At 66.8% G+C, this 57228-nt stretch carries 48 protein-coding genes and 3 pseudogenes (2 of these 51 cut by a window edge); 25 read left to right on the top strand and 26 right to left on the bottom strand.

The features are described from left to right. Together ASG27_RS06385 and ASG27_RS06390 are read right to left on the bottom strand one after the other, a co-directional pair. A protein-coding gene (locus ASG27_RS06385; protein WP_056165091.1) for a Bug family tripartite tricarboxylate transporter substrate binding protein crosses the window boundary here: on the bottom strand, positions 1-390 show its 5' portion. The gene continues 591 nt to the left of window position 1, outside the view; only the first 390 of its 981 coding nucleotides appear in the window; it begins with the start codon at positions 388-390; its stop codon lies off the left edge, out of view. Positions 391-764: 374 nt separating this feature from the next. Further along, positions 765-1778, bottom strand: a complete 1014-nt coding sequence (locus ASG27_RS06390) for a fumarylacetoacetate hydrolase family protein (RefSeq protein ID WP_056409986.1) — start codon at positions 1776-1778, stop codon at positions 765-767. 102 nt (positions 1779-1880) lie between these two features. On the opposite strand from ASG27_RS06390, the gene ASG27_RS06395 reads away from it, so the two are divergent. From ASG27_RS06395 to ASG27_RS06405, 3 genes are all read left to right on the top strand, one after another. Further along, positions 1881-2663, top strand: coding sequence for an IclR family transcriptional regulator (locus ASG27_RS06395; RefSeq protein WP_056409987.1), 783 nt, complete (start codon positions 1881-1883; stop codon positions 2661-2663). A 26-nt stretch (positions 2664-2689) separates the two neighbouring features. Then, complete coding sequence (locus ASG27_RS06400) at positions 2690-3877, top strand: DUF3108 domain-containing protein (RefSeq protein WP_056409988.1); 1188 nt, start codon at positions 2690-2692, stop codon at positions 3875-3877. A 365-nt stretch (positions 3878-4242) separates the two neighbouring features. Further along, complete coding sequence (locus tag ASG27_RS06405) at positions 4243-4542, top strand: BTH_I0359 family protein (RefSeq protein WP_056409989.1); 300 nt, start codon at positions 4243-4245, stop codon at positions 4540-4542. A 99-nt stretch (positions 4543-4641) separates the two neighbouring features. Here the strand turns inward: ASG27_RS06405 and ASG27_RS06410 are convergent, their stop codons facing one another. Both ASG27_RS06410 and pdxR read right to left on the bottom strand, forming a co-directional pair. Continuing rightward, positions 4642-5739 (bottom strand): AbrB family transcriptional regulator, encoded by a 1098-nt coding sequence (locus tag ASG27_RS06410; protein WP_056409991.1) that lies wholly within the window; start codon positions 5737-5739, stop codon positions 4642-4644. A gap of 144 nt (positions 5740-5883) precedes the next feature. Next, positions 5884-7380, bottom strand: a complete 1497-nt coding sequence (gene pdxR / locus ASG27_RS06415; protein ID WP_056409993.1) for a MocR-like pyridoxine biosynthesis transcription factor PdxR — start codon at positions 7378-7380, stop codon at positions 5884-5886. 178 nt (positions 7381-7558) lie between these two features. Between pdxR and ASG27_RS06420 the strand changes: the two genes are divergently transcribed. Further along, the gene (locus tag ASG27_RS06420) at positions 7559-8290 is read left to right on the top strand and encodes a GNAT family N-acetyltransferase (RefSeq protein ID WP_056409995.1); all 732 of its coding nucleotides are present in this window, start codon (positions 7559-7561) and stop codon (positions 8288-8290) included. Positions 8291-8335: 45 nt separating this feature from the next. On the opposite strand, the gene ASG27_RS06425 is transcribed toward ASG27_RS06420, so the two are convergent. The 6 genes and pseudogenes from ASG27_RS06425 to ASG27_RS27965 form a co-directional block, all read right to left on the bottom strand. After that, a complete protein-coding gene (locus ASG27_RS06425) occupies positions 8336-8920 on the bottom strand; it encodes a hemerythrin domain-containing protein (RefSeq protein ID WP_056409996.1) in 585 nt (194 codons plus the stop codon). Between the two features lie 12 nt (positions 8921-8932). Then, positions 8933-9345: pseudogene (locus tag ASG27_RS06430) on the bottom strand (ribonucleotide reductase subunit alpha). A 48-nt stretch (positions 9346-9393) separates the two neighbouring features. Then, positions 9394-10083 carry a nitroreductase family protein gene (locus ASG27_RS06435; RefSeq protein ID WP_082485850.1) on the bottom strand — a complete coding sequence of 230 codons (690 nt, stop codon included), beginning with the start codon at positions 10081-10083 and terminating at the stop codon, positions 9394-9396. A 28-nt stretch (positions 10084-10111) separates the two neighbouring features. After that, positions 10112-11431 (bottom strand): NnrS family protein, encoded by a 1320-nt coding sequence (locus ASG27_RS06440; RefSeq protein ID WP_056409998.1) that lies wholly within the window; start codon positions 11429-11431, stop codon positions 10112-10114. Between the two features lie 46 nt (positions 11432-11477). Beyond that, entirely contained in the window at positions 11478-13934 is a 2457-nt protein-coding gene (locus tag ASG27_RS06445) for an adenosylcobalamin-dependent ribonucleoside-diphosphate reductase (RefSeq protein ID WP_056410000.1), read from the bottom strand. A 190-nt stretch (positions 13935-14124) separates the two neighbouring features. Then, positions 14125-14318: pseudogene (locus ASG27_RS27965) on the bottom strand (carbonic anhydrase); the annotation flags it as partial. 176 nt (positions 14319-14494) lie between these two features. On the opposite strand from ASG27_RS27965, the gene ASG27_RS06455 reads away from it, so the two are divergent. Then, entirely contained in the window at positions 14495-15421 is a 927-nt protein-coding gene (locus tag ASG27_RS06455) for a ChaN family lipoprotein (RefSeq protein WP_056410003.1), read from the top strand. Positions 15422-15628: 207 nt separating this feature from the next. Here the strand turns inward: ASG27_RS06455 and ASG27_RS06460 are convergent, their stop codons facing one another. Next, positions 15629-17890, bottom strand: a complete 2262-nt coding sequence (locus ASG27_RS06460; RefSeq protein ID WP_442854061.1) for a putative bifunctional diguanylate cyclase/phosphodiesterase — start codon at positions 17888-17890, stop codon at positions 15629-15631. Between the two features lie 136 nt (positions 17891-18026). On the opposite strand from ASG27_RS06460, the gene purU reads away from it, so the two are divergent. From purU to ASG27_RS06485, 5 genes are all read left to right on the top strand, one after another. Continuing rightward, complete coding sequence (gene purU, locus ASG27_RS06465; RefSeq protein ID WP_056410008.1) at positions 18027-18878, top strand: formyltetrahydrofolate deformylase; 852 nt, start codon at positions 18027-18029, stop codon at positions 18876-18878. Positions 18879-19052: 174 nt separating this feature from the next. Next, positions 19053-19958, top strand: coding sequence for a LysR substrate-binding domain-containing protein (locus ASG27_RS06470; RefSeq protein ID WP_056410010.1), 906 nt, complete (start codon positions 19053-19055; stop codon positions 19956-19958). A 130-nt stretch (positions 19959-20088) separates the two neighbouring features. Further along, positions 20089-20622 carry a GNAT family N-acetyltransferase gene (locus ASG27_RS06475; protein ID WP_056410011.1) on the top strand — a complete coding sequence of 178 codons (534 nt, stop codon included), beginning with the start codon at positions 20089-20091 and terminating at the stop codon, positions 20620-20622. Between the two features lie 293 nt (positions 20623-20915). Next, positions 20916-22448, top strand: a complete 1533-nt coding sequence (locus ASG27_RS06480) for an FAD-linked oxidase C-terminal domain-containing protein (RefSeq protein WP_056410012.1) — start codon at positions 20916-20918, stop codon at positions 22446-22448. 517 nt (positions 22449-22965) lie between these two features. Beyond that, positions 22966-23400: a hypothetical protein gene (locus ASG27_RS06485; protein WP_056410013.1), complete on the top strand. Its 435-nt coding sequence runs from the start codon at positions 22966-22968 to the stop codon at positions 23398-23400. Positions 23401-24012: 612 nt separating this feature from the next. On the opposite strand, the gene ASG27_RS06490 is transcribed toward ASG27_RS06485, so the two are convergent. Beyond that, the gene (locus tag ASG27_RS06490) at positions 24013-25332 is read right to left on the bottom strand and encodes a DUF445 domain-containing protein (protein WP_056410015.1); all 1320 of its coding nucleotides are present in this window, start codon (positions 25330-25332) and stop codon (positions 24013-24015) included. A gap of 54 nt (positions 25333-25386) precedes the next feature. Then, complete coding sequence (locus ASG27_RS06495; RefSeq protein ID WP_056410017.1) at positions 25387-26526, bottom strand: aminotransferase class V-fold PLP-dependent enzyme; 1140 nt, start codon at positions 26524-26526, stop codon at positions 25387-25389. 89 nt (positions 26527-26615) lie between these two features. Here ASG27_RS06495 and ASG27_RS06500 point away from each other — a divergent pair, with 89 nt between their 5' ends. Further along, complete coding sequence (locus ASG27_RS06500; RefSeq protein ID WP_056410019.1) at positions 26616-27425, top strand: helix-turn-helix transcriptional regulator; 810 nt, start codon at positions 26616-26618, stop codon at positions 27423-27425. A gap of 80 nt (positions 27426-27505) precedes the next feature. After that, positions 27506-28144, top strand: a complete 639-nt coding sequence (locus ASG27_RS06505; RefSeq protein WP_235503843.1) for a LysE family translocator — start codon at positions 27506-27508, stop codon at positions 28142-28144. A gap of 30 nt (positions 28145-28174) precedes the next feature. Here the strand turns inward: ASG27_RS06505 and ASG27_RS06510 are convergent, their stop codons facing one another. After that, positions 28175-31477 carry an acetyl-CoA carboxylase family protein gene (locus ASG27_RS06510; protein WP_056410021.1) on the bottom strand — a complete coding sequence of 1101 codons (3303 nt, stop codon included), beginning with the start codon at positions 31475-31477 and terminating at the stop codon, positions 28175-28177. 232 nt (positions 31478-31709) lie between these two features. Further along, positions 31710-33317 carry an AMP-binding protein gene (locus ASG27_RS06515; RefSeq protein WP_056410023.1) on the bottom strand — a complete coding sequence of 536 codons (1608 nt, stop codon included), beginning with the start codon at positions 33315-33317 and terminating at the stop codon, positions 31710-31712. 155 nt (positions 33318-33472) lie between these two features. On the opposite strand from ASG27_RS06515, the gene ASG27_RS06520 reads away from it, so the two are divergent. The 3 genes from ASG27_RS06520 to ltaE all read left to right on the top strand — a co-directional run bounded on the left by ASG27_RS06520 (position 33473) and on the right by ltaE (position 36622). After that, complete coding sequence (locus ASG27_RS06520) at positions 33473-34123, top strand: TetR/AcrR family transcriptional regulator (protein ID WP_056410025.1); 651 nt, start codon at positions 33473-33475, stop codon at positions 34121-34123. A 68-nt stretch (positions 34124-34191) separates the two neighbouring features. Then, positions 34192-35442 (top strand): branched-chain amino acid ABC transporter substrate-binding protein, encoded by a 1251-nt coding sequence (locus ASG27_RS06525; RefSeq protein WP_156370530.1) that lies wholly within the window; start codon positions 34192-34194, stop codon positions 35440-35442. A 109-nt stretch (positions 35443-35551) separates the two neighbouring features. After that, positions 35552-36622, top strand: coding sequence for a low-specificity L-threonine aldolase (gene ltaE, locus ASG27_RS06530; protein WP_056410027.1), 1071 nt, complete (start codon positions 35552-35554; stop codon positions 36620-36622). Positions 36623-36638: 16 nt separating this feature from the next. Here the strand turns inward: ltaE and ASG27_RS06535 are convergent, their stop codons facing one another. After that, positions 36639-37358 carry a YggS family pyridoxal phosphate-dependent enzyme gene (locus tag ASG27_RS06535; protein ID WP_056410030.1) on the bottom strand — a complete coding sequence of 240 codons (720 nt, stop codon included), beginning with the start codon at positions 37356-37358 and terminating at the stop codon, positions 36639-36641. Between the two features lie 36 nt (positions 37359-37394). Here ASG27_RS06535 and ASG27_RS06540 point away from each other — a divergent pair, with 36 nt between their 5' ends. From ASG27_RS06540 to ASG27_RS06555, 4 genes are all read left to right on the top strand, one after another. After that, positions 37395-38438 carry a type IV pilus twitching motility protein PilT gene (locus ASG27_RS06540; protein ID WP_056165066.1) on the top strand — a complete coding sequence of 348 codons (1044 nt, stop codon included), beginning with the start codon at positions 37395-37397 and terminating at the stop codon, positions 38436-38438. Positions 38439-38645: 207 nt separating this feature from the next. Beyond that, positions 38646-39281, top strand: a complete 636-nt coding sequence (locus tag ASG27_RS06545; protein ID WP_056165064.1) for a Crp/Fnr family transcriptional regulator — start codon at positions 38646-38648, stop codon at positions 39279-39281. 76 nt (positions 39282-39357) lie between these two features. Then, positions 39358-40494, top strand: a complete 1137-nt coding sequence (locus ASG27_RS06550; protein ID WP_056410031.1) for a PilT/PilU family type 4a pilus ATPase — start codon at positions 39358-39360, stop codon at positions 40492-40494. Between the two features lie 142 nt (positions 40495-40636). Continuing rightward, a complete protein-coding gene (locus tag ASG27_RS06555; protein ID WP_056410033.1) occupies positions 40637-41551 on the top strand; it encodes an NAD(P)-dependent oxidoreductase in 915 nt (304 codons plus the stop codon). A 293-nt stretch (positions 41552-41844) separates the two neighbouring features. On the opposite strand, the gene ASG27_RS06560 is transcribed toward ASG27_RS06555, so the two are convergent. The 3 genes from ASG27_RS06560 to ASG27_RS06570 all read right to left on the bottom strand — a co-directional run bounded on the left by ASG27_RS06560 (position 41845) and on the right by ASG27_RS06570 (position 43666). After that, on the bottom strand, positions 41845-42519 hold the full coding sequence (locus ASG27_RS06560) for a BON domain-containing protein (RefSeq protein WP_056410035.1): 675 nt from the start codon (positions 42517-42519) through the stop codon (positions 41845-41847). Between the two features lie 17 nt (positions 42520-42536). Next, complete coding sequence (locus ASG27_RS06565) at positions 42537-43148, bottom strand: SIS domain-containing protein (RefSeq protein ID WP_056410037.1); 612 nt, start codon at positions 43146-43148, stop codon at positions 42537-42539. Positions 43149-43222: 74 nt separating this feature from the next. Then, positions 43223-43666 (bottom strand): YraN family protein, encoded by a 444-nt coding sequence (locus tag ASG27_RS06570; protein ID WP_056410038.1) that lies wholly within the window; start codon positions 43664-43666, stop codon positions 43223-43225. On the opposite strand from ASG27_RS06570, the gene rsmI reads away from it, so the two are divergent. Further along, entirely contained in the window at positions 43666-44619 is a 954-nt protein-coding gene (rsmI, locus tag ASG27_RS06575) for a 16S rRNA (cytidine(1402)-2'-O)-methyltransferase (RefSeq protein ID WP_056410040.1), read from the top strand. The genes ASG27_RS06570 and rsmI overlap by 1 nt on opposite strands. Before the next feature lie 216 nt (positions 44620-44835). Here the strand turns inward: rsmI and ASG27_RS06580 are convergent, their stop codons facing one another. Then, entirely contained in the window at positions 44836-46089 is a 1254-nt protein-coding gene (locus ASG27_RS06580; RefSeq protein WP_082485860.1) for an Hsp70 family protein, read from the bottom strand. 340 nt (positions 46090-46429) lie between these two features. Next, entirely contained in the window at positions 46430-46924 is a 495-nt protein-coding gene (locus ASG27_RS06585; protein WP_156370532.1) for a hypothetical protein, read from the bottom strand. Positions 46925-47167: 243 nt separating this feature from the next. Here ASG27_RS06585 and ASG27_RS06590 point away from each other — a divergent pair, with 243 nt between their 5' ends. From ASG27_RS06590 to ASG27_RS06605, 4 genes and pseudogenes are all read left to right on the top strand, one after another. Then, positions 47168-47509: a hypothetical protein gene (locus ASG27_RS06590; RefSeq protein WP_056410043.1), complete on the top strand. Its 342-nt coding sequence runs from the start codon at positions 47168-47170 to the stop codon at positions 47507-47509. A 122-nt stretch (positions 47510-47631) separates the two neighbouring features. Then, positions 47632-48393, top strand: coding sequence for an SDR family NAD(P)-dependent oxidoreductase (locus ASG27_RS06595; RefSeq protein ID WP_056410046.1), 762 nt, complete (start codon positions 47632-47634; stop codon positions 48391-48393). A 248-nt stretch (positions 48394-48641) separates the two neighbouring features. Next, positions 48642-49385: a TerC family protein gene (locus ASG27_RS06600; protein ID WP_056410047.1), complete on the top strand. Its 744-nt coding sequence runs from the start codon at positions 48642-48644 to the stop codon at positions 49383-49385. A 139-nt stretch (positions 49386-49524) separates the two neighbouring features. Continuing rightward, positions 49525-49851 (top strand): annotated as a pseudogene (locus tag ASG27_RS06605) (tripartite tricarboxylate transporter permease); the annotation flags it as partial. A 126-nt stretch (positions 49852-49977) separates the two neighbouring features. On the opposite strand, the gene ASG27_RS06610 reads toward ASG27_RS06605, so the two are convergent. From ASG27_RS06610 to ASG27_RS06625, 5 genes are all read right to left on the bottom strand, one after another. Beyond that, positions 49978-50538: a hypothetical protein gene (locus tag ASG27_RS06610; RefSeq protein ID WP_162244549.1), complete on the bottom strand. Its 561-nt coding sequence runs from the start codon at positions 50536-50538 to the stop codon at positions 49978-49980. A gap of 857 nt (positions 50539-51395) precedes the next feature. After that, on the bottom strand, positions 51396-52217 hold the full coding sequence (locus tag ASG27_RS06620) for a hypothetical protein (RefSeq protein WP_056410055.1): 822 nt from the start codon (positions 52215-52217) through the stop codon (positions 51396-51398). A gap of 766 nt (positions 52218-52983) precedes the next feature. Continuing rightward, positions 52984-53643 carry a hypothetical protein gene (locus ASG27_RS26540; RefSeq protein WP_156370536.1) on the bottom strand — a complete coding sequence of 220 codons (660 nt, stop codon included), beginning with the start codon at positions 53641-53643 and terminating at the stop codon, positions 52984-52986. Then, positions 53636-54964 (bottom strand): ATP-binding protein, encoded by a 1329-nt coding sequence (locus tag ASG27_RS25795; RefSeq protein ID WP_162242306.1) that lies wholly within the window; start codon positions 54962-54964, stop codon positions 53636-53638. Before ASG27_RS25795 ends, ASG27_RS26540 begins: the two co-directional genes overlap by 8 nt. A gap of 44 nt (positions 54965-55008) precedes the next feature. Further along, positions 55009-56289, bottom strand: a complete 1281-nt coding sequence (locus ASG27_RS06625) for a tyrosine-type recombinase/integrase (RefSeq protein WP_056410057.1) — start codon at positions 56287-56289, stop codon at positions 55009-55011. A 351-nt stretch (positions 56290-56640) separates the two neighbouring features. On the opposite strand from ASG27_RS06625, the gene ASG27_RS25800 reads away from it, so the two are divergent. Then, positions 56641-57228, top strand: partial view of a helix-turn-helix domain-containing protein gene (locus tag ASG27_RS25800; RefSeq protein ID WP_162240432.1) — the 5' portion only. Its footprint extends 12 nt past the window's final position; the window shows 588 of its 600 coding nt (coding positions 1-588); its start codon is at positions 56641-56643; its stop codon lies beyond the right edge, outside the window.

Here is a 57228-nt window from a genome sequence, read left to right on the forward strand (position 1 = left end):
CGCCAGCGGAAAGCGGCTGATGCCGCCCACGTAGGTGAAGTCTTTCTCGGGGTTGAACGGCAGCTTGGTGAACAGGTGCTCGTTGAAAGCCAGCACGGCGTTGTCGGCCGACATGAAGGTGTTGCCGTCGGGCTTGGCCGTGGCCACCATCTGCGCGCCGATGTTGGTGGACGCGCCGGGGCGGTTGTCCACGATGATCTGCTGGCCCAGCGTCTGGCGCATGGCCTCGGCCACGGTGCGCGCCAGCACGTCGGTGCCGCCGCCGGCCGGGTACGGCACGACCCAGCGCAGGGGCTGGTCGGGCCACGCGGACTGCTGGGCTGCGGCCCAGGGAGCGGCGGAGGTGGCGCCTGCGGCGGCCAGGGCGGACAAGAGGGTTCTGCGTTGCATGGGGTTGTCTCCTTGTGGTTACTATTGATTTGATAGCTGCCAACGCTTGACTGTCAAGCGGTAGGGCCTGTTTTTATGGGCACTTTGCACCGACTGCGGGAGCCTGGGGCTGAACACGGGATTCGATTGATCGGCCCTGGCTTCGACTGGCTCAGCCCGAACGGGTGGGAGGTGGGCTGGCAGGCGCATCCCGAACGGGTGGGAGGTGGGCTGGCAGGCGCATCCCGAAGGACGCGCGGTGCGCACGGTGCGCCCTGCTGGGCAAGGCCGCTGCACATGCGCCGCTACCGCTGCCGCTACGGATACCGCTACCGATACCAGCAGCCACTGGCTGCGGCGATGGTTGCAGTGGCAGTGGCAGTGGCCGTCGCGGCTCAGGCTTCAGGCGCTGCGACCGTCTGGTCGATGGCGCCGAAGATGCTCGCGCCGTCCTTGCCCTTGACCTCGATGCGGATGGTGTCGCCGAACTTCATGAAGTCGGTGCTGGGCTTGCCGTCCTGGATGGTCTCGATGCAGCGCTTTTCGGCGATGCAGCTGTAGCCCTTGGGCCATTCGGTGCGGCCGCTGGCGTCGGTAACGCCCTTGTTGCTCACGGTGCCGCTGCCGATGATGGAGCCGGCGCGCAGGTTGCGCGTCTTGGCGACGTGGGCGATGAGCTGGCCGAAGTGGAAGGTCATCTCGGGGCCGGCGTCGCACATGCCGACCTTGCGGCCGTTCCAGGTGGACTGCACGGTCAGGTGCACGCGGCCGTGGTCCCAGGCGTCGCCCAGCTCGTCCAGCGTGACGGCCACGGGGCCGAAGGCGGTGGCGGGCTTGCTCTGGAAGAAGCCGAAGCCCTTGGCCAGTTCGGCCGGGATGAGGTTGCGCAGGCTCACGTCGTTGGCGATCATCACCAGGCGGATGCCGTCCAGCGCCTGGTCGGCGTTGGTGCCCATCTTCACGTCGCCGGTGATGACGGCGATCTCGGCCTCGAAGTCGATGCCCATGGCTTCGCTCGGAACCACCACGTCGTCACGCGGGCCGATGAAGTCGTCGCTGCCGCCCTGGTACATCAGCGGGTCGGTGTAGAAGCTCTCCGGCACTTCGGAGTTGCGCGCTTTTCGCACCAGTTCGACGTGGTTGATGTACGCCGAGCCGTCAGCCCACTGGTACGCACGCGGCAGCGGGGCCATGCACTGGGCGGGGTCGAAGGGGAAGGCGTGGCGCGCGCGGCCGCTGTTGAGCTGGTCGTACAGGTCCTGCAGCTGGGGCGAGAGGAAGCCCCAGTCGTCCAGCACCTGCTGCAGCTTGCTGGCAATGCCGGTCGCATAATGGGCCGTGCCCAGATCGCGGGAGACAACGACCAGTTGGCCGTCGCGCGAGCCGTCTTTGTAGGTAGCAAGTTTCATGGTGGCAGGACCTTTGTCTCAGGGTGGTGGAAGGGTACCCTTAGCGAAATTACGCTTGGGTAAATTGATTTAACTAAACAAAACTAGCGAATTTTAGTGCACATGGACAAAGAACGTGCAGGTATTCAGTCCGTGGAGGTCGGTTTTGCCTTGCTGGAGGGGCTGACCCGCTCGCGCGGGCCGCTGATGCTCAAGGATGTGGCGGCCTCGGCCGGCATGAGCGCGGCCAAGGCGCACCGGTACCTGGTGAGCTTTCAGCGCCTGGGCCTGGTCACGCAGGACAGCCGCACCGCCCGCTACGACCTGGGCCCCGCGGCGCTCAAGCTGGGCCTGGCATCGCTGGCGCGGCTCGACGCGGTGCGGCTGGCGCGCGAACGCATGCCCGCGCTGATGGAAGGCATCGGCCACACGCTGGCGCTGGCGGTGTGGGGCAACCACGGCCCGACCATCGTGCACTGGGAGGAATCCTCCCAGGCCGTGACTGCCAACCTGCGCCTGGGCGACGTGATGCCGCTGCTCTCGTCCGCCACCGGCCGCTGCTTTGCCGCCCACATGGCGCCCGAGGTGGTGGCGCCGCTGCTCAAGGACGAGCTGGCCCGCGCAGTCAAGCTGCGCCGCGCCGACCTGCCCGCCACCATGGGCGAGGTGAACGCCCTGCTGGCCGACGTGCGCCAGCGTGGCGTGGCCCGCGTGGTCGACACCCTGCTGCCCGGCATCGTGGCGTTCTGCGCGCCAGTGTTCGACGCCGACGGCCACCTGGAGCTGGGCATCACCACGCTCGGCTCCATCGCCACCTTCGACCCCGAGTGGGGCGGCGCCATCGACGCGCCCCTGCGCGCGGCCGCAGCCCAGCTGTCGAGCGACCTGGGCGCGGGCAGCGCCTGACACCCCCCGGCTTCGCAACGCCCTGCATGCCCCGGCGCGCCCTGGTCCTCATCACCGCCCTGGTACTGGCCCTGCACTGGCTGGTGCTGCACGGCGTGCCCCTGGCGTGGGACAGCCCCCAGCCGCCAGCGGCGGGGCATGTCTTCAGCACCCGCAGCGTGCCGGCGCCGCCGCCCGCACCGGCCGCTGCCCCTGAGCCCACGCCCGTCGCAGCAGCAGCCCCCATGGCCCCCGCCGCGCCCCCGCCCAAGCCCCCGGCGCGCGCCAAGAAACCCGCACAGCCAGCCCCCGCCTCCCCCGCCTCCCCCGCGGAAGACTCGCTGGCAGTGGCGCCCGAGGCACCCGTGCAGGTGGCGGCCGCCGATGCCGGCGCGCCTGCACCCACGTCAGAGCCGCCTGCGGCCAGCACCGCAGCGCCAGACCCTGCGCCCGCTGCGTCGGCGCCCCAGGCCGAAGCCCCCGCGCCCGTGGCCTCGGCACCGCTCGCCGAAGCACCCAACCCCACCGCTGCCGGGACCGAGATTGCGCCCCCTGGCTCCGGCACGGGGCGCGAGGCCGCGACACCGCCGCCGCCCGTGCGCATTCCGGCCCCCACCCGGCTGGCCTTCGACGTGAGCGGGCAGGCCAAGAAGTTCGCGTACAGCGCCCGCGCCGAGCTGCTGTGGCAGCACGACGGCAGCCGCTACGAGGCGCGCCAGGAGGTCAGCGCCTTCCTGGTGGGCAGCCGCACGCAGCGCAGCGTGGGCGCCATCACCGCCCAGGGCCTGCTGCCCGAGAAGTTTTCCGACAAGTCCCGCAGCGAACAGGCCGCGCATTTCGACCATGCCAAGGGCCGCGTGACCTTCAGCGCCAACACGCCCGAGGCCGCCGTGGGCCCGGGCGCGCAGGACCGGCTGAGCCTGTTCATCCAGCTGGGCGCCATGCTGGCGGCCGACCCGGGCCGGTTCACGCCCGGCACGCAGGTCACGCTCACCACGGTGAGCGCCCGCACCGCCGACCGCTGGACCTTCACGGTCGAAGGTCCCGAAACCCTGGACCTGCCCGCCGGCCCTACCCCCGCACTGAAGCTGCTGCGCCTGCCCCGCAAGGACTACGACCAGAAAGCCGAGCTGTGGGTGGCGCCCGGCCTCAACTACCTGCCGGTGCGCATCAAGCTGACCCAGGCGAACGGCGACTTCGCCGACCTGCTGCTGCGCAGCAGCAGCGCGCCCTGACGAGACCCGTCCCAGCGCGCCCCACGCACAGCGGGCCGCCATGGGCCACAGGCGGCCGCACAGGCGCCCCGCATGCCTGCCCATCCACCCACCGCCAGCGTCCGCCCCGGCCTACGCGCCAAAGGTGTTGCGTCCTCGCGCCACTGGCCGGGCGGGGCGGTAAAAAAGACCCACCAGCCCGGAGAGGCCGGTTTTTCGTGAAATACTGGACCGCAGTTCAGGTGCGATACCGGGGCGGGCTTCCCCTGATAACCGGGGCGCTGGCAAGGCGTTACAAGCTTGCCAGCGCTCCACCGAAGCCGCCCTGGGCCTTGAACTCTGCGAACCCGCTGTCATCTGACTTTTATATCGACAAGGGGAACACGATGCACATGCTCTACGACTCAGAATCCTTCGTGGTGGTCCACATGCTGCCCGACGCCGTGGAGAAAAGCACCGGCCCGGTGCTCAACGACACTGCACCCGCCCTTCCCCAGCTCGCCCGCCACGGTTTCGAGATCGTGGACAAGCGGTCCGGCAAAGAGGTGTACCTGGACGGCTCGTGGGCCGAAATGTTCCAGGAACAGATCCTGGCGTGGCAGCGCGACACCCCCACCCAGGAAGAAGTGGAAGACGCGCTCGACCGCTATGCGGGCCTGGCGCAAAACCCGGTGGTGGTGCACTAGCTCCCCCTGAGGCGCTGCGCGCCTTCTCCCGGAGGGGACGCACCCGGTGGCCCGGCAAAGCCGGTTCCACGGATACGCTGGCGTTGGGGCAGCGCGCGCTCAAAGCTTGGTCGGCTTCTCCTCGGACGGATAGATCCGCCGATACAGCGGGTCCACCAGCATCAGCACCGCGATCAGCCGGCACACCTGGAACGCAGTCACCACCGGCACACCGAGCTGCAGCACCTTGGCCGTGATGGCCATTTCGGTGATGCCCCCGGGCGATGAGCCCAGCAGCAGCGTGACCCATGGCAGCCCGGTCGCCCAGGCCAGCACCCCGGCAAAGAGGGCGCACACCCCCATCAGCACCAGCGTGCCCAGCGCCACCGACACCATCCACCGCGGCGCGGTGCGCAAGAAGTCGGCCCGAAAGCGCACCCCCAGGCTGACCCCGATCACCAGCTGCGCGGCGTTCACCATCACCTGCGGCACGGCCGACAGGCTGATGCCCGCCATCGTGATACCCATCGACACCAGCATGGCGCCCATGAACCAGGGGTTGGCCCGACCGAGCTTGTCCATCAACAACGCGCCCACGCCCGTGAGCGCAGCCAGCAGCGCCAGGCCGGGCAGGTCGACCACGCGCGCCACCGTGGGCGGCAGCACGTCCAGGCCGTGCAGGCCGCTCCACTGCAGCGCAAACGGAATCGTGACGGTGACGATGAGCAGGCGCAGGCTGTGGCTGGCCGCCACCAGGTCGGTGCGGGCGTTCTCGCGCTCGGCCAGCAGCGTCATCTCCGACGCGGCGCCGATGGCCCCAGCGAAGTAGCTGGTGGCGCGCATCATCGGTGCCGGCACGCCATGCATGCGCGGTGCATGCACCCGGTACAGCCAGGCCCCGAACAGCCAGCCCAGGAACAGCGCCCACACGATGCCCAGCGCAATGGCCCACCACAGCCCGCCGATCAGCGCCACCACCTGCGGCGTGAAGTACAGGCCCAGCGCCGCGCCGATGGTCCACTGCCCGGCATTGCGCAGCGGCCCCCAGCTCTCCGTCGGCCCGCCGACGATGGACACCACCGACGTGGCCAGCAGCGGGCCGATCATCCAGGGCAGCGGGGTGCGCAGGGCGACGCAGGCGGCGGCCGCGGCCCAGGCCAGCAGCAGCGTGCCCAGCACGCGGGCGGCGAATTTCAAGCGGGGATTAAGGGGGGACAAAGGGGACAGGGGTGATGACGACACAGTGACGGCACGCGCAAAAAGGCAACGCCGAGTATCGCGCCCCGCCCGCCACCCCAGGTCGCCAGGCCTTACCCGCCCGGCATGGCAGGCATCGCCAAAGACAGGGCGCAGGGACCGGACCTAGGTCGTGGCGGCCTGCGCCAGCAGCGACAACCGCTGCACCAGGGGCTCGAACAGTTCCACCGGCGTGTTGCCGTAGCCCAGCACCAGGCCGTTGTCCTGCGGCTGCGGCCGCATCGCAAAGCCCGACAGCGGCGACGGCGCCATGCCGTGGCTGCGCGCCGCGGCGGCGATGGCCTGGTCCGGGCAGTTGGCCGGCAGGCGCACCAGCAGGTGCATGCCGCAGTGCCCGCCCTCGGTCTGGTGGGGCAGCGCCAGGTGCTGCGCCAGCGCGGCCCGCAGCGCCTGCTGGCGCTCGCGGTACAGGCGGCGCATGCGGCCCAGATGGCGGCTGAACTGGCCGCTGTCCATGAAATGCGCCATGGCCAGTTGCGCGTGCCGCTGGCCGCCACGCAGCATCTCGGCCAGGGGCACGCGCACAGCGTCCAGCACGGCCGCGGGCAGCACCACGAAGCCCAGGCGCAGCGACGGGAACATCGTCTTGCTGAAGGTGCCCACGTACAGCACCGGCGCGCCGTCCACCAGCCCCTGCATGGCGCCGATGGGCTCGCCCGCGTGCCGGAACTCGCTGTCGTAGTCGTCCTCGATGATCCACGCGCCGTGGCGCCGCGCCTGCTCGATGAGCGCCAGCCGCCGCGCCACCGACATCACCGCACCGCCTGGGTACTGGTGCGATGGCGAGGTGTAGACCAAGCGCGGCGTGCGCAGCACCCAGTCGGACTCGCTCGCCACCAGCCCCTGCGCATCCACCCGCAGCGGCACGGTGCGCAGGTCGCCCGCCTGCAGGGCGGACTTGGCGCCCCGGTAGCCGGGGTCTTCCACCCAGGCCACGTCGCCAGGGTTCGACAGCAGGCGCACGCACAGCGACAGCGCCTCCTGCGCGCCTTCGGTGATGACCACCTGCTCGGCCGCACAGCGCACGCCGCGCGCCACGGCCAGGTGCCGCGCGATGGCCGTGCGCAGCGCCATCTCGCCCAGCGGATCGCCATAGCCCAGCGCTGTGGGGCCGCCACCGAGCACCGCATGATCGAGCGCACGGCGCCAGGCCGCCAGCGGAAACTGCGAGAGTGCCGGCATGCCCGGGCTCAGTGCCAAGGGGGTCGCCCCGGTGCGTGGCGCGCGCGGCTGGATGAGCGCGAGGCGCGCGGCCATCGCCGGAACTTCCGGCACCGCCGGCGCCGGGTGCCGGGCGGCCGAAGCACCCGCAGGACGCTGCGCCAGCGCCGCCACCCGCGTGCCCTGCCGGTCCGACACCACATAGCCCTCGGCCACCAGTTGCTCGTAGGCCGCGGTCACCGTGTTGCGCGACAGGGCCAGGCCCTCGGCCAGCGCACGCGACCCTGGCAGCGCGCTGCCGGCCACCAACCGCCCGTCGAAGATCGCCTGGCGCAGCCGCTGGAACAGCTGCCGCCGCAATGGCTCTGCGCCAGGCCCGTGGTCCAGCGCGCTTTCGAGCAGCGTCTGCGCGACCGGGGCCTGCGGGGTTGGCTGCGCCATCTGGGCCCCACGGGAAGGCGACGATGGACCGCCGGGCACAGTGCTGGACATGCGTGGCACCTTAAAAATGCTGGATTCTGGCACTTTTCACCACACCACGCTGCAGCTAACTTCAGGGCGTCTTCAGCCGACACCTCTTTCTTTTTCTTTTCCCTATCTCTCTGCAAGGACCCCGCGCATGCCATCTTCCGTTGTGAACGAATACCAGCAACCCGTGGGCGCACCGCTGCCCGGCTGGAGCCCCCGGCCGCGCCCGGCCCGCACCGTGCTCGAAGGCCACTACGGCCGACTGGAACCGCTGGACGCCGCCCGCCATGCCAGCGACCTGTACGCCGCCTACGCGCAGGCGCCGGACGGCCGCGGCTGGACCTACATGGGCGTGGGGCCGTTCACCGACGCTGCCAGCTACCGCGCCCACTGCGAGCAGGCCGCCGCCAGCACCGACCCGCTGCACTACGCCGTGATCGACCGGCGCACCGGCCGCGCCGTGGGCACGCTGTCGCTGATGCGCATCGACCCGGCCCACGGCGTGGTCGAGGTGGGGCATGTGATGTTCTCGCCGCTGCTCCAGCGCACCCCGATCTCCACCGAGGCGCAGTACCTGCTGATGCAGTATGTGTTCGCGGACCTGGGCTACCGCCGCTACGAGTGGAAGTGCGACAGCCTGAATGCGCCGTCCCGCGAGGCGGCCAAGCGCCTGGGCTTCCAGTTCGAAGGCATCTTTCGCCAGGCCCTCGTCTACAAGGGCCGCAGCCGCGACACGGCGTGGTTCTCGATCCTGGACAGTGAATGGCCCGCGTTGAAGGCAGGCTTCGAGCGCTGGCTCGCCCCGGGCAACTTCACCGAGGACGGCAGCCAGCGCGTGTCCCTGGCGGCACTGCGCGAGGGTACGGCAGCGCAAGCCGCCTGATCCGCCTGCCGATCCGCCACGCACCCCGCCATGCGCTGTCCTGCGCTACCCCTGCGGGCCCGGGCGCGCTGCCACCGGGGACTGCCGCCGGCCCGCCATCTCCAGGCCCATGGCCTGCAGCGTGGCGCCGGGCAGCAGACCGTGGGCCGCCGGGTAGGCCACCCGTTCCTCGTCCTCGATGTGGCGGGCATAGCGCTCGGCAAAGCGGTCCAGCACCGCGCAGTCGGCGGCGCTGAATGCACGAACTCGGCCCTCCACCAGCGCCCGCAGGGGCTGGCGCGCGGCGGCCCAGTCGGCCACCATGTCGCGGTGGTCCTGCAGCAGCCGCTGCACCAGCGCCACCACCTCGGCCGGCCCCTGGGCCAGCAGGGGCGGAAACACATGCAGCTCTTCATCCTCATGGTGCAGCGGCGCCGCGATGTCGAAGTAGCGCAGCACGTCGCGGGCCGCCTGGCGGGCAGGCTCGTCAGCGCCGTGGGTCTGCACGTGGCCGCGCAGCCGGCCCAGCAACGCCAGCGTGCGCTGCACGCGCTCGTGGCAGGCCTCCAGCATGGCAAAGGGCTGCTCGAACCCCACGCCCGGTGCGTTGAAACCCGGGATCTCGCGGGCAGAGGCAGGTGCGGTCGTCATGCGGCCACTACCTCAGCCAAACCGCACGGGCTGGCCCTGGCGGTCAAACGGGATGTACGCACCGAGCGCACCTTGCTGGATCGCATCGACCATGCGCTGCGGCGGGGCCCCGGCCTCCGCGGGGGTGGACGCCTGTTCAAGGTGCCCGGCATCGCCGCGGCAAACACCATCGCCCAGTCGTGGCCCGGCGCGGTGAACTGGCGGGCGTCCTCCACCAGTGCAGCGAACGATGGCAGCTCCTGCGGCGTCTTGTCCACGCACATCAGCGGCACCGGGGCGCAGCCCTGCCCCGCCTCGAAGCGTGCATGCTGGGCAGTGGTGGCGTCATCGGGCAGATCCACCGCCGTGAACACGAACAGCAGGCGCTGCGGCTCGGGCTGCTGGCGCGCGGCCTGCAGCAGGTCATCGCAACTTGAAATATCCATGGGGCGGCAACGAAACGGTTGTAAGAGAAAAGACAGAGAAAAAGGAAATCAGAACCCAGGCACCACGCCCCGCTGCGCATCCAGCGTGCTCACGTAGTTGCGCGCCGCAGGCCGCGACCGCGCCGACTTGCGCGACTGCACCGTGCCGATGCTGATGAAGCACAGCGCCTGTTCGGAGTCCGCCAGCCTGAACAACGAACGCAAGCCCGGCTCCTTGAGCGCCTTGCCGCTGGTGAGTGCCGAGCCGTAGCCCTGCGCCGTGGCCATGAGCAGCATGTTCTGCACCGCGCAGCCGGCCGACACCAGGCGCTCGGCCAGGTCGATGCCGGGGTCGCCGCGCTGCGCGTCCACCACGGCCAGCATGAGCACCGGCGCGCGGTGCGCCTTCTCGCGCGCCTGTGCGGACTGCTCGGGCGTGGCGGCGGGGTCGCGCTGCTGCAGCGCCTGGGCGAACACCTCGGCCAGTGCCGCACGTGCAGCCTCGGGCACCAGCACGAACCGCCAGGGCACCAGTTGCCCGTGGTCGGGCGCGTGGGCCGCGGCCTGGAGAATCTGCGCCAGTTCGTCGGTACCGGGCCCGGGGCCCGCCAAACGCTTGGGCAGGATGGTCTGGCGCGACTGGATGAGCGTGGCCGCGATGGCCGCCACGTCGTCGATGCCACTGGCAGGCACCGCAGGCGCGGCCGTGCGCTGCCGTGCGGCGCCGCGCGGGTTCAGGGGCCAGGGGATGACAGCCATCGCGGTTCCTTGTCCAACAAACAGGGGCTCAGCCCGGACGGCCATCGGCCCGCAGGCGGCCATACCAGCCACTGAGCCGCACGCCCCAGACCCCCATGGTGGCCGCCCACAGCACGGCCGCCACCGGCAGCAGCCAGGCCCAGGCCACGCCGAATGCGCCCGGCATGGCCGCCGCAATGCGCAGCAGCGTGGCCGCCTGCAGCAACCAGAACAGTGCCCAGACGATGCGGTCGGCCACGAGCGCGCGGCCGCTGTGGCCGCACGACACGCGCGTGACCATGGCCAGCATCAGCGATGCGGGGCACCCCATGGTGAGCGCATGCAGCGCACCCAGCCCCAGCGTGCCGATGCCAAAGGCCCAGGCCAGCCACGGCGACAGGCCGCCCAGCAAGAACGCCACGCCCAGCCACACAAAGCCGATGTGCAGCATGGCCAGAAGCCGGTTCTTCAGGCTCTGCACCAGGCCCCACACGCAGGCCAGCCACACCAGCACGCCCCCCACCACCAGCTGCAGGGCGCCGTGCACCAGCATCCAGGCGGGCCCGGCGCGGCTGGCGGGTACACCCGCCCATTCCAGCCAGGTGGCCAGCACCTGCATGCCGGCCGCGGCCAGCATGAGCCACAGCACCCAGAACAGGCGCCAAGAGCGCACCGTGGGCATGGCGCTGGAGGTAAAGAACGGAATCATCCGGTGCGCCACCGTGACGTACACCACGACCACGAAGCCCCACAGCCCCGTGTACACACAGGCCCGCGCCAGCGCATGCGTGCCCACCGCCAGGCTGAACCACAGCGCCACCAGGCTCATGCAGCCCACGCCGCAGGCCACGCCGATCACGCGGGCATGGAGCTGGTCTTCCGCGCGGCTGGCGCGCACACGCCCCCAGAACAGCGCCGTCATCCACAACAGGCCCGCGCCGGCCAGGGCCAGGCCGACCAGCACCGCGCCGATGCGCCAGTGCGCACCCACCAGCCACAGCAACCAGCCCAGCGCCTGCAATACCAGCGGCGCGCGCAGCGCCTGCGGCGGCAAGGGGGCCACCCCCAGCCACTTGGGCCCGGCCGTGAACAGAAAGCCCGAGAAGAACAGCGGAATGAAACCCAGCGCCATCACCGCCGCATGCACGGTGGTGGGCGACATCGCGTAGTACATGCCCCACAAGCCGGTGGAGCGCGCCACCTGCACCAGCGCCCACCAGGCGCCCGAGGCCACCAGCACCACCATCGCCAGGAAGAACCCCAGCCGGTGCGGCGCCAGCATCAGGTACTGCCAGCGCCAGCGCGGGTCCTGCTGCGCCACGGCCTGTGCCGACGGCTTGCCAATCGCGACAGGAATGACTTTGCTCATGGCGTGTACCTACCCTGCGAAAGATTGCCGTGCACGGCGAACGCGCTCATCCGCAGCTGCCCAGGTGGCCGCACTGCGTGCAGTAGTCGCAGCCGTCCTTGCGGATCACCGCATGGGCGCCGCATTCGCTGCACTTCTTGCCCGCCATGGCCTGTGGCACGGCCGCGGGCGGCGGCGCGGGCTCGTCCAGCGGCAGCAGTTGCTGCACCGGGTCCGCCACGCGGCGCGACAGGATGTTCTGGATGGCATAGGCCATGGCCGCCACTTCCGAGTCGTGCCACATCGGCACCAGCGTGCCGTCGTCCTTGCGGTGCTGCCCCAGGCGCACAGGGCCCCGGTCCCATGCCACCTTGCGCATGTCGGACAGGGCCCGTTCCAGAAAACCGCCGCGCGCCGCCAGCGACAGCATGCGCATGCTGGAGGTGATCCACTGCTGCGACTCGCCGCTTTGCCCCACGGGCATGAAGAACTCGATCGCACGGTCTACCGTGCGGCCACCCAAGCCCGTGGGCACGGGCAGAAAGGACACGATGAGGTACAGCGTCTTGTGGCCCTCCTGCGTCCAGTATTCGAGCTTTTCCGCCACGGCCGACAGGCCGCCCTGCGGCCGGCTCTCGATGACAGTGCGCATCGGGTCCACAGGCGCTGCGGCGGTAACAGCAGGCGAGGGCTTTGCCACTGCAGCAGCTTCGGGTGCGGGCTCTGCATGCGTTTCGAGCACCGAGCCCAGGATGCTATTGGGCCGGTAGGTGGCCAGCCCCTTGAGCCGCGCGCGCCAGGCCTGCAGGTACAGGTTCTTGAAGTCGTCGTAGGGGTAGTCCGCCGGGATGTTCACCGTCTTGGAGATGGCCGTGTCCACGAAGGGCTGCACGGTCTCCATCATCGCGATGTGGTCCTGCGCCGACATCGCCAGGGCCGAGACGAAATAGTCGGGCAGCGCATTCACATCGCCGCCCAGGTCGCGGTACAGCCGCCAGGCGTGGTCCTCCACCGCGTACTCCAGCGTGCTGCCATCGGACTCGCGCTTCTTGCGCTTGTACATCCACGAGAACGGCGGCTCGATGCCGTTGGAAGCGTTGTCGGCAAACGCCAGGCTCACCGTGCCCGTGGGCGCGATGGACAGCAGATGGCTGTTGCGGATGCCGTGCTCGCGGATCGACGCCTGTATTGGCGCGGGCAGCCGGCTGGCAAAGGTGCCCTCGGCCAGGTAGCCCCGCGCATCGAACTTCGGGAACGCCCCTTTCTCGCGCGCCAGCTCCACCGACGCCGCATAGGCCGCATCGCGCATGTGCTCGGCAATGCGCGCCGCCATGGTGCGGCCCTCGGGCCGGTCGTAGCGCAGGCACAGCATGGCCAGCGTGTTGCCCATGCCGGTAAAGCCCACGCCGATGCGCCGCTTGGCCATGGCCTCGTCGCGCTGCTGCGGCAGCGGCCAGAAGGTCACATCCAGCACGTTGTCGAGCGCCCGCACCTGCAGCGCCACCGCCTGGCCGAAGGCCTCGAAGTCGAACGCTGCCACACCACCAAAGCCGAAAGCGTGCCGCACGAAGCGGGTCAGGATGACAGGGCCGAGGTCACAGCAGCCATACGACGGAAGCGGCTGCTCGCCGCACGGGTTGGTCGCCGCGATGTCCTCGCAGTAATGCAGGTTGTTGTCTTCGTTGATGCGGCCCAGGAACAGGATCCCAGGCTCGGCGAAGTCGTAGGCGGACTTCATGATCGTGTCCCACAACTGGCGCGCCCGCACGGTGGCGTAGACCCACAGGCCATCGGCCCGCTGGCGGGCGCCTTGCGTCTGCAATGCGGCGCCGGGCGCGGCCTGGTGCACCAGCTCCCAGGGGGTGTCGTTCTGCACCGCGTCGATGAAGGCGTCCGACACGCCCACCGACACGTTGAAATTGTTCCAGCGGCCCGGGGTGCGCTTGGCGGTGATGAACTCCTGCACATCGGGATGGTCGATGCGCAGCACGCCCATCTGTGCGCCCCGGCGCGCACCCGCGCTCTCCACGGTGGAGCAGGACTGGTCGAACACGTTCATGTAGCTGCACGGCCCCGAGGCCATGGAGGCCGTGCCCTTCACGTGTGCGCCCTTGGGGCGGATGCGCGAGAAGTCGTAGCCCACGCCGCCGCCACGGCGCATGGTCTCGGCCGCTTCGCGCAGCGCTTCGTAGATGCCCGGAAAGCCTTCGTCGTCCACGCCCTGGATGCAGTCGCCCACGGGCTGCACGAAGCAGTTGATCAGCGTGGCCTGGATGTCGGTGCCCGCCGCGCTCATGATGCGCCCCGCGCCGATGGCGCCAGCCTGGAGGTTGGCCAGGAACAGGGCTTCGTACTTCGCACGCAGATCGGGCGCCTCCACCGAAGCGAGCGCACGCGCCACGCGGGCGTACAGCTCGTCCACGGAGGTTTCGCCGGGCTTGAGGTACTTCTCGCGCAGCACATCCAGGCTGATGGGCTGCAGGGACGAGGGGGTGGCCAGAGTGTGCTGTGGTTCGCGCTTCATGGGTACCGATGGTTGGGGGTTCACGACAGTAGGGGCTTGCGCTGGGTCAAGACGCACGCAGTGCCATTGCAGGGGCGCCATGCGGCGCGGGGTTCAGACGCAAACAGAGACGCACGCGTGCTGCGCGTGTGCATGTCGCGCCAGGCATCGTCGAGCCACACTGGGCTGTCATGCTCGGCATGGGGGTGGGCACAAAGCCACCACTTCGGACGTCAAAGACATGGACTTCGCCCTCCTCGATCACATGGTGCCAGCCCTGCGGGCTGATTTGCCCCGACGGCACCCGACCGCGCACCATGGGTACTCCATGAGGCGCTCGAGCCGCAGCACCACCGGGCGCTGCTGCATGCAGCAAAGGACCTCGGGCCCCGCCTGCGAGGGCAGCCAGCGTCTGGAAGGTTTTCCGGTACTGCGCAAAGGCATCGTCATGGAAACGGCGCAGCCGGTCAAGTAGCTCGTCGGGCTAGGGGCAGTGCTTGCGATTGGTGACAAGATTTACCCGCGCGCTGTGTCACTGCACCACCCCACAGCGTGAGCCCCGCCGCGCGTAGCATCACACCATGCACACACCGCCATCGACCTTCTTCACATTCCGCCGCGCTGCACCTGGGCTCGCGGTGGCCAGCCTGGCGCTGCTGGGGGGCTGCACCGGCCTGGGCATAGCCCCCACGGCCTCGTCACCCACCACGACCTCTGCCACCGCCGTCTCCACCGCCGCCTGGCCTGCGCGCCTGCAGGCCCTGCTGCCCGCCGACGTGCTGCTGCTGGGCGAAAAGCACGATGCCGCCGAGCACCAGCAATGGCAGCGCGACACCGTGCAGGCGCTGGCCGCCCGGGGCCAGCTGGCGGCCGTGGTGATGGAGATGGCCGAGCAGGGCCACAGCACCACCGGCCTGCCCCGCGATGCCACCGAGGCCCAGGTGCAGGCCGCCCTGCAGTGGAAGGACGCCGCCTGGCCCTGGAAGGCCTACGGCCCGGTGGTGATGGCCGCCGTGGCTGCGGGCGTGCCCGTGTGGGGCGGCAACCTGCCCCGCGCCCGCATGCGCGACGCCATGGCCGACGCCGCGTGGGACCGGCACCTGCCCGCCCCCGCATTGCAGCGCCAGTACGAAGCGCTGCGCGAAGGCCACTGCGGCCTGCTGCCCGAGTCGCAGATCGCGCCCATGGCCCGCATCCAGATCGCCCGGGACGCCGCCATGGCCCGCACCGCGACCGAAGCGCGCGTGAGCGGCCAGACCGTGCTGCTGATCGCCGGTGGCGGGCATGTGCTGCGCAGCCTGGGCGTGCCCACGCACTTGCCTGCAGGTTTGACGTCCAAAGTGGCCATGGCGCAGGCAGGGCAAGCGCAAGCAGCTATCAAAAACGGAGCGATCGCCAATGTTGACGCGGATGCAGACGCCATCGTGGCCACCCCGGCCCTGCCCGCCAAGGACCACTGCGCGGAGCTGCGCGAGCAGTGGGGCAAGGGCGCAAGCCCGGCGCGGTGATGCCGGCGTGCATTCATGCATTCATGCATTCATGCATTCATGCGTTCATGCGTTCATGCGTTCATGCGTTCATGCGTGCGTTCAAAAAATTCCCCATCCGTTCACGCTGGGCTTGTCGCAGGGCTCAGCCCGAACGAGTGGGTCATCCAGCACTGATTCCGAAGTCAACGCGCTGGCGGCCCAGCGTCCGCCTGCTGTTTTTCCCCTTCAGCCCGCCCCGCTGCGCTCCCGCAGCAGCGCCGCAAACGCCGCCGCGGGCAGCGGCCGGCTGCACAGGTAGCCCTGGTAGGCGTCGCACCCGCGCTCTTGCAAGAAGGCCAGTTGGCCTTCGTCCTCCACGCCCTCGGCCAGTACCGACAGGCCCATGCTGTGCCCCATGGCGATGATGGCCGCGCTGATGGCCATGTCGTCGCTGCTTTGCGGAATGTCGCGGATGAAGCCCTGGTCGATCTTGAGCACGTCGATCGGAAAGCGCTTGAGCTGCGCGAGCGACGAGTAGCCGGTGCCGAAGTCGTCCACCGCGATGCGCACGCCCAGGCTGCGCAGGCGCATCAGCACCAGGCGCGCCTCTTCGGTGCGCTCGGCCAGCGCGGATTCGGTGATCTCCAGCTCCAGCCACTCGCTCGGAAAGCCCGAGTCCGCGAGCGCCGCCGACGTGCAGCCCGCCAGGTCGGTCAGGTGGAACTGGCGCGGCGACACGTTGACGGCCAGCGTCAGGTCGGGCAGGCCTTCGGCGCGCCATTGCTGGCCCTGGCGGCAGACCTCGCGCAGCACCCATTCGCCCAGCGGGCCGATCACGCCCGAGGTCTCGGCCACCGGGATGAAGCGCGCGGGCGATATCAGCCCCTCGTCGGGGTCGTTCCAGCGCACCAGCGCCTCGGCGCCCAGGATGCGGCCCGAGCGGATGTCCACCTGCGGCTGGTAGTACATCTGCAGGTGCCCGAGCGCCAGCGCCAGCCGCAGGCGGGATTCGAGCGCCAGCCGCTCGCGCGCGGCCTGGGTCATGGCCTCGTGGAAGAAGCACCACGCGCCCCGGCCCCGCGCCTTGGCGCCGTACACCGCCGCGTGGGCGCCCTGCAGCAGCAGCTCGGTGGTAGCGGCATGCTCGGGGAACATGCAGATGCCCACGCTCACGCCGGCCACCACCTCGAAGCCGTCGGGCGAGCGCCAGGGCTCGGCCACGGCGGCGATCAGGTGCCGCGCCACCGCCGCCGCGCCGTCGGCATGGCGCATGTGGCGCGCCACCACGGCCAGCTCGTCGCCGGCCAGGCGCCCCAGCACGTCGCCGGGCCGCAGGGCCGACTGCACCCGCCGCGCGATGTGCTTGAGCACCTCGTCGCCGGTGGTGTGGCCGTAGCTGTCGTTCACGTCCTTGAAGCGGTCCAGGTTGAGCAGCAGCACGGCGATGTGCTCGCCGCTGGCGCGCGCCTCCTGCACCACCTGCTCGACCTGGTGCCCGAACCAGGCGCGGTTGGACAGCCCCGTGAGCGCGTCGTTGTGCGCCAGGAATTCGAGCTGCCGCTGGTGCGCCTTTTCTTCGGAGATGTCGGTGAACATGCAGACGTAGTGCGTCACCTCGCCCGCCGGGTCGCGCACGGCCGACAGCGACATGTGCTCGGGGAAGACCTCGCCGTTCTTGCGGCGGTTCCAGATCTCGCCCTGCCAGTGGCCCGTCTGGCGCAGCGTGCCCCACAGGGCGTCGTAGAACGCGCGGTCGTGCCGGCCGGACTTGAACACGCGCGGCGTCTTGCCCAGCAGCTCCTCCTCGGTGTAGCCCAAGAGGCGTGTGACGGCCGCGTTGACCGACAGGATGCGGCTGTGGGCGTCGGTCACCACCACGCCCTCGACGGTGTTGTCCACCACCGTGGCGGCCAGGCGCTGGCGGGTTTCGCTGGACTGCAGCGCGGCGCGCGCGGCCGTGATCTCGTCGAGGTCCTGCACCACGCAGACCAGGTGCGCGGGCTCGTCGCCGGCCTCGGGGATCTGCGTCACGGTGCACAGCACCGGCACCCTGCGGCCACCGCCGGGGGGCTGGCATTCGCGCTCGTCCACATAGTGATCGATCTCGCCTGCCAGCAGGCGGGCCAGCTGCAGGGTGGCGCCGTCCGGCTCGCGCGCCAGCATCACATCGCGGAAGTTGAGGATGCGCACTTGCGCCAGCGTCACGCCCAGCAGGGCACAGAGCCGCTCGTTGGCCCACAGGAAGCGCCCGTCCGGCGCTACCCGCGCGAACCCGGCGGGCGCATGGCGCACCACCTGCGACAGCTCCCGCGCCGTGGCCCAGCGCACCTTCTCGGCGCGGCGCATGCGCCGCAGCATCCACCAGGCCAGCGCGCTGGTCAGCAGCACATAGCCCCAGCCCTTCCAGGTTTGCCAGTGGGTGATCCGCGCAGGGTCGGTCACCCAGTGCGCCAGCAGCGCGTCGCCCGCAAACACCCAGGCCACCCCGAGCACCAGGTACAGCAGCATCCCCCGCCAGGGAGCGAAACGCGGGACCTCGCCCGGATTGACCATCGATTTCCCCCGTTATCCGCCCACCGGCCGTACTAAGGCCGCACAGGGCGCGGCCACACGGTGCCAGCCATGCTGCGACAATGTCGCGGCTATGACGACCAACGCCTACATCCTTACCCTGTCCTGCCCCGATCGCCTGGGGCTGGTGCACGCTGTCTCCGGTTTTCTGCTGGAGCACGGCGGCAACATCGAAGAAGCCGCGCAGTACAACGACCACGCCACGGGCCTGTTCTTCATGCGGGTGCAGTTCGCCTGCGACCAGCATGACCACGCCACGCTCAAGACCCGCCTGGCCAGCTTTGCAGAGCCCCACACCATGCGCTGGAGCCTGCACGCCACGGCAGCGCCCATGAAGACGGTGCTCATGGTCAGCAAGGAGGGCCACTGCCTGAACGACCTGCTGTTCCGCTGGAAGAGCGGCCTCTTGCCCATCGACATCCGCGCCATCGTCAGCAACCACCGCGACTTCTACCAACTGGCGGCCAGCTACAACGTGCCGTTTCACCACATCCCGGTGACCGCTGCCACCAAGCCGCAGGCCGAAGCCAGGCAGCTTGAGATTATCGAGGCCGAAGGGGCCGAGCTGGTGGTGCTGGCGCGCTACATGCAGGTCCTTTCTCTTGATCTGTGTCAAGCTTTGGCCGGACGGGCGATCAACATCCACCACAGCTTCCTGCCCAGCTTCAAGGGCGCCAAGCCCTACTACCAGGCCCACGACCGCGGCGTGAAGCTCATCGGCGCCACCGCCCACTACGTGACGGCCGACCTGGACGAAGGCCCCATCATCGAGCAGGACGTGGCCCGCGCCGACCACACCGACACGGTGGAAGACCTGACCGCCCGCGGCCGCGACACCGAAAGCCAGGTGCTGGCCCGCGCGGTGAAGTGGCACAGCGAGCACCGCGTGATCCTGAACGGCCACAAGACCGTCGTTTTCAAGTAGCAATGCAACACCCCCCTGAGTCGCTTCGCGCCGTACTCCCGCTCTCGCAGCGCGGTGCACCGCAGGCAGGGGGACGCCGCCAGCGCGGCGGGGCGGCCCTTGCCCGGCGGCCCTCGCCGGGGGTGTGCCGGTTTCAAGCGCTGTGCCCAGTGCGCAGCGCGGAGGTTGGCTGACATGGCTGCGGCGACCCCTTCGACCTTCCAGAACAGCGCGGCGCGGCGCATACCACCCATCCAATGCCTGCTGACTTTTGAAGCGCTGGCGCGCCTGCGCAGCGTGACGCAGACGGCCGAGGAGCTGTGCGTCACGCCCAGCGCGGTGAGCCACCGGGTCAAGCAGCTGGAGCAGATCCTGGGTGTGCGGCTGTTCGGGCGGGCCGACTTTTCGCTGACCACCGAAGGCAGCGCCTACTTGGCCCATGTGCGCGAGGGGCTGGGGGCGCTGCAGCGCTTTCCAGGGGCGGCATCGGCCCCCGGCCGCCGGCGGCTCAAGCTGGCCGTCACGCCCACCTTTGCGCGCACCATCCTCATCCCGCGCCTGCGGCAGTTCACCGAGGCTTACCCCGAGATCGACCTGGCGCTGCAGGTGTCCATTCCGCTGCTCGACGTGGTGGCCGAAGACGCCGACCTGATGGTGCGCTTCGGCCCCGGCCACTATGCCGACGTGGAGCATGTGGAGCTGGCCCGCGACGTGGTCACGCCCCTGGCCTCGCCCGCCTTCGTGCGCGAGCACGGGCCTTTCGACAAGCCCGAGGACCTGGAGGGCGTGCCCCTGCTGCGCAGCCCGCTCGAGCCGTGGCGCACCTGGTTCGCCGCCACCGCCCTGGACTGGGCCGAGCCCAGCGAAGGCTCGCAGTTCAACGACATCGGCCTGATGTGCGACGCCGCATCCGCCGGCATGGGCGTGGCCCTGGTGCGGCTGAAGCTCGGTGCGCCGTGGCTGGAGAACGGCACGCTGGTGCGCCTGTTCGACGCCGACACCGCCAGCCCGCACGCGCACTACCTGTGCTGGCGCACCGGCACCATGGACCGCTGGGAATGCGCGGCCTTTGCCGACTGGCTGCGCAAGACGATGGCGTGAGCGGCAGCGGCGCGGCGCATGGCTCGCTGCGGCGCTACTTCATGGCGCCATCGGCTCACCCACGCACCACTGCAACACCGCGCCAACGCAGCATCACCATCACCGTCGCATCCATCCACCACCTGCCGACATGAATCTCACCATCCGCCCTGCACAGCCCGCCGACGCCAACGCCATCGCGCGCATCCACGTTGCGGCCTGGCAGGCGGCGTACGCCGGCATCATCGACGCCGCCTACCTGGCCGCCATGTCCGCGGCCCAACGCGAAGGCTACTGGGCCCAAGCGATTGCCCAGGGCGCACCCGAGGTGCTGCTGGCGCAGGACGACAGCGACGGCGCGGTGACCGGCTGGATCGCCCTGGGCGACTGCCGAGACCCCGGAGCGCCCGCCACGCGGGGCGAAGTCTGGGCCATCTATGTCGACCCTGCGCGTTGGGCCCGCGGTACGGGGCACGCCCTGTGGCAGCACGCCCGCGAGCACCTGTTGGCCCGTGGCAAGGCAGAGGCAAGCCTGTGGGTGCTAGCGGCCAACGCGCCTGCCATCCGGTTCTACGCGCGGCAGGGCTTTGCGCCCGATGCGGATGGGGTCAAAAGCATCACGGTAGCGGGCACCACCCTGCAGGAGCTGCGGTACACGGCATTGCTGGCGCCCAGCGGTGGGTAGTGCTTTGATAGTGCTTTGATAGTGCTTTGATAGTGCTTTGATAGTGCTTTGATAGTGCTTTGATAGTGCTTGGGCAGTGCTTGGATGGCGAGCGGGTAGCGGGTAGCGGTTAGCGAGTAGTGAGCGACTCGCATACGGCCCCGTGAGTGGCAAGTCGGTAGTGAAAACTGCAGAGGTCGCCGCGACCGGTGGCCCGTAGCCAAGCCGCACAGCCCGCGGCCCCGCCAGGATTTTCACGGCCGCTCTGCAAAAATCTCACGCCCGCGCCTGCCGCCATCCCCTACAGTGGCGGCATGCAGACTCCCGCCGCCACCCCCACATCCCCTGCAGCCGCCCACGCACCGGCCGGGTCCACACCGTCCGAGCGCGCCGCGCGCCAGGCCGAGGTCGTGCAGGCCCTGGGCCGCGTTGTGCCCGCCCACGCCCTGCTGTGGAATGCCGAAGACACCACGCCGTATGAATGCGACGGCCTGACCGCCTACCGCCAGCGCCCGCTGGTGGTGTGCCTGCCCGAAACGTACGACCAGGTGCAGGCCGTGCTCCAGGCCTGCCACCACCTGCAGGTGCCCGTGGTGGCGCGCGGCGCGGGCACGGGCCTGTCGGGCGGCGCCATGCCGCATGCGATGGGCGTCACGCTGTCGCTGGCCAAGTTCAACCGCATCCTCGACGTGGACCCGGTCAGCCGCACAGCGCGCGTGCAGAGCGGCGTGCGCAACCTGGCCATCAGCGAAGCCGCCGCACCGTACAGCCTGTACTACGCCCCCGACCCCAGCAGCCAGATCGCCTGCACCATCGGCGGCAACGTGGCCGAAAATTCCGGCGGCGTGCACTGCCTGAAATACGGCCTCACGGTGCACAACGTGCTGGCCGTGAAGGGCTTCACCGTGGACGGCGAGCCCGTGGAGTTCGGCAGCCAGGCGCTGGACACCCCCGGCTACGACCTGCTGGCCGGCGTGGTCGGCAGCGAAGGCATGCTCGCCGTCATCACCGAAGTGACGGTCAAACTCATCCCCAAGCCCCAGCTGGCGCGCTGCATCATGGCCAGCTTCGACGACGTGCGCAAAGCCGGCGACGCCGTGGCCGCGGTCATCGCGGCCGGCATCATCCCCGCGGGCCTGGAGATGATGGACAAGCCCATGACCGCCGCCGTGGAAGACTTCGTCAAAGCCGGCTACGACCTCACGGCCGAAGCCATCCTGCTGTGCGAGAGCGACGGCACGCCCGAAGAAGTGGAAGAAGAAATCGGCCGCATGAGCGACGTGCTGCGCGCGGCTGGCGCCACTGCCATCTCGGTCAGCAACGACGAAGCTGAACGCCTGCGCTTTTGGAGCGGCCGCAAGAACGCCTTCCCTGCCAGCGGGCGCATCAGCCCCGACTACATGTGCATGGACTCGACCATCCCGAGGAAACGCCTGGCGGACATCCTGCTGGCCATCCAGGCCATGGAAAAGAAATACCAGCTGCGCTGCGCCAACGTGTTCCACGCAGGCGACGGCAACCTGCATCCGCTGATTCTGTTCGACGCGAACGACGCCGACCAGCTGCACCGCTGCGAACTGTTCGGCGCAGACATCCTGGAGACCAGCGTGGCCATGGGCGGCACGGTGACGGGCGAGCACGGCGTGGGCGTGGAAAAGCTCAACAGCATGTGCGTGCAGTTCACAGCCGAAGAGAACGCGCAGATGTTCGGGCTCAAGCACGCGTTCGACCCGGCGGGATTGTTGAATCCGGGGAAGGTGATTCCTACGCTGAACCGGTGTGCGGAGTACGGGAAGATGCTGGTGCGCGGGGGGCAGCTCAAGCATCCGGATTTGCCGCGGTTTTGATGGGTGGCCGCCGTTAGTATCTACCGATGCCTGTTCCGGCACATCCCGATACTTGACCTGACCATATGAAACGATTGCCAGCTATCGCGTCTGTGGTTATTGGCTTGCCACTCATTGGCTGCGCCACGCTTGCACTCCTGCTTTTTACTGGAATGGGGACAGAGGAATCGAGGCACTCCCTAGCTCGGATAGCTGTCGGTTTTTTTGCTGTTCAAGCAGTTGCTGCAGGTCTTCTACTTCGCAAACAAAAGAATCTCTTCGCTTTCCTAGTTGTTTGGGGTCCAGTTGCAATCACAGTAGCTGCAATCGATTTAGCATCATTCACTGTTCGAATGCTGAGATAGGGTCCGACCAAGCCACAGTGCATTTCGCAACTGTGTAGAGTCTTTACGTACAGACCAATTTGCACCAACGTTGACGGATCACAGTCTCTTTCACTGGGTACCCGCTTCTGGCCGAGTGCACCCAAGAAAAACCCCGGACAATCCGCAGCCGTATCGCCCCTCCTCTTAAACCCATGCCCAGCGACTCTGCAATCACCCTCCTCCAATCCGGCAACGCCCTAGTCGGCCAGGCGCAGGCCGTAGCCACGCAAGACTTCGCAGCAGCACGCGCGCTGTGGCGGCAGGCGGGGGTGCTGTTCCAACGCGCGCACGACGCCGATCCCGGGCTGCACGCGGCGGCGTTCCGGCTCGGTCAGGCGTGGATAGCAGAAGCCCATGCACTGCAAAAAGAAGGATCTGAAGATGCGACCGCGATGTGGCGGCAAGCGGCGCTGCAGTGCGAGGTGGCCTTTGCGCTCGACCCACACCATGCGGTGACGGCCATGCACATCGCCAGTTGTTATGCCTGGGCCCAAGACGCCGACGCCAAGCTGGCCTGGGCGCAGATTGCGCAGCACCTGCAGGAAGAACACGCAGCCAACATGGCGGCGGATGAGGCGGCACGCTAGTTGAGGTAGCCAGGGCGCGGCCGAGCAACGCGACGGCCCGTGTGGCTGTTCGGATGTTCGGCTGTCCACCCCCTGCTGGCTGCGCCTGCGGCGGGGCGGTTGCGGGGTGAGCATGGGCGTCGGAGCGCCCATGCCTCGTCAACTGACTCGCCGTGGCTGTCTGAACGGAGCGCCAACGGCGCGCAGTGAGTTCCACGGCGCACCCCGCAACCGCCCCGACGCAGGTTTGCCCCTTCGCACCGCGAAGGGGTCGCAGACTGGGGGTCGCCTTTCTTTTGGGTACTTTTCTTTGGCGAAGCAAAGAACAAGTACCTCGCCCGCCGGGGCGAACTCCCGGCCNAGGGGTCGCAGACTGGGGGTCGCCTTTCTTTTGGGTACTTTTCTTTGGCGAAGCAAAGAACAAGTACCTCGCCCGCCGGGGCGAACTCCCGGCCTCCGACCTCCACACAGGCACACCGTCCAGATCAGCGAGTGAGCCCTGGTTTCGACAAGCTCAACCCGAACGGATAGTGATAGTGACAAGCACAGGTTTCGACAGGCTCAACCCGAACGGCTCGGGTTGCGATGGGCAAAGGCTTCGACAGTCTCAGCCCGAACGGACAGGGCCCCAACTCAGCCACCCACCGCCGCCCGCCAAATCTCCCCCACGTGCGACACCGCAAACAGCACCAGCCCGATCAACCCACCCACCACCGTACCGTTGATCCGGATGTACTGCAGATCCTTGCCAATGTTCAGCTCAATCAGCTGCGTCATCTCTTCGGTATCCCACCGCCGCACCGTGTCCTCGATATGCTGCGCCACGAACTGCGACACATCGGGCGCCAGGCCCTGCACCCAGTGCTCCAGCCGGTCGTTCAGCGACTGCCGCAGCGCGGCATCGCCCGCGAGCGACTGGCCCAGCCACTGGCCGAGGTTGCGCACCTGCCGCGCCACGACCGAATCGGCATCGGCCAGGTCGCGCCGCAGGGCGCCGCGCAGGTCCTGCCACAGGGTCTGCACATAACCCGCCACGGTCGCGTCGGTCTGCAGATAGGTGCGGATCTCCTCGCCCTTGCGCACCCAGTCGGGGTCGCTGCGCAGGCGCTCGATAAAACGCTGCACGGCCGCATCGAACTGCGCGCGCAGGGCATGCTGCGGGTTGTCGGCGACGTCGGCCATCACGCTCTCCAGCGCGCGGGCCAGCAGGGCCGAGCCCTTGTCGCCCAGCCAGTCGCTGGGCAAAAGCTTTTCAGTGCGCCGGTGGTCCTTCTTGAGCCACAGCACGATGGTCTGCGCCACCCAGGCGCGGGTCTGCTCGTTGTGCAGCAGCTCGATGAGTTTCTCCAGCACGTCGTCCAGCAGCGCCTGGTGGCGGCCGTTGTGCGTGAGGGTGTCGAGCACCGCCGCCAGCGCGCGCGACATGTCCACCTGCCCGATCAACGCGCGCGCTGCCTTCTGAATGAAGCGCTCCACCTGCGCGTCCTGCACCGTCTCCAGCGCGGCCGACGCCAGGCGCGTGGCCTGGTGCCCCAGCAGCGCGGCGTTGCCGGGCGCCGTGAGCCACTGCGCCAGCCGCTCGGCGGGGTCGTGCCGGCGGATCAGCGCGACCAGCGAGGGCACATCGAGGAACTTGTCGCGCACGAACGTGGCCAGGTTGCGGCCGATGCGCGCCTGGTTGCGCGCGATGACCGCAGTGTGCGGAATGGGCAGGCCCAGCGGGCGGCGGAACAGGGCCACCACCGCGAACCAGTCGGCCAGCGCGCCCACCATGGCAGCCTCGGCCATGGCCTTCGCGCCGTTGAGCCACAGGCCGCGCTCGACCACGCTGGTCGCCACGAACACGGCGGTGACCAGCAGCAACAGGCCCAAGGCCTGCCGCTTGGCGCGCCGCAGGGCGCGCGCCGGGTCTTCAATGGTGTCTGAAGAAGGGGGTGTCGGACTGCTGTTCATGCCAACAGGGCGCGCGCGGGCGCAACGACGCCCTGCGCCACGCCACAACGCAGGTCAGGGCGCGGCTGCAATCTGGTCCAGCGCCTTCGACAAGTGGCCCACGGTGCGGTCCACGTTGTGCCACTTCTCAAGGCCAAACAGGCCGACGCGGAAGGTCTTGAAGTCCGGGCCTTCGTCGCACTGCAGCGGCACGCCGGCAGCGGTCTGCAGGCCCACTTCCATGAACTTCTTGCCGTTCTGGATGCCGGGGTCGGTGGTGTAGCTCACGACCACGCCGGGCGCCTTGAAGCCTTCGGCCGCCACGCTGGGGAAGCCGCGCGACTCGAGCAGCGCGCGCACCTTGGCGCCCAGCTCGATCTGCTCGTCGCGCACCTTGGCGAAGCCGTAGGCGCGCGTCTCGGCCATCACCTCGGCCAGGCGCACCAGGGCGTCGGTGGGCATGGTGGTGTGGTACGCGTGCTGGCCCTTTTCATAGCCTTCGGCGATCTGCATCCACTTCTTGAGGTCGCACGAAAAGCTGCTGCTCGTGGTGCCGTCGATGGCCTGGCGCGCGCGTTCACCCAGCATCACCATGGCGCAGCAGGGCGAGCCGCTCCAGCCCTTTTGCGGCGCGCTGATGAGCACGTCCACACCCGTGGCCTGCATGTCCACCCACATGGCGCCCGAGGCCACGCAGTCCAGCACGAACAGCGCGCCCACCTCGTGGGCCGCAGCCGTCACGGTGCGGAGGTAGTCGTCGGACAGGATGATGCCGCTGGCCGTCTCCACATGGGGGGCGAACACCACCTTGGGTTTTTCGGCGCGGATGGTGGCTGCGACTTCGTCGGCCGGGCATGGCGCCCAGGGGGCCTGCGGGCCGCTGCCCTGGGGGCGTGCCTTGCACACCACCGAGCCGCCGCCCAGGCCCTGGTCGGCGTCGAAGATCTGCGTCCAGCGGTAGCTGAACCAGCCGTTGCGCACGATGAGCACTTTCTCGCGGTTGGCGAACTGGCGGGCCACGGCCTCCATGCCGAAGGTGCCGCTGCCGGGCACCAGCACGGCCGTGTGGGCGTGGTAGACCTCTTTCAGCGTGCCCAGAATGTCCTGCACCACGCCGGTGAAGCGCTTGGACATGTGGTTGAGCGCGCGGTCGGTGTAGACCACCGAAAACTCAAGCAAACCATCGGGGTCGATATCGGGCAAAAGGCCGGGCATGGGGAGTCTCCACGTGTGAAACTGGGGGCATGAAACAAGGTGATCGGGCCAGCTTATCATGGCCCCGCGCCACCCGGAGCCCGTGCGCCATGCCGTCCAAACCCTTCCAGTTCCTGCCCACCACCGTGCCCGGCATCGATGCGATGCGGGCCGATTCGCAGTTCGCGTTCGGCAGGCACATGCACCTGCAGTTCGGCCTGGGCGTGATCGACCGGGGCGCGCAGAAATCCTTCAGCGGCCGGGGCACGGTGGAGTCGCTTCCGGGCGACACCATCACGGTCAATCCCGGCGAGGTCCACGATGGCAAGCCGCTGGGCGACGGCGGTCGCGCATGGCGCATGCTGTACCTGGAACCGGCCTTGGTGGCGGACCTGGCGGCCGAGGTGCGCCCGGGCCTGCCCGGCGCCAGCTTCGAGTTCCATGCGCCCAACCTGCGCGACGCACGGCTCGCGGCGCAGGTCCACGCGCTGTTCACCGCGGCCACTGCGCACCCGGCCCACGCGGCCGCACCGCTGCGGGTGGAGGAATGCCTGTTGCAGATCCTGGCGTGCCTGCTGCGCTTGCCGGGCCCCGGCCGGCATGCCGCTGCGCGCATTGCAACCGCCCGCGCCATGATGGACGACGACCCCACGACCGCCTGGAGCCTGGCGCAACTGGCCCACGAAGCCGGCTTGAGCCGATACCAGCTGGTGCGCCAGTTCGCGCAGGCGACGGGCCTGACCCCGCATGCCTACCTGGTGCAGCGCAGGCTGCACCACGCGCGGCGACTGATGGCGGCGCGGATGCCGCTGGCCGAAGTCGCCGCCGCCAGCGGCTTTGCCGACCAGAGCCACCTGACACGCCTGTTCGCGCGCAGCTTCGGCGCCACACCGCACGCCTACCTGCGCGCCCACGGCTGATGGCGGGGCAAGAGCTCGCCTGCAATTTTGTTCAAGACGGCAGGCCGGTGGTGGGTCGATGCTGCGGCCATCTCCACCTCATGCCGCTGCGACGCGGCTTCAGCGCCATGGGCATCGAATTCCTCATCACCTCACTCATCGTCGTCGTATCGCCGGGGCCGGGCGCACTGCTGACCGTGGCGGCCGGGCTCTCGGGCGGCGCACGGGCGGCCGCCGTCACTGCCGTGGGCTGCACGCTGGGCATCGTGCCGCACCTGTTGGCGGCCGTCACCGGGCTGGCCGCGCTGCTCCATGCCAGCGCCACCGCCTTCGACGTTCTGCGCTACGTGGGCGTGGCGTACCTGCTGTACATGGGCTGGGCCACCTGGCGCTCGCCCGCTGCCCTGCAGGTGCGCACCGACGCGCCCGCACGCTCGACCGGCGCGCGCATCGCAGAAGCCATGCTGGTCAACCTCCTCAATCCCAAGCTGTCGCTGTTCTTCCTCACGTTCCTGCCGCAGTTCATCGCGCCGGGCGAAGCGCAGCCCGCGGCACGCATGGCGCAGTTGTCGCTGGTGTTCATGGCGATGACGTTCGTGGTGTTCCTGGCCTACGGCGTCTTTGCGGCACGGTTTCGCAACCAGGTCCTGGAGCGCCCGAGCGTGCTGATGTGGCTGCGGCGCGGCTTTGCAGCGGCGTTCGTGGCACTGGGGGGAAAGCTGGCGCTGATGCAGCGTTAGACCAACGCCAGCGCCGGCGCCGGCGCCGGCTCACCAGGTATCGACGAACCGGTGCCCCAGCGGCCCCACCTGCGCCGACGCCAGCCCGCGCGCGAGCCACGCCCGGGTGTCGGCCGGGTCGATCACCGCATCGATCTCCAGCGTGGCGGCCATGTGCAGCGCCTCGCCGTTGGCGTACGACCTGGCCAGGAGCTTGGCGAACAGCGCGTCGCGCTCGGGGCCTTCGGGCAGGGCCTCCAGCTCCTTGCGAAAGCCCAGGCGCACCGCGCCTTCCAGGCCCATGGCGCCGAACTCGCCCGTGGGCCAGGCCACCGTGAACACGGGCGCATGGAAGCCCCCGGCCGTCATCCCCATCGCGCCCAGGCCGTAGCCCTTGCGCAGCACCACGCTGAAGGTGGGCACGCGCAGGCTGGCGGCGGTGACGAACAGGCGGCTCACGTGGCGCACCTGGGCCGTGGCTTCGACCTCGGGGCCGACCATGAAGCCGGGCGTGTCCACCAGGCTCACGATAGGCAGACCATGCGCGTTGCACAGCTGCATGAAGCGCGCGCCTTTGTCGGCCGCATCGGCGTCGATGGCGCCGCCCAGGTGCAGCGGGTTGTTGGCCAGAAGGCCCACGGGGCGGCCTTCGATGCGCGCCAGCGCGGTGTGGATGCCGGCGCCGAAGCCGGTGCGCAGCGGCAGCAGGCTGCCCTCGTCCACCAGGCCCGCCATCGCCGTGCGGGTGTCGTACACGCGCAGGCGGTTCTCGGGCACCACGGCGCGCAGCAGGTGCTGGTCGGGCGCGGACCATTGCGGTGTGCGGCCCTGGAAGAACGACAGGTAGTGGCGCGCGGCCTGCACCGCCCCGGCCTCGTCATCCACCAGCACGTCGATCACGCCATTGGCATGCTGCACGCGGCTCGGGCCGATCTGCTCGGGCTTGAAGACGCCCAGGCCGCCGCCTTCGATCATGGCCGGGCCGCCCATGCCGATGTTGCTGCCGCGCGTGGCGATGATCACGTCGCTGCAGCCCAGCAGCGCCGCGTTGCCGGCAAAGCAGCGCCCCGCCGCGATGCCGATCACCGGCACCTGGCCCGACAGCGCGGCGTAGCTGGCGAACGTGTGCACGTGCAGGCCTGCCACGATGGGCATGTCGGTATCGCCCGGGCGTCCACCGCCGCCTTCGGCCCACAGCACCACCGGGAGCTTCTGCGCGAGGGCGATGCCCAGCATGCGGTCGGTCTTGGCGTGGTTGCGCGCACCCTGGGTGCCGGCCAGCACGGTGGCGTCGTACGACATGACGACGGCGCGGGATTTCTCGGGCCCGAAGAGTGCGCCGTTGATGCCGCCGATGCCGGTGACCATGCCGTCGGCCGGCGTGTTGGCGATCAGATCCTCAAGGCTGCGGCGGCGCGTCTGCGCGGCGATGGCCAGCGCCCCGTATTCGATGAAGCTGCCGTCGTCGCACAGGTCGGCGATGTTCTCGCGCGCGGAGCGGCCGCCTTGGGCGTGGCGCTTGTCCATCGCCTCGGGGCGCGCGGCGTCGAGCGTGAAGGCATGGCGGTCGATCACGCGCTGCAGGTCGGCGCGGATGTGGTCGGGGTCGAGCGCGGCGCTGCCCGGCGCTTGCACAGCCGCCGCATCTGCGGCGGCCTCCAGCACCAGCAGCGGCTGCCCCTGCACCAGGTAGCCGCCCGCCACGGCCAGCAGCGCACCCACGCGGCCTGCATGCGGGGCCAGCAGCACGTGCTCCATCTTCATGGCCTCGAGCACGGCCAGCTCGGCACCTGCGGCGACCACGTCGCCCTGGGCCACGCTGAGCTGCACCAAGCGTGCAGGCATGGGAGCCAGCACCGCGCCTGGCGGTGCGAGCGTGGGTGCGAGAGCGGACGCAGTGTTTTGAGTGTCTTTCAGGCCGCTACCGCTTGTTAGACGAGCGCCAACAGCTATGTTTTTAGTAGCATCCAGCAATGCAGGCAGCACCGATTCGAGCCAGCGCGTGTGCACCTGCTGGCTCTCCATCTCGGGCCGCGCGGCCAGCGCCTGCAGCAGCGCCAGGTTGGTGGCCACGCCCTCGATGCGGCACTCGGCCAGCGCGCGCTGCGAGCGGCGCAGTGCATCGGCAAAGCGCGGGCTGCGCGTGTGCACGATGAGCTTGGCCAGCAGCGTGTCGTAGTGCGGTGAGGGCGCGTCGCCCGCTGCGCCGTGCGTGTCCACGCGCACGCCGGGGCCCGTGGGCAGGTCGAAGCGGACCAGCGTGCCGCTGCCGGGCGTGGCGCCGCCCTGCGCATCCAGCGTCTCGGCGTTGATGCGCCACTGCACCGCAAAACCCTGGACAGGCGGCGGCGCGGCGGGGTTCAGGCCAATGTCCTGCAGCGTGCGGCCCGCCGCCAGCGCGATCTGGGCCTGCACCAGGTCCACGCCGGTGACCTCTTCGGTGACGGTGTGCTCCACCTGCAGGCGCGGGTTGCATTCGATGAACACGAAAGGCAGTTCGCGGGACGCCAAGTCCACCAGGAACTCGAAGGTGCCCAGGCCTTCGTAGGCCACGGCCCGCGCCATCGACAAGGCAGCGGTGGTGATGCGCTCGCGCAGCGCTGCGGGCAGCGAAGGGCTGGGCGCGATCTCCACCACCTTCTGAAAGCGCCGCTGCAGCGTGCACTCGCGCTCGCCCAGCGCGATCACCTCGCGCCCGTCGCCCAGCACCTGCACTTCGATGTGGCGGGCGTTGACCATCAGGCGCTCCACGTACACGCCGTCCACCCCAAAGGCGGCCTGCGCCTCGCTGCGGCAGCGCGCGTAGGCGGCGGGCAGGTCATCGGCCGACGCCACCGCGCGCATGCCGCGCCCGCCGCCGCCGCCGATGGCCTTGATGACGATGCCTGCCGTGGCGTGCTGCGCGAAGAAGGCCTGCGCCTCGCCCAGCGCCACCGCCGCCTGCGTGCCGGGCATGAGGGATACGCCCTGCTGCTGCGCCAGCGCACGGGCCTGCGCCTTGTCGCCGAACAGCGCCAGCTGCGCGGGCGTGGGGCCGATGAAGCGCAGCCCGGCGTCGGCGCACGCACGGGCGAAGTCGGCGCGCTCGCTCAGGAATCCATAGCCCGGATGCACGGCATCGCAGCCCTGGGCCTTGGCAATGGCGATGAGGCGCGCACCGTCCAGGTAGGCCGCCGGGCCGGTCGACCCCAACGCCACGGCCGTGGTGGCCGCGTGGACGTGGGGGCTGGCGGCGTCGTCGTCGGCATACACGGCTACGCTGGCGATGCCCAGGTCGTGCAGGGCGCGCACAGTGCGCAGTGCGATCTCTCCCCGGTTGGCGATCAGGACTTTGGCGAAGAAGGGCAAGGTCATGGTTTTGATTCTTTTTTTATAGCTTTTAGCGCTTTACTGATAAGCGCTGGCGGCCATTTTTTCTGGTTGATGGACTCATGGAACTGCGCTCGCCTCGCAGCGCTTGCAACTGCCGGGGCCCACACCAGGGCTCCCGCGCAAGGGCCGCCCCGCCGCGCTGGGAGCGTCCCCCTCCCTAGCGCGAAGCGCGTAGAGAGAGGGGGAAGGCGCCGCAGGCGACTCAGGGGGTGTTTCATGCATCCCGAAGCAGGCGGCGCAGCACTTTGCCAGCGCCCGTGGCGGGCAGTGCGTCGATGAAACGCACCTCGCGCGGGGCTTTGTAGGGCGCCATGTTCTCGCGGCACCAGGCCACTAGGCCGGCGGCGTCCACATCCTGGCCGGGCTTCTTGACGATGAAGGCGCGCACCACCTCACCCTTTTCTGCATCGGGCACGCCAATAACCGCGGCCTGTGCCACGGCAGGGTGCTTGATGAGCAAGGTCTCGACCTCTTCGGGGAACACGCTGTAGCCCGACACCTTGATCATCTCCTTGAAACGGCCGATGAAGGTGAGGTAGCCGTCCGCATCGATCTTGCCCATGTCGCCGGTGTAGACCCAGCCGTCCCGCAGCGTCTTGGCCGTGGCCTCGGGCTTGTTCCAGTAGCCCTGGAAGTTGCCGGGGCCGTGGATGGTGATCTCGCCCACCTCGCCGGTGGGCAGCGGCGCGCCGGTGTCGGGGTCGACGATGCGCAGGGTGTTGCCCGGCACGGGCTTGCCCTGCGTGCCCCAGCGGATGGCGTCCACCGGCATGGCGGTGTCCACCGTGTGGGTTTCGGACAGCCCGTAAGCCGCCTCGTGCGAGATGCAGTTCGGCGCGAACTGCTGCCATTGCTGGGCCAGCGCCTCGGTGAAGGTGATGCCGAAGCTCGTGACCGGGTTGCGGCGCAGCGCGCTCCAGTCCATGCCGCGCGCGCCCGGCACTTGCATGAGCGCGCCGTTCATGGGCGCGATGCTGTACCACCAGGTGACGCGGTGGCGCTCCAGCGCCTGGGCCACGCCCAGCGGGTCGAAGCGGTACAGCAGCACCGCGGTGGCGCCGGTGTAGACCGGCAGGTTCACCCCCATCACCATGCCGGCGATGTGGTACAGCGGTGCCACGGCCAGCAGCGTCTCGTGCGGCGTCATGCCGTTGCAGTCGGCGGAGGCCGCCGTCTTGAACGTGGCGTTGCCGTAGCTCAGCATCGCGCCCTTCGGCAGGCCGGTGGTGCCCGAGGTGTAGGTCATCAGCGAGACGTCGTCCATCGACAAGGCCACCGGCGCGGGCCGCGCGCCGGTGCGCGTGGCGGCCAGGAAGTCTTCACAGCCCGGCGGCACGGGGGCCATGGCGGCGCGCAGGGCCAGCAGCTCGGCGGGGATGTCGATGCTGGGTTCGCCGGCCGGCAGCAGTTCGGCGTAGCGCACCACGAACACGTGCGCGAGCGCGGTCTTCGCGCGCACCTTGTCCACCACGGGCAGCAGCACGTCGGCCGCCACCACCACGCGCGCCTGCAGGTCGGTGAGCTGGTATTCGAGCTCGTGCTCCTTGTTCAGCGGCCCGCAGGGGCATACGATGGCACCGATCTTCTGGATGCCGTAGTGCGCCATCACGTACTGCGGGCAGTTGTTCATGAACAGCGCCACGGGCTCGCCCTTGGCCACGCCGAGTGCCTGCAGCCGCGCCGCGAATGCGTCGCTGGCCGCGTCGATCTCTGCCCAGGTGAGGGGCCGGCCGTACCAGAGGTAGGCCACGCGGTCGGGCGTGTCGCGCGCGTGGCGGCGCAGGTGTTCGTGCAGCGGCAGCTGCGGTGCGGCAGAGGGCATGGCGTTGTCTCCGAGGTGTCTGGCATCGCTGGTTCCTGGCGGCTGCTCAGGGTTTTCGCTGAGTGCCCGCACCCGCCAGCGTCTTGCCAATATATACCGCTCGGTAGAACAATGCTACCCATGGGTATAAGTCAACCGTCGCACAAAGGACAGCCATGAAACAGCAGCCCCCCGTGCAGGCCACCGGCCGGCAAAAGGCCGCCACGGCCGGCTCGGACGAGAAGCGCGAACGCATCCTACGCGCGGCCGAGGCGCTGTTCGATGCGCAGGGCTACGCCAACACGACCATCGAGCAGATCGTGCAGCGGCTGGGCGTGACCAAGCCCTTTGTGTACTACTACTTCCGCAACAAGCAGGAGATCTTCGAGACGCTGTCGTGGGCGCCCGCGGTGGCGTGCTTCACGGCGATGGACTTTGCCGCAGGCGACGACCGCCCTGCCCATGTGAAGGTGACCGAAGGCATCGAGCGGCTGATTCGCGCGACGCTGGCGCACCACCCGTCGGCGTTCTTCCCGTACCGCGAGCCGCAGGTCTACCGGCCCGAGTACCTGGCGGCGCAAAAGGATCTGGCGAACCACTTCTACGACCAGTTGTGCGCGCTGCTCGAACAGGGCCGCGACGACGGCATGTTCGAGTTCAACGACACCAAGATCACCGCGCTGGCCGCGTGCAGCCTGCCCGGCTTTCTCTATAACTGGTACCGGCCCGACGGCCGCCTGTCGCAGGACGAGGTGGCACACGAGCTGGCCCAACTGGCCTGGCGCGTGCTGGGGCTGCGGCGCAGCCGCAAGCGGGACAAGGCATAGCAGCCCACGGCCCCGCGGCGCAGGGCCCTGCAGACGACAGCTTCATAACAACAGGAGACAACGACGCCATGAAAACCGCCTTCCTCACCACCCCGCTGGCCGCTGCCGCAGCCCTGCTGATCGGCACGGCCGCCAGCGCGCAGGAGACCTTCAAGGTCGCCTACATCGACCCGCTGTCGGGACCGTTCGCCAACGTGGGCGAGCTGATGCTCACGCACACGCAGTACGCCATCGAGGACATCAACGCCAAGGGCGGCGTGCTCAAGGGCGTGAAGCTGCAATTGCTGCAGTTCGACAGCAAGCTGTCTGCGCAGGAGAGCCAGAGCGCGCTGCAGGCCGCCATCGACCAGGGGGCCAAGGCCATCGTGACAGGCGGCTCGGGCTCGTCGGTGGTCACCGCGCTGGTGCAGGCTGCGGCGCGCCACAACCAGCGCAACCCGGGCAAGGAGATCCTGGTGCTGAACCACTCCTCCATCGACCCGGAGCTGACGGGCAAGGCATGCAACTTCTGGCACTTCCAGTTCGAGGCGAACACCGCCATGAAGATGAAGGCGATTGCCAACTACATCAAGAAGCAGCCGGACATCAAGAAGGTGTACCTGCTGAACCAGGACTACGCGCACGGCAAGCAGTGGGCGCACTACGGCCGCGAGATGGTGGGCCTGGCGCGGCCCGACGTGCAGTTCGTGGGCGAGGCGCTGCACCCCATCGGCCGCGTGAAGGACTTTGCGCCCTACCTCGCCAAGGTCAAGAGCACCGACGCCGACTCCATCATCACCGGCAACTGGGGGCAGGACATGACGCTGCTGCTGAAAGCCGCGGGTGATGCGGGCTACAACCTGCGCTACTTCAACCACAGCGCGGGCTCCATTCCCGGGACGGTGCTGGCCGTATCGCAGGCCAAGCAAGGCCAGCTGACCTGGGTGGCCGAATGGCACCCGGGCCAGGCCGACACCCCCAAGGTGGATGGCCTTGCCAAGGCCTACAAGGCCAAGACGGGCAAGGACTTCCTTGCGCCGCGCATCGAGATGACGCCGCGCTTTCTGGCCGCCGCGATCCAGAAGGCGCAGTCCACCGACGCGGTGAAGGTGGCGCGCGCCCTGGAAGACCTGACGCTCGACTCCGTGGTGGGCCCGGTGCGCATGCGCGCAGAGGACCACCAGCTGCTGCTGCCGCAGGTGGTCAACACCATCGCGCCAGTGGATGGCAAGACCGTCAAGGTCGGATGGGAGGGCACGAACTACGGCTTCCGCACCGATGCGGCCTACACCGGCAATGAGCTGGCGCAAGGCACGGACTGCAAGATGACCCGGCCTTGACTGCACGGCACATCTGCGCGCGGTAGACCCCACAGCGGCAGCCGCCACAGGCCGCCGCTACCATGGCCGGTCTTTGCATTCATCGACCCGACCCACAAGGACCGCGCCCATGCCCGACTTTCGCAGCGACACCGTCACCCAGCCCACGCCCGCCATGCGCGAGGCCATGTTCAAGGCCCCGCTGGGCGACGATGTGTTTGCCGACGACCCTTCGGTGAACGCGCTGCAGGAGCATGCGGCGCAGTTGCTGGGCTTCGAGGCCGCGCTGTTCGCCCCCTCGGGCACGCAGACCAACCTGATCGCCCTGTGGGGCCACTGCCAGCGCGGCGACGAGGCCATCGTGGGCCAGAGCTGGCACACCTACCGCTGGGAGGCCGGCGGCATGGCGGTGCTGGGCTCCATCCAGCCGCAGCCGGTGGAGACGCAGCCTGACGGCACCTTGCGCATTGCCGACATCGCCGCCGCCATCAAGCCGGACGACCCGCACTTCGCGCGCACCCGCCTCGTGGTGCTGGAGAACACGACCGGCGGCCAGGTGCTGCCGCCCGCCTACATCGCCGAGGTGGCCCAGCTGGCGCGCAGCCGGGGGCTGGCCATGCACCTGGACGGCGCGCGCCTGTTCAACGCCGCCACGGCCAATGCGGCGCGCCACGGCAGCGATGTGTACGACGAGGCGCGTGCGCTGTGCAGCCATTTCGATTCGGCATCGCTGTGCCTGAGCAAGGGGCTGGGGGCGCCGGTCGGCTCGCTGGTGCTGGGCTCGCGCGACTTCATCCGCCAGGCCCGCCGCACCCGCAAGATCCTGGGCGGCGGCATGCGCCAGGCCGGCGTGCTGGCCGCCGCGGGCCACTACGCGCTGGAGCACCACGTGCGCCGCCTGGCCGACGACCACGCGAACCTGGCGCGGCTGGCCCAGGGGCTGAGCGATCTCAACCAGAGCCATCCGGTGCTGCAGGGCAAGATCACGGTCCACCCCTGGCAGACCAACATCCTGTTCACCGACCTGCATGCGGATGTGGCCCCGGCGTTCACGGCCTGGCTGGCGGAGCACGGCGTGCGCGTGACGAGCAGCCTGTACGGCGTCGCCACGCGCCTGCGCTGGGTGGCGCACCTGGACGTGAGCGAGGCGGATGTGACCGCGGCGCTGGACTGCGTGGCGCGGTTCCAGTTGCCAGGCTGATCGACCCTCTCGCGCTTCAGGCGGTGGGGTAAGTCCGCCCGCCGAAAATGCCGGTGCCCACGCGCACCATCGTGCTGCCGGCGTGGATGGCGGCTTCCAGGTCGGCGGTCATGCCCAGGGACAGGGTGTCGAAGTGTTCGAGTCTGGGTTCCTGCAGCGCCGCTATCTGGTCAAAAAGCGCCTTGGCGCCCGCATGAAGGGCGCGCTGCGCTTCGAATTCAGGAGCATGGTCCGGGATGCTCATGATCCCGCGCACCACCAGCCGTGGCAGTTTCGCGACAGCGCGCACCAATTCCAGCGTGTCGGCGGGCGCCACGCCGGACTTGGTGGCGCCGCCGTCGATGTTGACCTGCACGCATATTTGTAACGGCGCCAGGTGCTCCGGCCGCTGGGCCGACAGGCGCTCGGCGATCTTCAGGCGGTCCACCGTGTGAACCCAGTCGAAGTGCTCGGCCACCAGGCGCGTCTTGTTGCTCTGGATGGGGCCGATGCAGTGCCACTGCAGCGCCACGGCGGGCTCCGCAGCGCGCAGGGCGATGATCTTGTCCACGCCTTCCTGGATGTAGTTCTCGCCGAAGTCGCGCTGCCCGGCAGCAACAGCCTCGGTCACCGCGTCGGCGCCGAAGGTCTTGGAAACGGCCAGCAGGAGGACGCTGGCGGGGTCGCGCGAAGCAGCTGTGCACGCCTGCGCCATCCTGCCCAGAACCTGTTGGAGGTTGTTAGCAATCGTGGTCATAATGTTTGACAGCGTATCAAACGATAGAGGGATTCCGTGGACATTACCCAACTGCTCGCTTTCAGCGTCAAGAACAAGGCCTCCGACCTGCACCTTTCAGCCGGTCTGCCGCCCATGATCCGGGTCCACGGGGATGTCCGCCGCATCAATGTCGATGCGCTCGACCACAAGACGGTGCATGCCATGGTGTACGACATCATGAGCGACTCGCAGCGCAAGACGTACGAAGAATTCCTCGAAGTCGACTTCTCGTTCGAGATCGAAGGCCTGGCGCGCTTTCGCGTCAACGCCTTCAACCAGAACCGCGGCGCGGCCGCCGTGTTCCGGACCATTCCTTCCAAGATCCTGACCCTTGAGCAGCTCAACGCGCCCAAGATCTTCGGCGACCTGGCCTTGAAGCCGCGCGGCCTGGTGCTGGTGACCGGCCCCACGGGCTCGGGCAAGTCCACCACGCTGGCCGCCATGGTCAACTACCTGAACGAAACCGAGTACGGCCACATCCTCACGGTGGAGGACCCGATCGAGTTCGTGCACGAATCCAAGAAGTGCCTGATCAACCAGCGCGAAGTCGGCCCGATGACGCTGTCGTTCGCCGCCGCGCTGAAGTCCGCACTGCGCGAAGACCCGGACGCCATCCTGGTGGGCGAAATGCGCGACCTGGAAACCATCCGCCTGGCCATGACGGCTGCGGAAACGGGCCACTTGGTGTTCGGCACGCTGCACACCTCCAGCGCCGCCAAGACCATCGACCGGATCATCGACGTGTTCCCGGCCGAAGAAAAGGAAATGGTCCGCGCGATGCTGTCCGAGTCGCTGCAGGCCGTGATCTCGCAGACGCTGTGCAAGACCAAGGACGGCTCGGGCCGCGTGGCGGCGCACGAGATCATGCTGGGCACCAGCGCCATCCGCAACCTGATCCGCGAAGCCAAGGTGGCGCAGATGTACTCCACCATCCAGACCAGCAACAGCGTGGGCATGCAGACGCTGGACCAGAACCTGACCGACCTGGTCCGCCGCAACATCATCAGCCCGGCCGAAGCGCGTGCCAAGGCCAAGATCCCCGACAACTTCCCCGGCTGAAATGCGACACCCCCTGAGTCGCTTCGCGCCTTCCCCCTCTCTCGCATTGCTGCGCAATGCGGGATGGGGACGCCCCCAGTGCGGCGGGGCGGCCCTTGCACGGGGGCGCTGGCTTGGGCCGCGCCGACTCCGAACGCTCTGCGATCCAGACTTCACCACATTGACAGACGACACGGCGGCGCACAGCGTCGCACTACGGAGCTCACTATGAAAGGCATTCTTGGCCTTCTGAAAATGAAAACCCGCAACGGCAAGCCCGCGGACGACCACACGGATTCCGTGCTGTTCTCCACCGCGTTCGCCGGCCAGGGCGTGGACGACTCGATGCTGGTGCCCTGGGAGGCCCGCGCTGTGGAAGTGGGCGCCAAGCGCCTGCCCACGAGCCGCGGCGGCAAGCTGCTGCAGGGGCTGTGGGCCAAGGACAAGTACATGGCGCACCTGGACAAGGACGCCGTGGAGCGCATGGAGCGCTTCTTCGAGTTCGCCGCCATCCCGTCCAACCGCGATGTGATCCGCCAGGACGAGTACGGTAACTTCATGGTCGTGCTGCTCACCGGCACCATCGCGGTGGACCGCGTGCAGCCCTGGGGCGAGCAGCTGCGCCTGGCCGAGACGCGGCCCGGCGACATCCTGGGCGAAATGTCGCTGCTGGACAGCGGCATCCGCTTTTCGGCCTGCACCACGCTGACCGACTGCGAGATTGCGGTGCTGTCGGCCGAAGCCATGGACGACATGATGACCAAGGACCCGCAACTGGCAGCCAGCCTGATCGCCCTGCTGGCCCGCAAGCTGTCGCTGCGGCTGCGCGTCGTCAGCGCCCGCCTGAGCGACAACCAGAAGTGACACCACCGATGCGCCGACGATTCAACATCATCAACAGTGGCCGTCCCGCGGACGAACACGCCAGGGAGAAAATCTGATGGAACGCGATCAGGCCAGTAAATTCATCAATGACCTGCTCAAGCTGATGGTGAGCCGCAATGGCAGCGACTTGTTCATCACGGCAGACTTCCCGCCCGCGATCAAGGTGGATGGCAAGGTGACCAAGGTCTCGCCGCAGCCGCTCACGCCCGCCCACACGCTGACGCTGGCCCGCTCGGTGATGAGCGACAAGCAGGTGGCCGACTTCGAGCGCACCAAGGAATGCAACTTCGCCATCTCGCCCGCAGGCGTGGGCCGGTTCCGGGTGAACGCGTTCGTGCAGCAGGGGCGCGTGGGCATGGTGATGCGGACGATTCCGCTCACGCTGCCCACCATCGACGGACTGGGCGTGCCGCAGGTGCTCAAGGACGTGACGATGACCAAGCGCGGCCTGTGCATCCTGGTGGGTGCCACGGGCTCGGGCAAGTCGACCACCCTGGCCGCCATGGTGGACTGGCGCAACGAGAACTCGTTCGGCCACATCATCACCGTGGAAGACCCGGTGGAATTCGTGCACCCGCACAAGAACTGCGTGGTCACGCAGCGCGAAGTGGGCCTGGATACCGACAGCTGGGAAGCGGCCCTGAAGAACACGCTGCGCCAGGCGCCCGACGTGATCCTGATGGGCGAAATCCGCGACCGCGAAACCATGGAACATGCCGTGGCGTTTGCCGAAACCGGCCACTTGTGCCTGGCCACGCTGCACGCCAACAGCGCCAACCAGGCGCTGGACCGGATCATCAACTTCTTCCCCGAAGAGCGCCGCCCGCAACTGCTGATGGACCTGTCGCTCAACCTGCGCGCCATGGTGTCGCAGCGCCTGATTCCCAAGCAGGACGGCAAGGGCCGGGCTGCGGCCGTGGAGATCATGCTGAACACGCCGCTGATCTCGGATCTGATCTTCAAGGGCGATGTCCACGAGATCAAGGAGATCATGAAGAAGAGCCGCAACCTGGGCATGCAGACCTTCGACCAGGCGCTGTTCGACCTGTACGAGGCCAACATGATCACCTACGAGGACGCGCTGCGCAACGCCGATTCGCTGAACGACCTGCGCCTGCAGATCAAGCTCAACAGCCAGCGTGCCAAGTCGCCGGACCTGGCGCAGGGTACCGAGCATTTCGCGATTGTTTGAAGCCCCCTGAGTCGCCTGCGGCGCCATCCCCCTCAGGGGGACGCCACCGGTGGGCGGGCAAAGCCCGCTCCACGGTGGCCCTGGCAAGTGCACGCCCATCGCGGGCTTTTCGTTTTTTTGATCCACCCATTTCTGTATTCACATGCCAAGTACCAACCCCCGCAACTACGACGCCCCCCCTTCCCGCAAGGTCGCCTTCCTGGGCCTGGGGGTGATGGGCTATCCGATGGCCGGACACCTCGCGCTGGCGGGGCATGAGGTCACGGTGTACAACCGCACCGCTACCAAATCGATAGCTTGGTGCGCAGAGTACGCGAGCGCTACAGACCCAAAACATGCACCCACGCCGCGCGAGGCGGCGGCCGGGGCGGACATCGTGTTCTGCTGCGTGGGCAATGACGATGACCTGCGCTCCGTGACGCTCGGTGCCGACGGTGCGTTTGCGGGCATGAAGCCGGGCGCGGTCTTCGTGGACCACACCACCGCGTCGGCCGAGGTGGCGCGCGAGCTGTATGCCGCCGCCAAGGCGCAGGGCCTGCAGTTTGTCGATGCGCCCGTGTCGGGCGGCCAGGCCGGTGCGCAGAACGGGCAGCTCACGGTGATGTGCGGTGGCGACGCCGACGCATTCAACACCGCCCAGCCCGTGGCCGCGGCGTTTGCCCGCGCCTTCACGCTGCTGGGCGACAGCGGCGCGGGCCAGCTGGCGAAGATGGTCAACCAGATCTGCATCGCCGGGCTGGTGCAGGGCCTGTCCGAGGCCGTGGCCTTTGGCCAGAACGCGGGCTTGGACATGAAGCAGGTGCTGGACGTGATCGGCAAGGGCGCGGCCCAGAGCTGGCAGATGGACAACCGCGGCAAGACCATGGTGGACGACAAGTTCGACTTCGGCTTTGCGGTGGACTGGATGCGCAAGGACCTGGGCCTGGTGCTGGACGAGGCCAAGCGCAACGGCTCGCGCGTGCCGGTGACGGCGCTGGTGGACCAGTTCTATGCCGACGTGCAGAAGATGGGCGGCAACCGCTGGGATACGTCGAGCCTGGTCAAGCGGCTGAAATAACTCCCCCCTGAGTCGCCTGCGGCGCCTCGGTGGCACGCGCCGCAGGCGCGGCCTCTTCGGCCTGTCCAAGCCTGCGCAGGCAGGCTTGGAGCCGCGGGCCTCAGCCCCCGAGGGGGGACACACCCGGTGGCCCGGCGGAGCCGGTTCCACGGGTGCGCTGGCTTGTGCAGCGCCAGTTTCACAGCACGGCGCGCAGGGTCGTCGCCAAGAAAAGAATCCCGGCCGCGTGTTGCGCGCCGGGATTTCTTTTTTAGTCAGAGGTCGTGCAGGCTGGCACGCCCGCCTGCTGATCTTCAGCCGCCTGCAGGCCGGGTGTTGTCCGTGGTGACGGGCGCGGGCTGCGGGGCGATGCGGCGCAGTTCTTCTTCCGAGACAATCTCGAACACGCGCACCACCTTGGTCACGCCGCTCACGCCGCGCGCGATGTCGGAGGCGCGGGTGGCTTCGCGCTGCGACACGCGGCCCATCAGGTAGACGATGCCGCGCTCGGTCACCACCTTGAAGGAGTTGGCCGAGATGTCCTTGGCGTCCACCAGACTGGCGCGGACCTTGCCGGTGATGAAGGTGTCGTTGGAGCGCTGGCTCAGCGTGGTGGTGGGCATGACGGCCAGGTCGTTGACCACCGAGCGGGTGTTCTCCACCTGCGAGACGATCTGCTCCACGGTCTGCCGGTCCTGGGCGCTGGCCACTTCGCCGGTCAGCAGGGCCTGGCGGTTGTAGCTGGTTACGTTGACGTGCGCGCGGTCGCCCAACGTTTCGCGGATGCGGGCGGCAGCGCGCAGTTCGATGCCTTCGTCCTCGATCTGCGTGCCGGCCGTGCGGCGGTCGATTGCCATAACGCCACCGACCATCGCGCCGCCGACGATCAGCGGTGCGCAGGCCGACAGGCCCGCAGCCAGGGCGGCTGTGGCGAGCACGGTGCATACGGCACGGGACGCGCGCGATGCACGGCGAAGGGTCGGGTTCATGGTCGTCGTCGTTTGCGTCATAGCGGAATCTCCTGTTCACCAAGTAACTGGGCGTCCACGCCGTCGCTCAGGCAGTGCAGCACCAGGGCATGAACTTCGCGCACACGCGCGGCGCGGTCGTGGGGGACGCTGATCAACACATCGGTCTCGCGCAGCAGCGCCGCCAGCTTGCCGCCCGTGCGGCCGGTGAGGGCCACCACGGTCATGTCGCGCTCGTGCGCGGCCTCGGTGGCGGCGATCAGGTTGGCATCGTTGCCGGTGGCCGAGAGCAGCAGCAGCACGTCGCCCGCCTGGCCGAGCGCGCGCACCTGGCGGGCGAACTGCTGCGTGGCGTCGTGCACCGCCCCCGCGCCGACGGCGGCCGAGGTGAGCAAAGTGCTGTCGGACGAGAGGGCCAGCGCGGCCAGCTCCGGGCGTTCGCGCTCGAAGCCGGTGACGCAGAAGGCGGCGAACTGCTGGGCTTCGGCGGCCGAGGGGCCGTTGCCGCAGGCCAGGACCTTGCCGCCGCTGGTCACGCAGGCCAGGATGGCCTGCACGGCGGCGGCGATGGGGTGGCTCAGGGCTTGCGCGGCCTGGTACTTCAGGTCGGCGCTGTCGATGAAATGCTGTTGGATGCGTTGCTCAAGCATGAGGGCCCGATGATACCCGCCGCGTGTTACAGCTTTTGTAGCAAACCGTTGCCGCCTGCCGTGGCCTGCAAGTGCTACTGTGCATCGAACGCCGCCTTGATCCACTGCACCGTGCCCTCCAGCAGCACCACGTCGAACCGGCACGGCGGCGGCGATGGCAGGCGCAACAGGTAGTGGCGCGCCGCAAAGACGATGCGCTGCTGCTTGGCGGCGCTGATGCTCGCGCCCGCGCCGCCGAAGGACGTGCTGGCGCGGCTGCGCACCTCCACGAACACCAGCGTGCCGTCCCGATCGCGCATGATGAGGTCGATCTCGCCCCCGCCGCGGCCGGGCGTCCGATAATTGCGCACCACGAGCTGCAGGCCCTGCGCCTGCAGGTACGCCAGGGCCCGGTCTTCTGCCGCATTGCCGCGCTCGCGCGTGGTGGTGCTGGCGGTCGCCGTGGCTGTGGTGCCCACAGCGCGGCCGGGCGCCACAGGCGTGGCCGCAGCAGACTTCTTTCTTCCAAGGAAATTCATTGAGCGCTTCTTTCGCTTCAGCCCAGAGCGCCGCGCATGAGGCAGCGGCTGCGCAGCATTATCCGCAGGGCGCGCTGTACGTGGTGGCCACGCCCATCGGCAACCTGGCGGACATCACGCTGCGCGCGCTGCACGTGCTGCAGCTGGTGGACGCCGTGGCCTGCGAGGACACGCGCCACACGCAGTCGCTGCTGCGCGCCTACGGCATCGACAAGAACTCCGGTCAGCTGCTGGCCGTGCACCAGCACAACGAGGCCGAGGCCGCGCAGGCCGTGGTGCAGCGGCTGCAGCAAGGCCAGCGCGTGGCCTACGTGAGCGACGCCGGCACCCCGGGCGTGAGCGACCCCGGCGCGCGCCTGGTGGCCGCCGTGCAGGCCGCCGGGCTGCGGGCCGTGCCCCTGCCGGGCGCGAGCAGCGTGACCACGGCGCTGAGCGTGGCGGGTGCGGTGGCGCACAGCACCGAGCACGGCGGCTTTGTGTTTGCGGGTTTTCTGCCGGTCAAGAATGCAGAGCGGGCCGCCGTTATCCACAAGCAGCTGGCCGGCGAGCCCCGCTGCGTGTTGCTGCTGGAGGCCCCGCACCGCATCGGCGAACTGGCCACCGCCCTGGCCGTGCTGGGCGACCGCCCGGTGACGCTGGCGCGCGAGCTGACCAAGCAGTTCGAGGAAGTGACGACCCAGCCCGCGCACGCCCTGGCGGCCTGGCTGGACGGCGGGCCGCAGCGCTCGCGCGGCGAGTTCGTCGTGCTGCTGCACCCGGTGCCCGTGGCGGCCGACGACGGCGACAGCCTGCGCGTGCTGCGCCTGCTGGTGCAGGAGCTGCCCCTGAAGACCGCCGTGCGGCTGGCGGCCGAGATCACAGGCGCATCGCGCAACGTGCTGTACGACACGGCGCTGGCGTGGAAGCGCGGCGATGCAGCGGGTGTTGAAGACAGCGAAGAGCCGGCAGACTGAATATGGCCTGCATCCAGCATGAAAATGGCCTCTACCGCTTGATAGACAAGCGCTAGCAGCTATAACTTTAGTAGCAAATGGATTCCGGCAGGGACGCCGCCCACGGTGCGGCTGCACCCCGTGCCGCGCGCACCTCGCAACGGCCCGATCGCTGAGCTAGCTGGACCCACTGGATCAACTCGATTCAGCGCATCGGCTCACCAACAACCCAGCCTCTCAGCGCGACACGGCCAGGCCTGCCGCCACCCCGCCGAACAAGTCTCCCTCCACCTGCGGCGTGTCCGGAAACGCCTCCCTGAGCGCCTGCCGCAGCGGCCGCAGCGCGGACGAGCCGCCCGTCAGGTAGATGGCGTCCACGCCCTGCGGGCCCAGGCCCGCCTGCTGCACGCAGTCGTGCGCGCAGGCCACCACCTGGGCCAGCGGCTGGGCCAGAAACTGCGACAACCCCTGGGGCGTGACCGCGGCCTGCAGCCCGCGCTCGATCCAGTCGAGCGGCATGGGCGCCTCGGCGTCGGCCAGGGACGCCGCGATCTTGGCCTGCTCCACCGTGTCGGCCATGCGGTGGCCCAGGCGTTCGCGCAGCACGTACATCAGGCGCTCGTACAGGCGCGGGTCCGCGTAGTCGGTGCGCAGGCTCTGCGCGTCGCGCAGCGCCTTGGGCGAGTACAGCCACTGGATCAGGTGCCAGGTCGACAAATCGAAGAACACGCGGCTGGGCACCTCGCGCCCCGAGGGCCCGGTGTGGCGAAAGCCCAGCAGCGGCATCAGCAGGTCCAGGCTGAGGCGGCGGTCGAAGTCCGTGCCGCCCACGTGCACGCCGGTGGTGGCCAGCACGTCGCCGCTGCGGTCGGGCCGCGCAAAGCGGTCCGGCCCCAGCCGCACCACGGTGAAGTCGGACGTACCGCCGCCGATGTCCACCACCAGCACGATGGATTCGCGGGCTATGCGCTGCTCATAGTCGAGCGCGGCGGCGATGGGCTCCAGCTGGAACGACACCTCGGAAAACCCCGCGTCCACCGCGGCCTGGCGCAGCGCGGCCTCGGCCTGCTGGTCGCGCTCGGCATCGTCGTCCACGAAGTGCACCGGCCGCCCCATCACCACGCGCGCGGGCATGCCGCCCAGGTCGTCGCAGGCCTTGCCCACCAGCATGCGCAAAAACAGGCTGATGACGTCCTGGTAGCTCACCAGCTTGTCGTGCACCACGGTCTTGTCCTGCAGCAGCGCGCTGCCCAGCAGGCTCTTGAGCGAGCGCATCAACCGCCCCTCGGTGCCCGCCAGGTACTGCGCCACCGCGTCCCGCCCGAAGTGGGTGCGGTGGTCCTCACCGTTGAAGAACAGCGCCGTGGGCAGCGCGCGCGCCTCGCCCTCCAGCGCGATCATCCGGGCCGGGCCCGTGCCCTGGCGCACCGCCATCGCGGAGTTGGACGTGCCGAAGTCGATACCGAGGGTGGTGTCCTGCAAAAGACGCATGGTCATGAAAATAGGGCAATGAAAGAACGCTTGCAGCAGCAGCACGCGCTCACACACGCTCGGAACCTGCAGACGAAAAAATGAAGAATGGAGGATGAAAAACGGGGCACCGAGCCCCGTGGCTGCCGACCCATGGGCGGCACACCCCAGGCAGTGCTTGCGCAACGTCGGGCCGAAATGATAGTGGCGCCCGCAGCGAGTGCGGCGCAAACACCGGCAAAGGGCCTGGATTCTCCACCATCCGGCGCACACCCGGGCGGTCACCCGGGCGGTCACCGCCGCGGGCTGCAACGGACTGGTGCGCCGGCCCCTCAGCGTGGGTATCGACGGGGGGTGCCGCTCAAGGGCAGTCCCCGACGCGCTGGAACGCCTGGCCCGAGCCCACCATCGGCTCTGTGGGCGCGCCGGGTGCCGCATGCACCTGCCGCCCGACGGTGGCCAGGAAAGTGCCCGGCGCCACCTCCGAGATGGCGATCACGCCGATGATGGGCCGCTTGCTCTGCGCATGATCGCCGCAGTGGTGCGACAGGGCCAGGCCCCGCGCGTCGAGCTTCACGCCCACCATCTCGCAGGATTTGAGGGGTGCCGCGAAGTAGGTGCCGCGCCCCACCAGATAGGCATTCATCCGGTCCATGCACACGCGGCGCGGGCCCGAGGCGCCCGAAGCCTTGGGGGCGCCGTCCACCAGGTCGAAGTCCACGAACTCGTAGAGCCCTGGAGGGAATTTCGCATCCCACTGCCGAAACTGGTCCGGTGTGGGCAACCCCTGCGCTGACGCCAGCGGCGCCGCGGCGGCGATCAACACGGTGGCTATCAAAAGGGTCGATGGACGCATGGCTTCTTTTCCTGTCGGTCGGTCGATGGGTATGTTGGCAGGCTGCCGGTTGGCTCGTCGGTGGTGTTCGGGGATCGCCCGCTCGGCCCGCCCAGCGCCGCAGGGGGCCACACTACAAGCTCCCAGGCCGTTCCGGCCAACCGCACTCCAAAATCGAAGTGATGGCTCGCATCAGCGCCGACCGCTGTGCATGGCAGGGCGCCTCATGCACCATGGCGGGTTTGTCATCCTTCACCGCCCACCATGAAACTCGCTGCCGTCATCACCACCCTGTCCCTGGCCGCCACCTGCGCGCACGCGCAGTCCAAGCAGGACTTTCAGGCCGCACTCGACCGCGAGATGCATGTCATCGACGCGGCCACGGTGGCCACCTGCAGCGCCCTGCACCCGGACCTGGCCCAGGACATCGACAAGAACTGGCGCCAGAACCTCGCCGCGCTGTCGGCCGACCTTACCGAGTACCGCAAGACCGACGCCTTTGCCAAGGCGAAGGCCAAGTACGAGCAGGAACAAACCCTCGAAGCCAGAAAGCCCGCGAACCAGAAGGTGTTTCAAGGCACCTGCAAGGCGATGGCCGGGCGATAGCGACGTCTGCGGGCGCCCAGCGCCGTGTGCGGCATGATGCCGGCACCTCTGGCGCGCCGGTGCTGCCAGAGACCCGGCCCGCTGACCCAGGGCCACGGCGCCCCCAACCCGAGGATTGCCCCATGACCGCCCCTTCGACACCCCACACCCCGCTGCGCGTGGCCCTGGTGACCGGCTCCACATCGGGCATCGGCGCCGCCATTGCGCGCAGGCTCCGCCGCGAGGGCTATGCGGTGGTCCTGCACTCCCGCAGCTCGGCCGACACGGGGCGCGCCATGGCCGCCGAGCTGGTGCAGGCAACGTATGTGCAGGCGGACCTGGCGCTCGAAGCCGACCGAATCCGGCTGGTCGACGAGGCCATGGGCGCCTGGGGGCAGCTCGACGTGCTGGTCAACAACGCCGGCATCAGCCGCGTCATCCCGCACGGCGACCTGGCGGCGGCCACGTCGGCGGTGTGGCATGAGCTGCACGAGGTCAATGTCGTGGCGCCCTTTCACCTCGTCGCCCTGGCCGAGCCCGCCCTGCGCGCGGCGGCGCAGCGTGGCCGCGCGGGCAGCGTCGTCAACATCAGCTCGCACGCAGGCGTGCGCCCCAAGGGTGCGTCCATTCCGTATGCGGTGAGCAAGGCGTCGCTCAACCACCTGACCCGCCTGCTGGCCCTGTCGCTCGGGCCGGACATCCGCGTCAACGCCGTGGCGCCTGGCCTGGTCGACACGCCGCTCACGGCCGACTGGACCGCCGCGCAGGCCCTGTGGCGCGAACGCGCCCCCATGCACCGCGCGGCCAGCCCCGACGACATCGCCCACGCCGTGGCGATGCTGGTGGCCTCGGACTATCTGACCGGGGAAGTGCTGCTGTCGGACGGTGGCTTGAACCTGACGTGAGGCCAGCGGGGCCGCACCCGCACCCGCGGCAACCGGGCCACCGGGCCACCGGGCTGCCAAGTAGGACGGCATCCATTGTGTGCAGCGGCGGCCCGCGCGCGCACCGCCAGCGCGGGTTGCGATTTAAGATGCGCGCGTTTCCCGCCCGCGGGAAACAGCGAGCGGCCATGGAGCCCACGCACGCCTGCACAGCAGGGATGCGATGCAGGCTGGAGCCGACCGGTATCCCCTCACTACAGCTGCACACCATGGACTACCTGCAAACGCTCGCGGCCGACCCCGCCGCCTGGATCGCCCTGGCCACCCTCATTGCGATGGAGGTGGTGCTGGGGATCGACAACCTGATCTTCATCTCCATCCTCACCAACAAGCTGCCCGAGAAGGACCGCGCCCGCGCGCGCAACATCGGCATCGGGGCTGCACTGGTCATGCGGCTGGCGTTGCTGGGCACCATCGCCTTCATCGTCGGCCTGACCGAAACGGTGTTCACTCTCTTCGGCAAAGGCTTCTCCTGGCGCGACGTGATCCTGATCGCCGGGGGCCTCTTCCTGGTCTGGAAGGCCACCAAGGAAATCCACCACAGCGTGGACCCCGACCCCGGCCCCGACGTGTTCACCCCGCAAGGCCCGGGCCTGACCACGGCGGCAGCCATCGGGCAGATCCTGATGCTGGATCTGGTGTTCTCCATCGACAGCATCATCACGGCGGTGGGCATGACGCCCCACATCCCCATCATGGTGATCGCGATCCTGGTCACCGTCGCCGTGATGCTGTTCGCCGCCACGCCGCTGGCCAACTTCATCCAGGCCAACCCCACCATCGTGATGCTGGCGCTGGGCTTTCTGCTCCTGATCGGCACCACGCTGATCGCGGAAGGCTTTGGCGCGCCGATCCCCAAGGGCTACATCTACGCAGCGATGGCGTTCTCAGCGCTGGTCGAGGTGCTCAATATGGTGTCGCGCCGGGCGCGGCAGCGGCGCTCCGCGAAGTAACGACCGGGCCGCGCTGCGCAGCGTTGCGTTGCGTTGCAGTGCAGTGCAGTGCAGTGGGGCAATCAGCCCCCATTGCCCCGTTGCGGCACACCGGCCGGGTTAGTTGTCGAACCCGCCCCGGTACCCCGCACTGCTCGGCTCAACGATGTCGCTGGCCGCCTCCGCAGTGCCCATGGCCGAGCTGGCATTCAGGTTCGGGCCGGCGGAATACTTCTCGCTGATGGTTGCGGGCTTGTCGGTGCGGCCGTGCTCGCCCCGGGCTCGCTGCTAGAAAGCCGTGGGCATGATCCTTCCGGGCCTGGTGCTGGGGCTGGCGGGCACGGACGGCAACTCCGGCACGGCCCGCTATTCCTTCAGCGTGCCGGAACTCACCGACGGCCTCCACTTCGTGGCCCTGGCGATGGGCGTCTTCGGCTTTACGGAAATCGCCGCCAACGTCGAGCAGTGCGAGCACTGCGAGACCTTCGGAAGAAAGCCTGCGCGGGGCCCTGCTGCTCTCGCGCGGCGAGATCAAAGCCCTTGCCTCAGCCCGCACAACTAGAGACTTGGCCCGGCTTGCCGGGACAAGTCCTCTCGATGGAATGGATAGGCATCAGTTGTATGGATCAGTGAAAACAACGCGTGACCCACTCTCCATCGCTCTCTTCATGAAATTGGACCCCTTCTCGACATCGAGGCATACGTTGACGCGTTTGGCCTCATTGAGCAGGATGTGGAAAGCCGGGCCGAGCCCTAGTGGATCATCAACAGACTCGCGCGGTTGCGCCCCCGATTGCAGCCAGCTGAACTCCGCTTTAACCCATTTCAGTACTGCTTGTTGCTCTTCTCCGGACAGCGGCACCAACTGCTCGATCTCAGTGACCGTGTACTCGTCGTTCGACAGAGGCCTGAACTCTCCGAGTGGCTTCTCGTGAAGAAATATCTCCGGAAAAGCTGCATCGGGATTGGACCTGATGAACTCGACGAACTTGTCATACGCTGGATCTTGGTTGAACTTCACCACGCGACGCTGCTTCAGATTGACAAGAATGCATGAGCCCGTTCCAGAGTCGGTAGGTGTTTCGAGGAAGCCGAGTTGGCGATACCGATCAATGTGATCTTGCATAGTGATGACGAATTCCCCTTGATGTCTAACGTCGGAGTTGACCGGCACTCAGTGGCATTGCGCCGCGAGGCGTATGCTCACCAGGACGCGTCGCGGCGCAATGCCGCTGCGTGTCCGCGTCGAACGACCTGTTATGCCGCTCGTTGGACATGGGCCAACGTCTGGTCAATTGCTTTGATGAGTTCTGTTTTCACCTGACTCGCCTCTTTATCAGTCCAATCTTTTCGAAGTAGCGTCAAAACTGTCTCGGTTAGGTGCGCGTACTCTGGGAAATTCCTTAGCTCATACACGTACGCGATTTGGCTCGTGAGCTTCATGATGCCGCGTTCGTTTGTTCCCGAGCTGATGCTGTGCACTAGTACGTGATAGGTCTGAAACCTCGCAGCCTTAAGCTCAGTGTCGCGGATCGTCAACCATCGACGAGCTGAGAATGCCAACGAGATTAGAGGGATGACGAACGCGCCGAGCGTCGCCCACACCGCTAGATCATTTAACGTCAAAAAAACTCCTTGCGGCATAACGTGATGTATCTCGCAAAACATGCGGGATCAGCTGGACGGTGCCGGATGTTCGGGACACTGATTCTTCCTGGAAGCGGCATGCAGCCAGGGCTTGGGGTCAGTGCGCAGTTCAAAAGCACATGTATAAAATTTCCGCCACACCTGGCAGGCATCAACTCAGCAAACTATAGCTTGCCGCAGGCCCGCACCGGACACTTAGACCGCGCGGTTTGGACTGCGAGCCAGCGGGTACCGAATCTACGGTAGCTTTGGGGTAGTTTTTCCTAGTGCGGTTTCGGGCCCGTTGCAGCCGGTCATGACGCTGAACTCAGCGGTCACGATGGAATGGACTGAGTGGTCACCAGTTAACGGCATCCACCGTTGGCTCTCCGGTTGAGCAAGGGGTTAGGCCTCCGGTTTTCCAACCGTTCCCTTGAGCGCTTCAAGTGCCTTTGCAGCCGCCTTCAGCTTCTCATTCCTTTCGTGAGCCTTTAGCAAGTCGTCGAGTGTCAGCTCAATGGCTAGCTTCACTGCAGGAAAGGCGTCGAGACATTGTTTCTCGGTAAGGGTGTGAACGCCGACACTCAGTATTCCGTATAGGCCGCGATTCTTAACCAAGAAATCAGGAAGATAGTTGGCAAGAAGGGTGATTCGCTCTTCCATACGGGCGCGTATGTAAGCATCATCAGACCAGTCAGGTTCCGCCGACGCTGCAAGACGCGCTTGATCAATAAGCCACTCGAAGACCCGACGGAGATAGACGAATGCGCCGACGCCGACTCCGTGAGTGGCAAGGCCGACACCTCTAACCAACTCGCGGTGGCGTTCTTGGCCCAACACTGGGCGGTACTTCTTGAGGTCGGGTGTGGCTATGTCGGCGAGCGAAGGCGATTGGCCGATTTTTTGGATCACGCCCTTGTGAGCGCGGAAGATGAAGTCGGCTCGATGGCTGCCATCTCGCGAGCACACGAATGGCAGCGAGAAGATGTGATTGCGCGCATGGGAGGTGTCTTGGTACTTTGCCTCGCGGGCGAGCCTGAAGACGCTGTGCGAGCCGCACTCCGGGCAGAAGAAGTCCAAGGTTCCTTTGAAGTGCTCGATGGAGAAGAAGCCGCCGCTGCTCTCGTAGTCGAAGCGATAGGGGTCGTAGAGGGGAACTGCCAGACAGAACTGTTCTGGGGAGGGCAGGTCATCAGCCTCGGGTTTTGGCTTCTTTTCGCTGGGCATGGTGGCAGAGGTGTTTCGTAGGCCTGAGGTGATTTATCCCGCAAAACCTGCGGGATAAATTGGACTGTGCGGGATATTCTGGATACTGGTACCTCCTGAAAGCGGCTTACAGCTCGCGCTTGCGGTTAGTGCTCTATTCCAAAGCGCAGGTATAAAATTTACTCCAAACCCGGCAAGCACTAACTCAGCAAACTATAGCTTGCCAGTAGGCAGGCACCGGAACATAGACAGTGCGGTTTGGACTGCAAGCCTGCGGGTAGTGACCCAACTGCAGCTATGAGACAGTTCTGTCCAACGGCGGTCTCCGGCCGAACTCTGCCGGTCCATCATCATATGTCCGTGCCGTAACCCGGCGCCCTTGCTCGGTCGCGAGCCACCAGGCAAAAGCCGTCAAATCACGTCACCCGAAGCAGCTCAAAACTCGCGCTCAAAGCCGCACCACGCCTTGCGCAGGCCATAGTCGGCAGGGTCAGCAGAAAAGGGCTCTTTAGAGGGCAGGTGAGGCGGGGTCTCCACTGCGCGCCATAGCTCTTTTCCCGGAAACTACACGTAGATTTGCAGCGTCGTTATCGCGTGGATGACTCCGCTGTTCCATGCCTAATTTCAGCGATTCGTGCCTAGAGAACTGAATAAAAAAACGATCGGAGATCGCACGATCTTTCTCGAACGACATCGGCAAACAGGGACGTTTACGCTCATGTACCGGGACTCCCCCCGCGACCTTTAAAGGACGCCTCACGCTTCTCTAACCCTCTGAAATTTTGCGTCACTCGAAAATCAACATCTCCCGCAGTTTTCTAATTTTTCTCCGCCGGATAGCAGGATCTGAGGTTGCGAGAAAATCGCCCATTACTTCCGCTAAATCCTCATCAGAACTTGGAGGCATTTCCCAACCAAATTTTCTCAACCTCTTGTTTAAGTCGCAAACGCGGATGGTAAAACCACCTTTATCGGTCATGTCAACATAGAACTTTCCCACCATCAATATGTGATCATCATATTTATCAAAATGTGGGTGCACTATGTAAAAAGCATTTGTCGTGCATGGATACCTGACTCGCCTCGTTTTACGAGCAACTACCGTATCAGGAATGGCGCACATAGTTTCTTGCGCTCTTTTTATTTCATCACAATCAGCACAGATTACGCAGAGATTTTCTGGTGTAAAAATGAACTTTTCATGCAACGATTTCGGCGCAATATGTTCCACATGACAGTTACTCGCTGATCGCAGAGAGATATCTTTTCGGCAATATGCGCAACGGCCTTTTTGCATATCCCGATAGAAATTTCTTACTTCGATCCGTAGAGGCTTTAAATCTTCATCGCTCCAGCAATGATATGTGAAACTCTTGTCACTTTGCTTCTTTTTTATCAATGCAGCAACGTCAGGGCTGAATTTTACTGGCTTGAGAATATCAGCCATATTTAACAAACAGCTCTCGCAACGCCACTACAAGATCTTTTAACGGATCTGACTCATCCATTCGATCATACAGTCTATCGAGGATTTCAAAATTCTCCCTATCCTTTTGATCCACTAATTTATTTTTCCCGATTTTCAGAAAAGTGCTTAGTGCAATACGATTTAGATACTCATTTCCAAAACCCGGCGTATCAAACACATTCGCCAATTGGAAGTCAATAGATTTTCTATAGACATCTTTACCAGAATATATTTCTTTTGTTTCCATATTGGTAACAAAACAGTTCGTATTCGGCAGCTCGGCGACAATTTGCGGAGAGTGGGTGGCTATTAAAAAGTGGCATCCACGGTAACCTTGAAATGTTGATGTCAACAGATGAATGTATCTCTCTTGCCATTCCGGATGCAAGCAGACTTCAGGCTCGTCTATACAAATTAACGCACCGTCCTCAATTTGGCTTCCTATTCCGAGAAGGCTCATTACCACAGACTGCTCACCAGAACTTGCCTCAGCGATTCGAATGGGCTCTGTTTCATTTTGCTTGAACATTTCGACGTCTTTTAGTCTAAGTAGACCGCAGCGCAACAAAACCATAACATCTTTTTCATTCAGCTCTGAAGAGACTTCAATACCATTCAAATGCAGAACAACATCAACGCGAGGCTTTATTTTTCTTCTCCGAAAGACAGAAAGAACATCTATCGCATAATCCATATCATGTCTTGAAGCCTCTTGAAATAATTTAAATCCGACGGCTGAGTCAGCGGTCGTTGGAAATGATTGGGGTCGTAAAAAACTTTCCCGCAATATCGAGGCTGGATCCTGCGAAGAAAACATTGAATCCAACAGCTTTCCACCAACACCCAAAAAGAAGGATGCCTTGAATACCGGCTGGTACCCAAGATACTCCAATATATTTGCAATCCCCTCTAACCTAGATCGATGCCCAAATACCGATCCAATTAGGGCTGCCATGACCCTCGACATATAGCTCAAGCTCAAATTATTTGTAGATAATCCTCTGAGACCCAAATAGCTATAATTCAAGATAGATTCGTTTCGACGCAGCAATGGAAAGCGATCGAATGGACTAGCAGAAGCACATATGATTTTTGAGGGTCTCACATGCGCGTCTACGGTATACCTTTCTGCGCTTAAAATACGAGCTCGCTCCTCTCGCTCGAACGCATCTGGCGGCACATCATCTTTCAGAAAATTCAAGGCAATGTTTCTGAGCATTCGACTTTTGCCCGTGCCGTTTTTTCCAACGATGACAGTAAATAAATTCCCTCCAGGAAAAATCCCGTGTCCAGGGGTCATTAGATACTGCACACCATTGCGTGACGTGTATTTAGTTAACATGATTACATCAACGCCTTATTCAATTTTATATTTTGACAAGATGGCACTTTGAGCACGCTTAAGTAATCTGCCCAAGACTGCATCATTTCAAAGCGTTCTGCAAGAAATTCTGTGCGGTTGTAGGCTCGGCCAAGGCTATCTTTTACCGAGTGTGCGAGTTGAGCTTCGATCACGGATTCAGCAACACCCAAACGTTCTGCAAGCATTGTTCTGGCAGTCGCCCTAAAGCCATGTCCTGTAACCTCGTCCGCTGAAAACCCCATCGCCCGGAGCGCCGCATTCACAGCGGCATCACTCATTGGCCGGTCGTGATGCCTCTCCCCACGAAATACGTATGGGCTGCTGCCTGTCAGAGCGTGGAGGTCACGCAACACCGCTACGGCCTGGGTGGCCAGCGGCACAACATGCGGCTTGCCAAACAACTTTCCCGCCTTCTCCCGTTTCATCCGCTCTGCGGGGACGGTCCAAACGGCTCTATCGAGGTCGAACTCTTCCCACCGCGCCTTGCGCAGCTCACCTGGGCGGAGAAGCACCATAGGGAGCAGCGCCAGCGCTGCCCGGACCACATGTGTTCCCTTGTAGGCATCAATGGCGCGAAGCAGTTCACCCAGCCGGGCAGGATCAGTGATAGCAGGGAAGTGCTTCACCATGGGCTTGCGTAGAGCGTCCTTGAGATCACGGGCCGGATTGCTCTGAACCCGGCCGGTGGCCACGGCATACCGAAACACCTGGCTACAGTTCTCTAAGGCTCTGTGTGCGGTTTCAACAACACCGCGCGCCTCGATACGGCGCAACACCGTCAACAGTTGGTGGGGCGTGATGGAGCTGATGGGCTCAGAGCCCACCCACGGGAACACATCGACCTCCAGCCGCCGCAGGATCTTTTCCCCATAGCTGGGCGCCCATTCGTCCTTCCGGGTGTCAAACCACTCCCTGGCCACATGCTCAAGACTCTCTTCTGGGGGCAATCCAGCCTCCGCACGCGCGGCGGCCGCATCTTCGACCACATTTCGTGCCTTCTCTGCTTTGCGCTGGTCGCTAGGGTCTTGGCCACTGGCCAGCAGTTCGCGGGCGCTGTCGGCCTTCTCGCGGGCTTGGCGAAGCCCTGTTTCTGGATAGGTGCCCAGTGAAATCCGCTTTTCTTTCCCGGCTATGCGGTACTTGAGCCGCCACCACTTGCCCCCAGCCGGGGAAATCTCAAGGTAGAGGCCTTTTGCGTCGGCTAGCTTACGGGGCTTGGGCCCAGGCTGGGCCTTGCGAATTGCAGTGTCTGTCAGAGGCATTGGGGGCAACTTTTGCAGCAGTTACCCCTGAGCCTAGCAGTTGCCCCCAAAGTTGCCCCCACTTTGGGCTGGCTTGGGGCGAATAACTGCGGACGGGTCTGGAATGAAAAAAGCCCTAAGTCGTTGATTTACTTAGGGCTTTTTTGCTTTTGCGGACGTCTATGGACGACTACAAAATGAGTAGTGGTGGCCTGGGGCGGAATCGAACCACCGACACAAGGATTTTCAATCTCTCAAAAAAACTTTGCAGATCAACGGCCAACAAGAAAAAACCCTCTACAAAAGGGCGCGGGACTGTGCCGCGGGAAGGCGCGTGTATCCTAGGTAGACATCACTTTTGTAGACACTCCCTTGGACTCCGAAAAGCTCCCCCCAGTCCCATCGCCAAACGCCTTTGCCTCGGAGTTGATTGGTGCCCGAGCAGAGCGCGGCCTCACCCAAGGTCAGCTCTCGACCAAGAGCGGCCTTTCTCTATCGGCTATCAAGGCCTACGAAGCGGGTCGGAACATGCCTGGCGCCCGGGAGCTTCGCGAGCTATGCCAAGCCTTGCAAATATCACCGAATAAGCTGCTGTTCGGGTCAGAGGCTCCCTTTAAGTCGCAGAGCATCGCCGATCTTCTAGTGGATGGAGAGGCTGAGGATGATCACGTTGCACGTGGAAGAGCATCTTTCCTACTGGGCCTATTGGCCGCTGACGAGCGCAATGCCGTCGTGACGCTCCTACGTTCACTGGCGCTGGCTCGTCATGGTGAGGCAAAGGTCCGAGAAGTGCTGCTCAGCGCCGACATGATTGTCGGCATGGGGCGTGAGATGGGCCGTTTGACAAGGGATGCGGTGGTGAGCAAAGAGCCTTTTAGCGACGAGCAGATTGCCGCGTCCGCCGAGCGTTTGGACAGATTTCTAGACAGCCACGGTCATACCTCACCACCTGAAAAGTTA

This window comes from Acidovorax sp. Leaf191 (assembly GCF_001424425.1).
Classification (GTDB): Bacteria; Pseudomonadota; Gammaproteobacteria; order Burkholderiales; family Burkholderiaceae_C; genus Acidovorax.

Coding starts and splice junctions, on each gene's coding strand:
- ASG27_RS06390 (WP_056409986.1), bottom strand. CDS start 1,778: ATGAAACTTGCTACCTACAAAGACGGCTCGCGCGACGGCCAACTGGTC.
- ASG27_RS06395 (WP_056409987.1), top strand. CDS start 1,881: ATGGACAAAGAACGTGCAGGTATTCAGTCCGTGGAGGTCGGTTTTGCC.
- ASG27_RS06400 (WP_056409988.1), top strand. CDS start 2,690: ATGCCCCGGCGCGCCCTGGTCCTCATCACCGCCCTGGTACTGGCCCTG.
- ASG27_RS06405 (WP_056409989.1), top strand. CDS start 4,243: ATGCACATGCTCTACGACTCAGAATCCTTCGTGGTGGTCCACATGCTG.
- pdxR (WP_056409993.1), bottom strand. CDS start 7,380: ATGGCGCAGCCAACCCCGCAGGCCCCGGTCGCGCAGACGCTGCTCGAA.
- ASG27_RS06420 (WP_056409995.1), top strand. CDS start 7,559: ATGCCATCTTCCGTTGTGAACGAATACCAGCAACCCGTGGGCGCACCG.
- ASG27_RS06425 (WP_056409996.1), bottom strand. CDS start 8,920: ATGACGACCGCACCTGCCTCTGCCCGCGAGATCCCGGGTTTCAACGCA.
- ASG27_RS06435 (WP_082485850.1), bottom strand. CDS start 10,083: ATGGCTGTCATCCCCTGGCCCCTGAACCCGCGCGGCGCCGCACGGCAG.
- ASG27_RS06440 (WP_056409998.1), bottom strand. CDS start 11,431: ATGAGCAAAGTCATTCCTGTCGCGATTGGCAAGCCGTCGGCACAGGCC.
- ASG27_RS06445 (WP_056410000.1), bottom strand. CDS start 13,934: ATGAAGCGCGAACCACAGCACACTCTGGCCACCCCCTCGTCCCTGCAG.
- ASG27_RS06455 (WP_056410003.1), top strand. CDS start 14,495: ATGCACACACCGCCATCGACCTTCTTCACATTCCGCCGCGCTGCACCT.
- ASG27_RS06460 (WP_442854061.1), bottom strand. CDS start 17,890: ATGCTGCTGTACCTGGTGCTCGGGGTGGCCTGGGTGTTTGCGGGCGAC.
- purU (WP_056410008.1), top strand. CDS start 18,027: ATGACGACCAACGCCTACATCCTTACCCTGTCCTGCCCCGATCGCCTG.
- ASG27_RS06470 (WP_056410010.1), top strand. CDS start 19,053: ATGGCTGCGGCGACCCCTTCGACCTTCCAGAACAGCGCGGCGCGGCGC.
- ASG27_RS06475 (WP_056410011.1), top strand. CDS start 20,089: ATGAATCTCACCATCCGCCCTGCACAGCCCGCCGACGCCAACGCCATC.
- ASG27_RS06480 (WP_056410012.1), top strand. CDS start 20,916: ATGCAGACTCCCGCCGCCACCCCCACATCCCCTGCAGCCGCCCACGCA.
- ASG27_RS06485 (WP_056410013.1), top strand. CDS start 22,966: ATGCCCAGCGACTCTGCAATCACCCTCCTCCAATCCGGCAACGCCCTA.
- ASG27_RS06490 (WP_056410015.1), bottom strand. CDS start 25,332: ATGAACAGCAGTCCGACACCCCCTTCTTCAGACACCATTGAAGACCCG.
- ASG27_RS06495 (WP_056410017.1), bottom strand. CDS start 26,526: ATGCCCGGCCTTTTGCCCGATATCGACCCCGATGGTTTGCTTGAGTTT.
- ASG27_RS06500 (WP_056410019.1), top strand. CDS start 26,616: ATGCCGTCCAAACCCTTCCAGTTCCTGCCCACCACCGTGCCCGGCATC.
- ASG27_RS06505 (WP_235503843.1), top strand. CDS start 27,506: ATGCCGCTGCGACGCGGCTTCAGCGCCATGGGCATCGAATTCCTCATC.
- ASG27_RS06510 (WP_056410021.1), bottom strand. CDS start 31,477: ATGACCTTGCCCTTCTTCGCCAAAGTCCTGATCGCCAACCGGGGAGAG.
- ASG27_RS06515 (WP_056410023.1), bottom strand. CDS start 33,317: ATGCCCTCTGCCGCACCGCAGCTGCCGCTGCACGAACACCTGCGCCGC.
- ASG27_RS06520 (WP_056410025.1), top strand. CDS start 33,473: ATGAAACAGCAGCCCCCCGTGCAGGCCACCGGCCGGCAAAAGGCCGCC.
- ASG27_RS06525 (WP_156370530.1), top strand. CDS start 34,192: ATGAAAACCGCCTTCCTCACCACCCCGCTGGCCGCTGCCGCAGCCCTG.
- ltaE (WP_056410027.1), top strand. CDS start 35,552: ATGCCCGACTTTCGCAGCGACACCGTCACCCAGCCCACGCCCGCCATG.
- ASG27_RS06535 (WP_056410030.1), bottom strand. CDS start 37,358: ATGACCACGATTGCTAACAACCTCCAACAGGTTCTGGGCAGGATGGCG.
- ASG27_RS06545 (WP_056165064.1), top strand. CDS start 38,646: ATGAAAGGCATTCTTGGCCTTCTGAAAATGAAAACCCGCAACGGCAAG.
- ASG27_RS06550 (WP_056410031.1), top strand. CDS start 39,358: ATGGAACGCGATCAGGCCAGTAAATTCATCAATGACCTGCTCAAGCTG.
- ASG27_RS06555 (WP_056410033.1), top strand. CDS start 40,637: ATGCCAAGTACCAACCCCCGCAACTACGACGCCCCCCCTTCCCGCAAG.
- ASG27_RS06560 (WP_056410035.1), bottom strand. CDS start 42,519: ATGAACCCGACCCTTCGCCGTGCATCGCGCGCGTCCCGTGCCGTATGC.
- ASG27_RS06565 (WP_056410037.1), bottom strand. CDS start 43,148: ATGCTTGAGCAACGCATCCAACAGCATTTCATCGACAGCGCCGACCTG.
- ASG27_RS06570 (WP_056410038.1), bottom strand. CDS start 43,666: ATGAATTTCCTTGGAAGAAAGAAGTCTGCTGCGGCCACGCCTGTGGCG.
- ASG27_RS06580 (WP_082485860.1), bottom strand. CDS start 46,089: ATGCGTCTTTTGCAGGACACCACCCTCGGTATCGACTTCGGCACGTCC.
- ASG27_RS06585 (WP_156370532.1), bottom strand. CDS start 46,924: ATGCGTCCATCGACCCTTTTGATAGCCACCGTGTTGATCGCCGCCGCG.
- ASG27_RS06590 (WP_056410043.1), top strand. CDS start 47,168: ATGAAACTCGCTGCCGTCATCACCACCCTGTCCCTGGCCGCCACCTGC.
- ASG27_RS06595 (WP_056410046.1), top strand. CDS start 47,632: ATGACCGCCCCTTCGACACCCCACACCCCGCTGCGCGTGGCCCTGGTG.
- ASG27_RS06600 (WP_056410047.1), top strand. CDS start 48,642: ATGGACTACCTGCAAACGCTCGCGGCCGACCCCGCCGCCTGGATCGCC.
- ASG27_RS06620 (WP_056410055.1), bottom strand. CDS start 52,217: ATGCCCAGCGAAAAGAAGCCAAAACCCGAGGCTGATGACCTGCCCTCC.
- ASG27_RS26540 (WP_156370536.1), bottom strand. CDS start 53,643: ATGGCTGATATTCTCAAGCCAGTAAAATTCAGCCCTGACGTTGCTGCA.
- ASG27_RS25795 (WP_162242306.1), bottom strand. CDS start 54,964: ATGACCCCTGGACACGGGATTTTTCCTGGAGGGAATTTATTTACTGTC.
- ASG27_RS06625 (WP_056410057.1), bottom strand. CDS start 56,289: ATGCCTCTGACAGACACTGCAATTCGCAAGGCCCAGCCTGGGCCCAAG.